This window comes from Paraburkholderia caledonica NBRC 102488 (assembly GCF_000685095.1).
Taxonomy (GTDB): Bacteria; Pseudomonadota; Gammaproteobacteria; order Burkholderiales; family Burkholderiaceae; genus Paraburkholderia; species Paraburkholderia caledonica.
The window spans coordinates 115344-172074 of the sequence record NZ_BAYE01000004.1; the positions used below are offsets into that span (position 1 = coordinate 115344).

The 56731-nt window shown below is 62.5% G+C and carries 56 protein-coding genes and 1 tRNA gene (2 of these 57 only partly in view); 28 read left to right on the top strand and 29 right to left on the bottom strand.

Features of this window, described 5'->3' with window-relative positions; genetic code table 11:
* On the top strand, positions 1-742 hold the 3' portion of the coding sequence (locus BCA01S_RS09995; RefSeq protein ID WP_027776783.1) for an XdhC family protein. Its footprint begins 281 nt before the window's first position; 742 of the gene's 1023 nt are visible here — the last part of the coding sequence; the start codon falls outside the window, past its left edge; its stop codon occupies positions 740-742.
* A 52-nt stretch (positions 743-794) separates the two neighbouring features.
* On the opposite strand, the gene BCA01S_RS10000 is transcribed toward BCA01S_RS09995, so the two are convergent.
* The 3 genes from BCA01S_RS10000 to BCA01S_RS10015 form a co-directional block, all read right to left on the bottom strand.
* A complete protein-coding gene (locus BCA01S_RS10000; protein ID WP_027776784.1) occupies positions 795-1535 on the bottom strand; it encodes a PepSY-associated TM helix domain-containing protein in 741 nt (246 codons plus the stop codon).
* A 249-nt stretch (positions 1536-1784) separates the two neighbouring features.
* Positions 1785-2810, bottom strand: coding sequence for a serine/threonine protein kinase (locus BCA01S_RS10010; RefSeq protein WP_027776786.1), 1026 nt, complete (start codon positions 2808-2810; stop codon positions 1785-1787).
* Between the two features lie 99 nt (positions 2811-2909).
* Entirely contained in the window at positions 2910-3122 is a 213-nt protein-coding gene (locus tag BCA01S_RS10015) for a hypothetical protein (RefSeq protein ID WP_006050502.1), read from the bottom strand.
* A gap of 409 nt (positions 3123-3531) precedes the next feature.
* On the opposite strand from BCA01S_RS10015, the gene BCA01S_RS10020 reads away from it, so the two are divergent.
* Complete coding sequence (locus BCA01S_RS10020; protein WP_042318442.1) at positions 3532-4773, top strand: MFS transporter; 1242 nt, start codon at positions 3532-3534, stop codon at positions 4771-4773.
* A 307-nt stretch (positions 4774-5080) separates the two neighbouring features.
* Positions 5081-5266, top strand: coding sequence for a hypothetical protein (locus BCA01S_RS10025; RefSeq protein WP_020067230.1), 186 nt, complete (start codon positions 5081-5083; stop codon positions 5264-5266).
* A 61-nt stretch (positions 5267-5327) separates the two neighbouring features.
* Here BCA01S_RS10025 and mgrA read toward each other — a convergent pair whose 3' ends face one another.
* Positions 5328-6371, bottom strand: a complete 1044-nt coding sequence (mgrA, locus tag BCA01S_RS10030) for an L-glyceraldehyde 3-phosphate reductase (protein WP_027776788.1) — start codon at positions 6369-6371, stop codon at positions 5328-5330.
* Positions 6372-6583: 212 nt separating this feature from the next.
* Between mgrA and BCA01S_RS10035 the strand changes: the two genes are divergently transcribed.
* Positions 6584-6790: a DUF3185 family protein gene (locus BCA01S_RS10035; RefSeq protein WP_027776789.1), complete on the top strand. Its 207-nt coding sequence runs from the start codon at positions 6584-6586 to the stop codon at positions 6788-6790.
* A gap of 57 nt (positions 6791-6847) precedes the next feature.
* Here BCA01S_RS10035 and BCA01S_RS10040 read toward each other — a convergent pair whose 3' ends face one another.
* Both BCA01S_RS10040 and BCA01S_RS37945 read right to left on the bottom strand, forming a co-directional pair.
* A complete protein-coding gene (locus BCA01S_RS10040) occupies positions 6848-7609 on the bottom strand; it encodes a phytanoyl-CoA dioxygenase family protein (RefSeq protein WP_027776790.1) in 762 nt (253 codons plus the stop codon).
* 336 nt (positions 7610-7945) lie between these two features.
* A complete protein-coding gene (locus tag BCA01S_RS37945; RefSeq protein WP_156955045.1) occupies positions 7946-8092 on the bottom strand; it encodes a hypothetical protein in 147 nt (48 codons plus the stop codon).
* Here BCA01S_RS37945 and BCA01S_RS10055 point away from each other — a divergent pair.
* Positions 8091-8462 (top strand): hypothetical protein, encoded by a 372-nt coding sequence (locus BCA01S_RS10055; RefSeq protein ID WP_027776791.1) that lies wholly within the window; start codon positions 8091-8093, stop codon positions 8460-8462. The genes BCA01S_RS37945 and BCA01S_RS10055 overlap by 2 nt on opposite strands.
* A 207-nt stretch (positions 8463-8669) precedes the next feature.
* Here BCA01S_RS10055 and metK read toward each other — a convergent pair whose 3' ends face one another.
* The gene (metK, locus tag BCA01S_RS10065) at positions 8670-9860 is read right to left on the bottom strand and encodes a methionine adenosyltransferase (protein ID WP_020067236.1); all 1191 of its coding nucleotides are present in this window, start codon (positions 9858-9860) and stop codon (positions 8670-8672) included.
* A 273-nt stretch (positions 9861-10133) separates the two neighbouring features.
* Between metK and BCA01S_RS10070 the strand changes: the two genes are divergently transcribed.
* From BCA01S_RS10070 to hslU, 9 genes are all read left to right on the top strand, one after another.
* Positions 10134-11018 carry a lipid A biosynthesis lauroyl acyltransferase gene (locus BCA01S_RS10070; protein WP_027776792.1) on the top strand — a complete coding sequence of 295 codons (885 nt, stop codon included), beginning with the start codon at positions 10134-10136 and terminating at the stop codon, positions 11016-11018.
* Positions 11019-11122: 104 nt separating this feature from the next.
* Complete coding sequence (dapF, locus tag BCA01S_RS10075) at positions 11123-11986, top strand: diaminopimelate epimerase (protein WP_027776793.1); 864 nt, start codon at positions 11123-11125, stop codon at positions 11984-11986.
* A 94-nt stretch (positions 11987-12080) separates the two neighbouring features.
* Positions 12081-12818, top strand: coding sequence for a DUF484 family protein (locus tag BCA01S_RS10080; RefSeq protein WP_027776794.1), 738 nt, complete (start codon positions 12081-12083; stop codon positions 12816-12818).
* A gap of 43 nt (positions 12819-12861) precedes the next feature.
* A complete protein-coding gene (gene xerC, locus BCA01S_RS10085) occupies positions 12862-13785 on the top strand; it encodes a tyrosine recombinase XerC (protein WP_027776795.1) in 924 nt (307 codons plus the stop codon).
* Between the two features lie 92 nt (positions 13786-13877).
* Positions 13878-15080 carry a class I SAM-dependent rRNA methyltransferase gene (locus BCA01S_RS10090; RefSeq protein WP_027776796.1) on the top strand — a complete coding sequence of 401 codons (1203 nt, stop codon included), beginning with the start codon at positions 13878-13880 and terminating at the stop codon, positions 15078-15080.
* A gap of 179 nt (positions 15081-15259) precedes the next feature.
* Positions 15260-16357: a CobW family GTP-binding protein gene (locus BCA01S_RS10095; RefSeq protein ID WP_020067242.1), complete on the top strand. Its 1098-nt coding sequence runs from the start codon at positions 15260-15262 to the stop codon at positions 16355-16357.
* Positions 16358-16955: 598 nt separating this feature from the next.
* Positions 16956-17375 carry an RNA polymerase-binding protein DksA gene (gene dksA, locus BCA01S_RS10105; RefSeq protein ID WP_012431412.1) on the top strand — a complete coding sequence of 140 codons (420 nt, stop codon included), beginning with the start codon at positions 16956-16958 and terminating at the stop codon, positions 17373-17375.
* 319 nt (positions 17376-17694) lie between these two features.
* Positions 17695-18231, top strand: a complete 537-nt coding sequence (gene hslV / locus BCA01S_RS10110) for an ATP-dependent protease subunit HslV (RefSeq protein WP_006050517.1) — start codon at positions 17695-17697, stop codon at positions 18229-18231.
* A 9-nt stretch (positions 18232-18240) separates the two neighbouring features.
* On the top strand, positions 18241-19587 hold the full coding sequence (hslU, locus tag BCA01S_RS10115) for an ATP-dependent protease ATPase subunit HslU (RefSeq protein ID WP_020067244.1): 1347 nt from the start codon (positions 18241-18243) through the stop codon (positions 19585-19587).
* A 104-nt stretch (positions 19588-19691) separates the two neighbouring features.
* Here hslU and BCA01S_RS10120 read toward each other — a convergent pair whose 3' ends face one another.
* Entirely contained in the window at positions 19692-20234 is a 543-nt protein-coding gene (locus BCA01S_RS10120; protein WP_007179684.1) for a response regulator transcription factor, read from the bottom strand.
* Positions 20231-21541, bottom strand: a complete 1311-nt coding sequence (locus BCA01S_RS10125) for an ATP-binding protein (protein WP_027776797.1) — start codon at positions 21539-21541, stop codon at positions 20231-20233. The genes BCA01S_RS10120 and BCA01S_RS10125 overlap by 4 nt, the downstream gene beginning before the upstream one ends.
* 109 nt (positions 21542-21650) lie before the next feature.
* On the opposite strand from BCA01S_RS10125, the gene BCA01S_RS10130 reads away from it, so the two are divergent.
* Complete coding sequence (locus BCA01S_RS10130) at positions 21651-23273, top strand: tetratricopeptide repeat protein (protein ID WP_027776798.1); 1623 nt, start codon at positions 21651-21653, stop codon at positions 23271-23273.
* Between the two features lie 58 nt (positions 23274-23331).
* On the opposite strand, the gene BCA01S_RS37030 is transcribed toward BCA01S_RS10130, so the two are convergent.
* Positions 23332-23556 (bottom strand): cysteine-rich CWC family protein, encoded by a 225-nt coding sequence (locus BCA01S_RS37030; protein ID WP_084166848.1) that lies wholly within the window; start codon positions 23554-23556, stop codon positions 23332-23334.
* A gap of 261 nt (positions 23557-23817) precedes the next feature.
* Here BCA01S_RS37030 and argB point away from each other — a divergent pair, with 261 nt between their 5' ends.
* From argB to BCA01S_RS34745, 7 genes are all read left to right on the top strand, one after another.
* Positions 23818-24717, top strand: a complete 900-nt coding sequence (gene argB / locus BCA01S_RS10135; protein WP_013337747.1) for an acetylglutamate kinase — start codon at positions 23818-23820, stop codon at positions 24715-24717.
* A 127-nt stretch (positions 24718-24844) separates the two neighbouring features.
* Complete coding sequence (locus BCA01S_RS10140) at positions 24845-25648, top strand: pyrimidine 5'-nucleotidase (RefSeq protein WP_027776799.1); 804 nt, start codon at positions 24845-24847, stop codon at positions 25646-25648.
* Positions 25615-26295, top strand: coding sequence for a nucleoid occlusion factor SlmA (gene slmA / locus BCA01S_RS10145; RefSeq protein ID WP_027776800.1), 681 nt, complete (start codon positions 25615-25617; stop codon positions 26293-26295). The genes BCA01S_RS10140 and slmA overlap by 34 nt, the downstream gene beginning before the upstream one ends.
* Before the next feature lie 337 nt (positions 26296-26632).
* A complete protein-coding gene (gene metX / locus BCA01S_RS10150) occupies positions 26633-27778 on the top strand; it encodes a homoserine O-succinyltransferase MetX (protein WP_027776801.1) in 1146 nt (381 codons plus the stop codon).
* Positions 27775-28383, top strand: a complete 609-nt coding sequence (gene metW, locus BCA01S_RS10155) for a methionine biosynthesis protein MetW (RefSeq protein WP_020067251.1) — start codon at positions 27775-27777, stop codon at positions 28381-28383. Before metX ends, metW begins: the two co-directional genes overlap by 4 nt.
* Before the next feature lie 14 nt (positions 28384-28397).
* Entirely contained in the window at positions 28398-29792 is a 1395-nt protein-coding gene (locus tag BCA01S_RS10160; protein WP_027776802.1) for an AmpG family muropeptide MFS transporter, read from the top strand.
* 2 nt (positions 29793-29794) lie between these two features.
* Positions 29795-31069, top strand: coding sequence for a M48 family metallopeptidase (locus BCA01S_RS34745; protein WP_425176385.1), 1275 nt, complete (start codon positions 29795-29797; stop codon positions 31067-31069).
* Between the two features lie 90 nt (positions 31070-31159).
* Here the strand turns inward: BCA01S_RS34745 and BCA01S_RS10175 are convergent, their stop codons facing one another.
* The 5 genes from BCA01S_RS10175 to gatC all read right to left on the bottom strand — a co-directional run bounded on the left by BCA01S_RS10175 (position 31160) and on the right by gatC (position 36455).
* Positions 31160-31939 carry an exodeoxyribonuclease III gene (locus BCA01S_RS10175; RefSeq protein ID WP_020067255.1) on the bottom strand — a complete coding sequence of 260 codons (780 nt, stop codon included), beginning with the start codon at positions 31937-31939 and terminating at the stop codon, positions 31160-31162.
* A 56-nt stretch (positions 31940-31995) separates the two neighbouring features.
* Complete coding sequence (locus tag BCA01S_RS10180; RefSeq protein WP_027776805.1) at positions 31996-32832, bottom strand: PPK2 family polyphosphate kinase; 837 nt, start codon at positions 32830-32832, stop codon at positions 31996-31998.
* A 174-nt stretch (positions 32833-33006) separates the two neighbouring features.
* Positions 33007-34482, bottom strand: a complete 1476-nt coding sequence (gatB, locus tag BCA01S_RS10185; RefSeq protein ID WP_027776806.1) for an Asp-tRNA(Asn)/Glu-tRNA(Gln) amidotransferase subunit GatB — start codon at positions 34480-34482, stop codon at positions 33007-33009.
* 5 nt (positions 34483-34487) lie between these two features.
* Complete coding sequence (gatA, locus tag BCA01S_RS10190) at positions 34488-35975, bottom strand: Asp-tRNA(Asn)/Glu-tRNA(Gln) amidotransferase subunit GatA (protein WP_020067258.1); 1488 nt, start codon at positions 35973-35975, stop codon at positions 34488-34490.
* A gap of 180 nt (positions 35976-36155) precedes the next feature.
* The gene (gene gatC, locus BCA01S_RS10195) at positions 36156-36455 is read right to left on the bottom strand and encodes an Asp-tRNA(Asn)/Glu-tRNA(Gln) amidotransferase subunit GatC (protein ID WP_027776807.1); all 300 of its coding nucleotides are present in this window, start codon (positions 36453-36455) and stop codon (positions 36156-36158) included.
* Positions 36456-36830: 375 nt separating this feature from the next.
* Here gatC and BCA01S_RS10200 point away from each other — a divergent pair, with 375 nt between their 5' ends.
* The 5 genes from BCA01S_RS10200 (at position 36831) to rodA (ending at position 43351) form a co-directional block, all read left to right on the top strand.
* Positions 36831-37874 carry a rod shape-determining protein gene (locus tag BCA01S_RS10200; protein WP_004189550.1) on the top strand — a complete coding sequence of 348 codons (1044 nt, stop codon included), beginning with the start codon at positions 36831-36833 and terminating at the stop codon, positions 37872-37874.
* Positions 37875-38026: 152 nt separating this feature from the next.
* Complete coding sequence (gene mreC, locus BCA01S_RS10205) at positions 38027-39133, top strand: rod shape-determining protein MreC (RefSeq protein ID WP_027776808.1); 1107 nt, start codon at positions 38027-38029, stop codon at positions 39131-39133.
* Complete coding sequence (gene mreD, locus BCA01S_RS10210; RefSeq protein ID WP_020067261.1) at positions 39130-39642, top strand: rod shape-determining protein MreD; 513 nt, start codon at positions 39130-39132, stop codon at positions 39640-39642. Before mreC ends, mreD begins: the two co-directional genes overlap by 4 nt.
* Before the next feature lie 141 nt (positions 39643-39783).
* Positions 39784-42192, top strand: coding sequence for a penicillin-binding protein 2 (gene mrdA / locus BCA01S_RS10215; protein ID WP_027776809.1), 2409 nt, complete (start codon positions 39784-39786; stop codon positions 42190-42192).
* A 10-nt stretch (positions 42193-42202) separates the two neighbouring features.
* On the top strand, positions 42203-43351 hold the full coding sequence (rodA, locus tag BCA01S_RS10220; protein ID WP_020067263.1) for a rod shape-determining protein RodA: 1149 nt from the start codon (positions 42203-42205) through the stop codon (positions 43349-43351).
* A 125-nt stretch (positions 43352-43476) separates the two neighbouring features.
* Here rodA and BCA01S_RS10225 read toward each other — a convergent pair whose 3' ends face one another.
* The 14 genes from BCA01S_RS10225 to def form a co-directional block, all read right to left on the bottom strand.
* Positions 43477-44178, bottom strand: a complete 702-nt coding sequence (locus BCA01S_RS10225) for a tetratricopeptide repeat protein (RefSeq protein WP_020067264.1) — start codon at positions 44176-44178, stop codon at positions 43477-43479.
* Positions 44175-44957 carry an HpcH/HpaI aldolase family protein gene (locus tag BCA01S_RS10230; RefSeq protein ID WP_027776810.1) on the bottom strand — a complete coding sequence of 261 codons (783 nt, stop codon included), beginning with the start codon at positions 44955-44957 and terminating at the stop codon, positions 44175-44177. Before BCA01S_RS10230 ends, BCA01S_RS10225 begins: the two co-directional genes overlap by 4 nt.
* A 215-nt stretch (positions 44958-45172) precedes the next feature.
* Complete coding sequence (gene queD, locus BCA01S_RS10235) at positions 45173-45616, bottom strand: 6-carboxytetrahydropterin synthase QueD (RefSeq protein ID WP_027776811.1); 444 nt, start codon at positions 45614-45616, stop codon at positions 45173-45175.
* A 9-nt stretch (positions 45617-45625) separates the two neighbouring features.
* Positions 45626-46258, bottom strand: a complete 633-nt coding sequence (queE, locus tag BCA01S_RS10240; protein WP_027776812.1) for a 7-carboxy-7-deazaguanine synthase — start codon at positions 46256-46258, stop codon at positions 45626-45628.
* Between the two features lie 71 nt (positions 46259-46329).
* On the bottom strand, positions 46330-47061 hold the full coding sequence (gene queC / locus BCA01S_RS10245) for a 7-cyano-7-deazaguanine synthase QueC (protein WP_027776813.1): 732 nt from the start codon (positions 47059-47061) through the stop codon (positions 46330-46332).
* A 380-nt stretch (positions 47062-47441) separates the two neighbouring features.
* Positions 47442-47517: transfer RNA gene (locus tag BCA01S_RS10250), tRNA-Phe, on the bottom strand.
* 95 nt (positions 47518-47612) lie between these two features.
* Entirely contained in the window at positions 47613-48305 is a 693-nt protein-coding gene (esaR, locus tag BCA01S_RS10255) for a response regulator transcription factor EsaR (RefSeq protein ID WP_027776814.1), read from the bottom strand.
* Positions 48306-50720 carry a sensor histidine kinase gene (locus BCA01S_RS10260; RefSeq protein WP_027776815.1) on the bottom strand — a complete coding sequence of 805 codons (2415 nt, stop codon included), beginning with the start codon at positions 50718-50720 and terminating at the stop codon, positions 48306-48308.
* Entirely contained in the window at positions 50710-51309 is a 600-nt protein-coding gene (locus BCA01S_RS10265) for a DUF4390 domain-containing protein (RefSeq protein ID WP_027776816.1), read from the bottom strand. The genes BCA01S_RS10260 and BCA01S_RS10265 overlap by 11 nt, the downstream gene beginning before the upstream one ends.
* Positions 51306-52745, bottom strand: coding sequence for a 16S rRNA (cytosine(967)-C(5))-methyltransferase RsmB (gene rsmB / locus BCA01S_RS10270; RefSeq protein ID WP_027776817.1), 1440 nt, complete (start codon positions 52743-52745; stop codon positions 51306-51308). The genes BCA01S_RS10265 and rsmB overlap by 4 nt, the downstream gene beginning before the upstream one ends.
* A gap of 178 nt (positions 52746-52923) precedes the next feature.
* Positions 52924-53781 carry a zinc metalloprotease HtpX gene (gene htpX, locus BCA01S_RS10275; RefSeq protein WP_027776818.1) on the bottom strand — a complete coding sequence of 286 codons (858 nt, stop codon included), beginning with the start codon at positions 53779-53781 and terminating at the stop codon, positions 52924-52926.
* Between the two features lie 104 nt (positions 53782-53885).
* Entirely contained in the window at positions 53886-54527 is a 642-nt protein-coding gene (locus tag BCA01S_RS10280) for a LysE family translocator (RefSeq protein ID WP_020067275.1), read from the bottom strand.
* A 112-nt stretch (positions 54528-54639) separates the two neighbouring features.
* On the bottom strand, positions 54640-55626 hold the full coding sequence (gene fmt, locus BCA01S_RS10285; protein ID WP_027776819.1) for a methionyl-tRNA formyltransferase: 987 nt from the start codon (positions 55624-55626) through the stop codon (positions 54640-54642).
* Between the two features lie 37 nt (positions 55627-55663).
* Positions 55664-56167, bottom strand: coding sequence for a peptide deformylase (gene def, locus BCA01S_RS10290; protein WP_027776820.1), 504 nt, complete (start codon positions 56165-56167; stop codon positions 55664-55666).
* Between the two features lie 246 nt (positions 56168-56413).
* Here def and dprA point away from each other — a divergent pair, with 246 nt between their 5' ends.
* A protein-coding gene (gene dprA / locus BCA01S_RS10295; RefSeq protein ID WP_042318445.1) for a DNA-processing protein DprA crosses the window boundary here: on the top strand, positions 56414-56731 show its beginning. It continues 945 nt past the right edge of the window; the window shows 318 of its 1263 coding nt (coding positions 1-318); its start codon is at positions 56414-56416; its stop codon lies beyond the right edge, outside the window.

The following is a 56731-nucleotide window of genomic DNA, read 5'->3' on the forward strand; positions in this document are numbered from 1 at the left end:
GCCTTGTGGCGGCACGATCCAACTGGTTCTCGAACCGTTGACGCCGCAAAGCGGTATCGCCGACCTCTGCAACGCCGTGGAAGAAGGCCGCCTCGTGGCACGCGAACTGGACATGAATTCGGGTGAGGCGCGGCTCGGCAAGGCGCTCGCAACAGACGGCGTGCTATTCGACGGCGAGCGTCTACTGACGATTCACGGTCCGCGTTACCGCATGCTCGTGATCGGCGCGGGACAGTTGTCGCGCTATCTGTGCAATATTGCCGTGGGTCTCGACTATCAGGTGACGGTCTGCGATCCGCGCGAGGAGTACACAGAAGAGTGGAACATCCCCGGCACGAAGATCGTGCGGACCATGCCCGACGACACCGTGCTTGACATGAAGCTCGACGAGCGCTGCGCGGTCATTGCGCTCACACACGACCCGAAGCTCGACGATCTCGCACTGATGGAAGCGCTCAAGACGCCGGCGTTCTACGTCGGCGCGCTGGGTTCGAGGCGCAATAATCAAGCGCGGCGCGAGCGGCTCAAAGAGTTCGACCTGAGCGACACGGAACTGGCCCGTTTGCATGGGCCGGTCGGCATTTATATCGGCAGCCGCACGCCGCCTGAAATTGCGGTGTCGATTCTCGCCGAAGTGACGGCGGCGAAAAACGGCGTTTCGTTGCCGACGCTGCTTCAGGTCGAGGGCGCGAAGGCAGCGCGCGAAATTGCGGCTTCCGGCGGGGAAGCCTGCAGCGCGTAATCGTCTGGACACCCGGGCGTTCAGCCACATGGCTGGCGCGACGCCCGGCGGCTTACATCATTCCGCAAACCACGGCGGCAATCACCGATCCGCCGATCAGCACCACGCCCACCACGCGGCGCTTGTTCAGTTCGGTCCACAACAGCACGCCGGTCAGCGAAAGCAGGATCAGCGAGCCGGCGATCGTATCGACCAGCAGCATCCATCCGATGCTCAAGCCCACGCCTTTGTGCAGATTGGTCATCGTCGCGAGGAAGGAGTTCTGCGTGCGTTTCACCGCGACGAAGCCGTTGCCGACCCAGTACTCGGCTTGCACGTTCTGCGCGGGCGCGGCGAATGCAATCTGCCAGAACTCGGGCTGAATCGTGCTGCGGTCGCCCCAGGCCACGGGATGCGCCGGCTCGCGCTTCATCCTGCCAGGCTTGCCGTCGATCTTCAGTTCGCCCTTGAGCCACTTCGCCATGTCCATCGGCGAACGAAACGGCTTTTCGGGCACGGCCATTTGCAACTCTTCGACCTGCGGTTGTCCGGTCGACACTTTCATCGGCCCCGCGCGATGGTTCAGCAGGAAGCCGGTTGCGCCGAACAGGAGTCCGAGCACCGCGCCCCACAAGCCCACCCAGCCATGCACTTTGCGCAGCCACTTGATGAAGTTCGCGCGCCGCGAACGTTGACGCCGTGCCGCCTGCTCGGCGTCGTCCATCAGATGATGGCCGGGCCGCTGCTCATGGGCGACATATCGCGAGGCGCCATTGGCAGCAGGTTTCATATCGATCGAATCAGGCGCGTTCACATGATGCTCCAGGCACGGCAGGTTAAGCCGCCGACCGCGCGCAGACAGGAGCGCGCTCAGAGACGGGCGGCGACGGAATTTTTGAAGGAGAGAGCGGAAAGCTCCGGCTTGCGGTCCAGAGCCGTCCTGTTGAGAGGCTGGCTGGCAGTCACAGAGGAGGAGAAATGTGACAGGAAGCTGGCGATGCCCTTCAATTGAGAATGGATATCATTACACAATTGGCGCTTTTGCTCAATCGCGGCAAAAAGCTCACACCGGCCACAACGGCCCTTCCTGCATCGCGCCGAGTTGCTCGCGCATTTCGAGGATGCGGTCTTCCCAATAACGTTGCGTGTTGAACCACGGAAACGCTGCCGGAAACGCCGGATCGTCCCAACGGCGCGCCAACCACGCCTGGTAATGGATCAGCCGCAGTGTGCGCAGCGCTTCGACAAGATGCAGTTCACGCGGCTCGAAGTCACAGAAGTCTTCGTAACCGGAGAGCAGATCCGCCAGCGCGCGCGATGCCTCCGCGCGCTCGCCGGGCAGCAGCAGCCACAGATCCTGCACGGCCGGCCCCATGCGGCTGTCGTCGAAGTCGACGAAATGCGGGCCCGCGTCGGTCCACAGCACGTTGCTCGGATGACAGTCGCCGTGCATGCGGAGCATGCGGACCTCGCCGGCCCGCTCGAATGCGCGCTCCACGCCTTCCAGCGCAAGATTGACGACGGTTTCCCAGGCAGCGCGCACGTCGTCGGGTATGAAGCGGTGCGCGAGCAGAAAATCGCGCGGTTCATAGCCGAACGTCTGACTGTCGAGCGTGGGACGCTCCGTGTAGTCTTGCGTCTGCCCAACCGCGTGAATGCGGCCGATGAACCGCCCGAGCCATTCAAGCGTATCGCGCCGGTCGAGATCGGGCGCGCGTCCGCCGCGGCGCTCGAAGATCGAGAAACGGAAACCATCGAAGGTATGCAGCGTGCGGCCCTCGTACGTACACGCCGGCACGGCGGGAATCTCCCGCGCGGCCAGTTCGGCAACGAACGCGTGTTCTTCGAGAATGGCGGCGTCGCTCCAGCGATCAGGACGATAGAACTTCGCAACGACGGGCGGGCCGTCTTCGACGCCCACCTGATACACGCGGTTCTCGTAGCTGTTGAGCGGCAACATGCGCCCGTCGGTACGCACGCCGACTGTGGCGAGCACGCCGTCGAGCGCGTCGAGCACGACTTCCGGCTGGAGCCGGGCAAAAGGCACGGCGCGGTCCGCGCCGTCCTGTGTATCGAGAATGTCGTTCATGCCCGCATTGTGCGCCGCGCCGCCGTCAAAGACGAGTGCGAGTGAACATGGGGGCACGCGTCTGCCGTCAGGCGACAGACGCGCCAAACGGTAATCGCTTCAATGCATCTGCGCGCTTGACGGACGCACGAGTTCGCCGGTGTCGATAAGGTCTTCGAGGAAAAAGGGTTCAGTGTTCAGTTGCGGCGAAGCGCCGGGCTCGCCGGCATACCACGCCACCATGGCCATGTCGCCGAGAATGCGCATGACGATTCCGCGCGCGCCCTGCGGCACGGCGATATGCACTGATCGGACAATGGAACCGATTTGCATGATGTTTCCCCGTTCTCCCATAGCCGGCTTTATAAGTTCGCGCCGGTCAAGGTGATGATAAAAGCGCCGCTTCGCCGGTAACGTTGCGTACGCACCCAAACAGCTGCGCGTGAATACGCGTGAGAGCTTCGAGTCATTGTTCCCGTTTTGCGGGGCCTTGGAAAGCGGGAACTGAGGGCGCTTCACCCGTCGTTTCGCTTGATTCGTCGAGACGCGCGGCATCGCGACGAAACCATCATAAACCCTCGTGGGCAGAGATATCAAAAACGTGCGGCGTCTGCGCGACTCGCGCGTTGCGGCGCACGCAGGCGCCATTTTCAGCGTATCCTTAACTGTTTTGCACGAGCGTCGTCTCGCGCGTGGCGGCCACCATCGGGCCGCGCCCGATACGTCGCTGCCGGCTGTTCATCTGCTTTGCTCCGCCTTCTGCTCTTTGCTCTCTGCCGTGCCCAATACCTCCGACACGCCCTATCTCGAACGCGGCACCCGCGCTTACTGGCGCGCCAGCATCGCATTACTGTTCGCGGGCTACGCCACGTTTTCGTTGCTCTATTGCGTGCAGCCGCTGCTGCCGTCGTTTTCGGCGGCATTCAACGTGACACCTGCGCAAAGCAGTCTCACTGTATCGTTGACTACGGCAGCGCTAGCAGTGGCCATCTTTATGGCCGGCTTCGTCTCCGAAGGCTGGAGCCGTCACAAGCTGATGACGATGTCGCTCACTGTCTCCGCGCTCCTGACCATCGGTGTGTCGATTGCGCCGCAATGGCACCAGTTGCTCGTGCTGCGCGCGCTCGAAGGTCTCGCGCTCGGCGGTGTGCCGGCCGTCGCGATGGCTTATCTCGCGGAAGAAGTGCATCCCGACGGCCTGGGTCTTGCAATGGGCCTCTATGTCGGCGGCACGGCAATCGGCGGGATGGCGGGGCGCGTGATTACGGGCATCGTCGCCGATCTGTTTTCATGGCGCGTTGCAATCGGCACGATTGGCGTGCTCGGCATTCTGTCGATGCTCGCGTTTCGTTCGCTGCTACCGCCGTCGCGCCATTTCGTGCCGCGGCGCGGGCTGGGCTTCACGCATCATCGCAGCGCGCTCGTCAGGCAGTTCAGGCGGCCGGGTCTACCCATGTTGTTCCTGCTTGGCTTCGTGCTGATGGGCAGCTTCGTCACGCTGTACAACTACATCGGCTACCGGCTGCTCGCGCCGCCGTACCGGTTGAGCCAAACCGAGATCGGCGCGATCTTCGTGGTGTATCTGACGGGCGTGATCGCCTCGCCGTGGTCGGGACGCATGGCCGACACATTCGGCCGCGCTCGTGTGCTGACGGCAAGCCTGCTATTGATGGCCTTGGGACTCGCACTCACCATGTTGAGTCCGCTTTCGGCGATTGTCGGCGGCATCGCATGCGTGACGTTCGGCTTCTTTGCCGGACACGCCGTCGCAAGCGGCTGGGTCGGGCGTCTCGCAAAAGAGGCGAAAGGCCAGGCGGCCGCGCTATATCTGCTTGCGTACTACATCGGCTCGAGCCTGGTCGGGTCGTACGGCGGGCACATGTGGGCCGGTTACGGATGGAACGGCGTTGCTGGACTGGTCTTCGCACTGCTCGTGATCGGCGTACTGGCGACGCTGAGGTTACGCCGGCTCGACCAGGCGTGAGTGTTACCGGCGAATCCACGACTGTTCCATCGCGCAGTTCGCCCGGCGATTCACACTGCATTGAAAATCCAAAAAAAGTAAGCAGCGCGTAAGCAACCGCTTCACACTTCGTGGCCGGGTTTGCTGCGTCGCGGCAACCGCGCGAAGCCTTGCGGCGACTGGCTTCTACGGATTGCGAATAAACCTTCTGGATGTACCGGACGCGCCTACGCCGCCTCCGCCGTCACCTATACTCAAATCAAGCGTTGCAGCGTGCGCCTCTGAACGAGACCCGCTCATTACGCCGCCAATACAAAAGGAGACGAGTATGACGACCTATTTCACGATCGGCGATTTCATTCTGGTCATTCCGATGGCGCTCGCCGGGGCATTATTCGTAGGCGCGCTTCCTTGCAAGACGGAATTGCGGCACAACGCGTTGCGCGTGCTGGGCGCCCTGCTCGGCGTAATGTTCGCAGTCGTGCTGGTCGAAGGCTTGCCCGCGCTCGTATAGCAAAAAGCCGCCTGAGCGGCGGCTTTCGTATTTGAGTTGCGTGGCGGCAGCGCCGCCGGAATCAGACCGCCTGATCCGTCGACGGCTTTTCCCACAAGTTGACGCCGCCCTCCGTCGCGTAGCGGTCGATTTCCGCGAGTTCCTCTTTCGAGAACTCGAGATTCTTCAACGCACCGACATTCTCGCGCACCTGTTCCGCGCGGCTCGCGCCGATCAGCACCGAGGTCACGCGCGGGTCGCGCAACGCCCACGCAAGCGCCATTTGCGCGAGGCTTTGTCCGCGACGCTGAGCAATATCGTTCAGCTTGCGTACATGCTCAATGTTCTGCGCGCTCAAATGCTCCTCTTTCAGCGAACCGCCGCCCGGCTTGTTGACGCGCGCGTCTTGCGGCACGCCATTCAGATACTTGCCGGTGAGCAGCCCCTGTGCGAGCGGCGTGAACGCAATGGTGCCCGCGCCGACCTGTTCGAGCGTGTCGAGCAGATCCTGTTCGATCCAGCGATTGAGCATGTTGTACGCGGGCTGATGAATCAGCAACGGCACTTTGTATTCGGCGAGGAGCTTCGCCATTTCGAGCGTCTTGCTCGCCGAGTACGACGAAATGCCGATGTAAAGCGCCTTGCCCTGCTGCACCGCGCTCGCCAGTGCGCCAGCGGTTTCCTCGAGCGGCGTGTGCGCGTCGAAGCGATGCGAATAGAAAATGTCGACGTAGTCGAGGCCCATACGCTTCAGACTTTGGTCGAGACTCGCGAGCACATATTTGCGCGAACCGCCGCCTTGTCCATACGGACCGGGCCACATGTCCCAACCGGCTTTCGACGAAATCAGCAGCTCGTCGCGATACGGTTTGAAGTCGTCCTTGAAGTGGCGGCCGAAGTTCGTTTCCGCGCTGCCATACGGTGGCCCGTAGTTGTTCGCGAGATCGAAGTGCGTGATGCCAACGTCAAATGCGGCACGCAGAATTTCGCGTTGGGTCGAGAGCGGCGTCGTATCGCCGAAGTTGTGCCACAAGCCGAGCGACAGCGCGGGAAGTTTGAGACCCGATTTGCCGCACACGCGGTATTGCATGTCCGAATAGCGTTCTGAAGCTGCTTCGTAAGCCATTGCTGGTGTCCTTGATGGTGATGTCGCCCGGCAATCTGCGGGCATGGGCAATCGCATGCTGCGGGAGGTGTGCTGCTGTGGGTTTGTTTTTGTGTGCGGTCAGACCGCTATGGTAGCCAATCGACGGGATGCGTGCAGACGCCCAATATGCAGGATGGACGACTGCTTGCAGGTCCCCTACACTTTCGCCGTTCGAGCTTATGGAGCATTAAATGACGAAGGCGATTTCAATCGCGTTGATTGTCGGTGGCATTCTGTTGCTGTATTTCGGCGGGCAGGCGTTCAATTCGGTGAGCAGCGACGTGTCCCGCGTCTTTACAGGCTCACCGTCGAACAAGGCAATCATGCTGATCGTAGGCGGCGTGGTGGCGACGCTCGCGGGAATAACGGGCATAGCCCTGTCTGGCCGCAAGCGCTAGGCGCGAAGCGGCGCAGGCCTGGGTGGCGACAAAAAGGCGCTGAAAAGCGCCAAAAAGTCAGAAGGCGATTTCAGGCTTCGCCGCTGACCGGGTGCCCGGCAACGGCACATTGCTCGCGCCGTGGTACGTGTACACGAGCGAGAACTTCACCTGATCGCTGATGTTCTTGCCCGCCGAATGCAGCGTGTTGCAATGAAAGAACACCACGTCCCCGGCTTTCAGCTCCGGCGACACGGCGGCGCGAATCCACGCCTGATTTTCCTCGAGATCGGAGCGGAAGAACTTCGCGTCGTCGAAGCGTTCACCCGTGAATGCAGCGGTGTGCGATCCAGGCACGAACCATAGCGCGCCGTTGTCGACGGTTTCATTGCCCAGCGCGAGCCATACCGAAACCAGGTCGTCGCGCTCGAACGACCAGTAGCGCACATCGCGATGCCAGCCGGTCAAGCTGCCGTACGCCGGATGCTTCGTCATCATGCAATTGTGATGGGCGCGCGACAGGCGCGGCTCCTCACCGAAATACAATTCCATCCAGCCGCGAATTTCCGGCGCAGTCGCCCATTCGGCGAAACTGCGATCGCGGGCATACGCGTCGAGCAATCGCCGCACGGTCTGGCCGCCGGGCGCATGCCGGGAAGACGGCGCTCCGGGGTATTGCAGATCCGCTTCGAACTCGACCGGTGCCGCGGCTTCGTTCAGCTGACGTTGCGCGACCTGCTTCATCTCCTCGTATCGCTCGACCGGCACGAGGCCAGGCACGACGACGAAGCCCTGCTCCCGCAATGCGTGAATCTGCTCTTTCTTCGAATGAAATGACATGGTGTTCCGTGACCGTCGACAAACCGATGTTCGATTGTAAAACGGGCGCGATCATATCGCCCGGTGTTTGACGTCCGGCATTGCGATGAACTTGATGCAACCCGACCATTTGCGCACTGTTTGCATGCGGCTCGCGATGGCGCCGCACATTTCCCGGGCAGCCGCGCACGCTAATCGTCCGCGAAGGGTGCGAGCGATGCCCGTCTCAAAGCCTTCATGCACCCCGTGAAAATCCGTGTCCGCAGGGTAAAAACCGACTTTCAGACGTCACGAATCACGTGTAGCCTGCACGCATGTTGATCGCTATTCCCGCCTGTTTGCGCGCTGCACCGGCCATCAAGGCCCGCCCGGCTGTCCGCCGCGCAGTTTTTCCATCGAATCCCGGGCTCCCGCGCAGTCGATCGCGATGCCGCCATTGGCATGCTTGGTGCTGCTATTGGCGCACATTTGACCGCGCGACACGTTGCCTACCTGTGAAGCCATGCATACTCTTCTGAGCACCCGTTTCACCCGAGCCGCACTCAAAGCGGCCCGCCCCGCGCGCCGCCACGTGGTGCGCGCTCTGCGTCACCACGCCACGCGCACGCGCGCTTTAGGCGAACAATGGCGCGACGCCCGAGCGGTCGACGGCATTCGCACCTGGTTCCATACTTTCTTCTCGGCGCTGCGCACACGCGGCGGTTCGCGCCGCTTCTCACTCCGCACGCTCCTGCGCAAACCGACACCGCTGCGTCTGAGCGCTACTCAGCGCGCGCCCGTCGCCGTGCCGGCGCAAAGCGCAAGCCGCCGCCCCCGCCGGATGTCGACGAACGGCAGCACGGGCTGGTTTGCGTTCGCGTTTGCGAGCCGCTAACGAGCCGCTAGCGAGCCGCCAAACAGCACGCGTCGCTAGCCGCAATGATCCGGCGGCTTCGGACGGTTTAGAGCATATCAGCGCTCACGCCACGCGCGATGCCGACGCATCGCGCTTTGTCCGCACCGAACAATCGACGGCCAATAAAAAACCCCGCGCGGCGCGAGCCGGCGGGGTTTTTCACACTAAAGACGCGTGCAGCTAGCGTTAATCCGCCAACGCAGCGACCGGTTCGGTACCGGCAGCTTCCGCGAGTGCCAGAGCCTTGTCGGTCGCTTCCCACGTGAATTCCGGCTCTTCGCGGCCGAAGTGACCGTAAGCCGCGCTCTTCTCGTAGATCGGGCGCAGCAGGTCGAGCATCTGGATGATGCCCTTCGGACGCAGATCGAAATGCTCCTGCACAAGGCGCGTGATCGTTGAATCCGAAACGCGGCCCGTGCCGAACGTGTTGACCATGACCGAAGTCGGTTGCGCAACGCCAATGGCGTACGACACCTGAATCAGGCAGCGCGATGCGAGACCGGCGGCCACGATGTTCTTCGCGACATAACGGCCCGCATAAGCAGCCGAACGGTCGACCTTCGACGGATCCTTGCCCGAGAACGCGCCGCCGCCGTGGGGCGCCGCGCCGCCGTACGTGTCGACGATGATCTTGCGTCCCGTCAAACCGCAGTCGCCTTGCGGACCGCCGATCACGAAACGGCCGGTCGGGTTCACGAGGAATTTGATGTCGCCCTTGATGAGTTCAGCCGGCAGCGTCGGCTTGATGACTTCTTCGATCACGGCTTCGCGCAGCGTATCGAGGTCGATGTCCGGCGAGTGCTGCGTGGAAAGCACCACGGTGTCGATGGAGTGCGGCTTGCCGTCGACATAGCGCACGGTGACTTGCGACTTCGCGTCCGGACGCAGCCAGGGCAGACGGCCGTCACGGCGCAGATTCGCCTGACGCTCGACCAGACGATGCGACAGGTGGATCGGCAACGGCATCAATTCAGGCGTTTCTTCGCACGCGTAACCGAACATCAGGCCCTGGTCGCCCGCGCCCTGATCGAGGTTGTTGTCGTGCGCACGGTCCACGCCCTGAGCGATGTCCGGCGACTGCTTGTCGTACGCGACGAGCACCGCGCAGCCGCGGTAGTCGATACCGTAGTCGGTGTTGTCGTAGCCGATGCGCTTGATCGTGTTGCGCGCGATCTGGATGTAGTCGACGTTGGCGGTCGTGGTGATTTCGCCCGCGAGCACCACGAGACCCGTGTTGCACAGCGTTTCAGCGGCAACGCGCGAGTATTTGTCCTGCGTCAGGATGGCGTCGAGAATCGCGTCGGAGATCTGGTCCGCGACTTTGTCGGGATGGCCTTCGGAAACTGATTCGGAGGTGAAGAAATAGTCGTTTGCCACGTTGCAGACTCCTGTTTTGTGGTTACGGTTGAGTTTCACGTAGCCAGCTTCGGGAGTCTGAAGCGGCGACGCTTTAGCGGATTACCTTACCGGCAGGCGCATATCACGTGGATCGCACCGCCCGGCTTCGCCCCGCAAGTTGTCTATTAACTCGGCGAAGCCCTTATTATAGCGACTTCCATTGATTGTCACAGAGTGCCCACGAGTGCGGTATTACGTCCACCTCTCCGCTTTCCTGAACCCCGTCCCGCAAAACGCCTCCGTGGAGGCCACATGCTGAGCCGCCTTGGAGCCCGGCTCGCGATCGGCCTGCTCAAACTTTTCGCGCTGCTGCCGTATGGTCTCATCGCCCGTCTCGGCGACGGACTCGGCTGGCTGCTGTATCAGATTCCCAGCCGGCGCAAGCGCATCGTCCATATCAACCTGAGCCTGTGCTTCCCCCAATGGAGCGACGAGCGTCGTGAAGAAGTCGCGCAGAAGCATTTCCGCCACGCGATCCGCAGTTACCTCGAACGCAGCGTGCAGTGGTTCGGCTCCGCCAGGAAACTCGAAAAGCTGATCCAGCTCGACAGCGCGATCGATTTGACCGACCCGAACCTTCCGCCCACGCTTTTTCTCGGCTTTCACTTCGTGGGCATCGAGGCGGGCTCGATCTTTCTCAATTACTCGCTCAAGCGCCGTTGCGGCTCGCTTTATCAGCCGATGTCTAACCCGGAACTGGAAAAAGTCGCCAAGGCGGCCCGCGCGCGTTTCGGCGCGGACATGGCAAGCCGCGCCGACAGCGCGCGCATCGTGCTGCGCTGGTTGCGCGAACGCAAGCCGGTCATGCTCGGCGCCGACATGGACTACGGCGCGCGCAATTCAACCTTCGTGCCGTTTTTCGGCGTGCCGACCTGCACGCTGACCGCCGTCGGGCGTCTTTCGAAAGTCGGTCATGCGCAAGTCGTGCCGTTCATCGGCGAAGTGCTGCCTAACTACAAGGGTTATCGCCTGAAGGTGTTCAAGCCGTGGGACAACTATCCGACCGGCGACGACGAAGCGGATGCGCGACGCATGAACGCTTTCCTCGAAGAACAGATTCCGTCGATGCCCGAGCAGTACTACTGGGTCCACAAGCGTTTCAAGACGCGGCCGCCAGGCGTGCCGAGCGTGTATTGAAGTCGGCTGGCCGGCTGGTGAGGGTGGAAGCAACGCGCCGTTCGGCTCACCGAGTTGGCTCACCAGTTTGGCTCACTTATGGGCGCGTCACTTACAATAGCGTGATGAAACTGAAATTCACCAAAATGCACGGCGCAGGCAACGACTTCGTCGTGCTCGACGGCTACACCCAACCGGTCAACCTGACGCCGGCGCAGGTGCGCGCGCTTGCGGACCGGCATTTTGGCGTGGGCGCCGACCAGCTTCTGCTGGTCGAGAAGCCGACGGTAGAAGGCGTCGATTTCAGATATCGCATTTTCAATTGCGACGGCGGCGAAGTCGAACATTGCGGCAACGGCGCCCGCTGCTTCGTGAAGTTCGTCCGCGACAGCGGCCTCACCGATCAGCGCAGCGTGCGCGTGCAGGTGCAGAACGGCACGATCACGCTGACCATGCAGGAAAACGGCGAAGTGCTGGTCGACATGGGCGCGCCGGTTTTCGACCCGGAACGCGTGCCTTTCGCTACCAAAGGTCTCGAAGGGCGCCGGGAAGGCGCGGACACGCTATGGCCGCTCGACGTCAACGGCACCACGCGCTGGATTTCGGTCGTGTCAATGGGCAATCCGCACGCCGTGCAAGTCGTCGACGACGTGGAAGAGTTCCCTGTGCTCGTCGAAGGTCCGGTGATCGAGCGGCACGCACGCTTTCCGCAGCGGGTCAACGCGGGCTTCATGCAGATCGTCGGCCGCAGCGAAATCAAACTGCGCGTGTACGAGCGCGGTGCCGGTGAAACGCTGGCATGCGGCACGGGCGCCTGCGCGGCAGTCGCAGCGGGCATTCGCCGCGGACTGCTCGACGCGCCGGTGCTCGTCCATACGCATGGCGGCAAGCTCACCATCTCGTGGGACAGCAAGCAGCAAAACGAGCCTTTGCTGATGGCGGGCCCCGCCACAACCGTTTTTCAGGGCGAGATCGAACTGGCCGATTGAACGCCTCCAGTTCCATCGCGCATGACTGATGCACAAACTCTTTTGACCGACGCGTCGCATGAAGGCGTCGTCCCGTAGTCCTACAGCCGAAACCATGAACGATCGCGAAGTCGCCGAATACCTGCTCGCCAACCCCGAATTCTTCGCCGAACACGCGGAAATCCTCGCGACCATTCGCCTCGCGAACCCGCACGGCAAAGCCGCGGTGTCGCTGCAGGAGCGGCAAATGGAAATGTTGCGCGACAAGAACAAACATCTCGAGCGCCGGCTTGCCGAACTGCTGCGCTACGGCCACGAAAACGACAGCATCGCCTCGCGCTTCAATCGCTGGACGATCCGCGTCATGTCCGAGCGCGACTCGTACGCGCTGCCGCGCACGATCGCCAACGGCCTGCGCGAAATCTTCGACGTGCCGCAGGCCGCGCTGCGCGTTTGGGACGTCGCCGAGCCGTATGCCCAAGCGGACTTCGCGCGCCACGTCGGCGAGGAAGTACGCATTTTTGCAAATAGCCTGACCGCGCCCTACTGCGGCGCGAACACGGGTTTCGAGGCGGCGCAATGGCTGGTGCCCGCGACCGGCGCACCCGGCGCACCCGGCGCGGCCGACGAACACACGTCGGGCGGCGCCGCGCCCGAGTCGGCGCATGTGACAGAGTCCATTGCACTACTCGCACTGCGCGATCCGGAGGGCAAGGAAGAAGCGTCTGCTTTCGGCCTGCTGGTAATGGGCTCGGCGGATGCGCGGCGCTTCCACGAAGGCATGGCGACCGACTTCCTCACGCAGATCGGCGGCCTCGCGAGCGCGGCGCTCAGCCGTCTGCTGCCGCGCTGATTCAGCGAGCGCCACGCGTCAACCGCCGGTTAAAAAGCCAACCGTGACCGAAGCCGATCCCATCGCCGCCTATCTGTCGAATCTCGAACATGAGCGGCGGCTGTCGGCGCATACCCTGCGCGGCTACACGCACGAACTCGGAGAACTCCGGCTGCTGGCCAAGGGCCGGCCGCTCGAAAGCCTTACCGCCGTCGATATTCGCGGCGCCGTTTCGCGCGCGCATGCCGGGGGACTGACGGCGCGCTCGATCAGTCACCGCCTGTCGGCATGGCGCGCGTTTTACCGCTGGCTCGCCGGCCGCGTCGATCTGCCTGCCAATCCGGTCGCCACCGTGCGCGCGCCGAAACAGGCCAAGACGCTGCCCAAGGCACTGTCCGTCGACGACGCCAACCGCCTGATGGAAAGCCCGCCCGCCGCATCGGCAGAAGGGTTGCGCGATCACGCCATGCTCGAGCTGTTCTATTCGTCGGGGCTGCGTCTCGCGGAACTCGTCGGTCTGGACGCACGTTTCGCCGACGCCGACGGTTATCGCTCGGCGGGCTGGCTCAAGCTCGATTCCGCCGAAGTCGAAGTGCTCGGCAAGGGTAATCGGCGCCGCATCGTGCCGGTCGGCAGCAAGGCGCTCGACGCGCTCAACGCGTGGCTGGCAGTGCGCGACCAGATGGTCAAGCACGACCCGCATCCGCTTTTTCTGTCGGCGCGCGGCAACCGGCTGTCGCCGAATGTGGTGCGCGAGCGCGTAAAGCGCGCGGCTGTCGTGGCCGGCATTCCCGCCAATGTGCATCCGCACGTGCTGCGGCATTCGTTTGCCACGCACGTGCTGCAGTCGAGCGGCGACCTGCGCGCCGTGCAGGAATTGCTCGGGCACGCGAGCATCACGGCGACGCAGGTCTACACCGGGCTCGATTTTCAGCATCTCGCGCACGTCTACGATCAGGCGCATCCGCGCGCCAAAAAACGCGACTGACGCCGCTTTGCGGCTTTTCGGTCTCCGCCTTCGCTTTATCCGTCGCGCGTGCGCAGCAAGCCGCGCGGCCCTTTGCTCTCGCTGACATCCTGATGAATATCGTTACGCTCAAACCGTCGAAAGAAAAATCGCTACTGCGCCGCCATCCGTGGGTTTATGCGAACGCGATCGACCGGATCGACGGCAATCCCGCGCCCGGCGCAACCGTGCTGGTGCGCGCGCACGACGGCCGGTTTCTCGCGCGCGCCGCGTACAGCCCGCACTCGCAGATCCGCGCCCGCGTGTGGAGCTTCGACGAAAGCGAGCCGATCGATCATGCGTTCTTCAAGCGCCGGGTGCAGCGAGCGCTGGCGCACCGTCGAACGATGGTTCACGACACCGGCGCAGTGCGGCTCATTTTCGGCGAAGCGGACGGCCTGCCGGGACTGATCGTCGATCACTACGTCGCCGAAGACGAAGGCCAGCGCAGCCAGCTCGTGTGCCAGTTCATGGCGGCCGGCGTGGAGGCGTGGAAGGAGGCGATCGTTGCGGCGCTGGTCGACGCGACCGGCTGTCCGAATGTCTACGAGCGTTCGGACGTGTCGATTCGTCAGAAGGAAGGGCTCGAACAGACGACCGGAGTACTGGCGGGCGAGCCTCCGTCGGACACGCTGATCGCGAGCGAGAACGGCGTGCGCTATCACGTCGACGTGCGCAATGGCCATAAAACCGGTTTTTACGTCGATCAGCGCGACAATCGCCTGCTCGTGCAGCAGCTCGCGCAGGATCGCGACGTCTTGAACTGCTTCTGCTACACCGGCGGTTTTTCGCTGGCGGCGCTGAAAGGCGGCGCGAAGCGCGTGGTCTCGATCGATTCGTCCGGCGAAGCGTTGGCGCTCGCCCAGCAGAACGTGGCGGCGAACGGCTTCGACGCCGAACGCGCGACCTGGCTCGACGCCGACGCGTTCAAAACGCTGCGCCGCCTCCACGACGAAGGCGAGCGCTTCGATCTGATCGTGCTCGATCCGCCGAAATTCGCGCCTTCGCGTGAACACGTGGACCGCGCGTCGCGCGCTTACAAGGACATCAACCTGACCGGCCTCAAACTGCTGCGCCCGGGCGGCCTGCTGTTCACCTATTCGTGCTCCGGCGCGATCGATTCCGAGTTGTTCCAGAAGATCGTGTCGAGCGCCGCCGCCGATGCACGCGTCGACGCGCGCATCCTCAAGCGCCTCGGCGCCGGGGTGGATCATCCGTTGCTCACAGCATTCCCGGAAGGTGAATACCTGAAAGGCCTGCTGTTGCAAATCGCCTGATCGCCTATAGATTCAAGGTTATTTCGCGCTGGGGCGTGCGCGGCGACGGCTTCTCAATCCCGCCTGCCAGCGCCGGCTTGACAGATATGTTTCAATAACCGGTTAGACGGGCCGCGCGCCGCGAGGCTGCCGCGCCCGCTATGCATACGCATCGTTTTACGACCATATAGGCGAACAACATGATCCCAGTCACTATCCTGACCGGCTTTCTCGGCAGCGGCAAAACCACCCTGCTCAAGCGCATCCTGAATGAAAAGCACGGCATGAAGATCGCCGTGATCGAGAACGAGTTCGGCGAAGAAAACATCGACAACGAAATTCTCGTGCAGGACACGAGCGAGCAGATCATCCAGATGAGCAACGGCTGCATCTGCTGCACGATCCGCGGCGACCTGTCACGGGTGCTCAGCGACCTGGCCGCGCAGAAGCAGTCGGGCAAGCTGGATTTCGATCGCGTGGTCATCGAAACGACCGGCCTCGCAAATCCCGGCCCCGTTGCGCAGACTTTCTTCATGGACGATCAGATCGCCAGCGAATTCCTGCTCGACGCGATCATCACGCTGGTCGACGCCAAGCACGCGAACCATCAGCTGGACGAGCATGAAGTCGTGCAACGTCAGGTCGGTTTCGCCGACCGCCTGTTCATCACCAAGGCCGATCTCGTCGACGAGCAGCACCTGGCCGATCTGCGCCACCGTCTGCTGCACATGAATCCGAAGGCGGCGATCAAGGTCGTGAATTTCGGCGAAGCGGACATCAAGGAAATCTTCGACCTGCGCGGTTTCAACCTGAATTCGAAGCTCGAGATCGATCCAGACTTCCTCGTTGAAGACGAACACGCGCATAGCCATGCGCACGCGCACGACGAGCACGGCCACACGCACGCTCATGGTGACGATCATGCGAACTGCGATCACGACCATGGCCATTGCGATCACGAAGGCCATGATCACGCGCACCATCATCACGCGCATCACGACGACAAAATCAAGTCGTTCGTGTACCGCAACGACCGTCCGTTCGATCCGAACAAGCTGGAAGACTTCCTCGGCGGCATTCTGCAGATTTACGGCGAACGGCTGCTGCGCTACAAGGGCGTGCTGTACATGAAGGGCGTGGATCGTAAAGTCGTCTTCCAGGGCGTGCATCAGATGATGGGCAGCGATCTCGCGGCGAAATGGCAGCCGGTCGAGAAGAAGACCAACAAGATGGTGTTTATCGGTATCGAATTGCCGCAAGACCTGATTACAGACGGTTTGGACGCCTGTCTTGCCTGAACGACGTTTTCGGCATTCAGGCAATAGTCAGCAGAAAAAAACACGGCGCGGCGGCGCAATCGCCGCCGTGAAATGTGCGCTGGCGCACACGTGTGAAAAGCGCGTGAAAACCCTGCTGTATTAATGCGTGCACGACCATCGCTTTTTGACCGTTCGCGCGTTATATTTTCGGGATACCGGTGCGCCGCAGAGGGATTTCCACCAGTTGCGGTGCCGGATTGTGATTCAGTTACAATACGTGCCCACTGGAGAATGAGAACGATTTGCCCGGTCAGTGCGCAGTCAGTGAATAGTGCGCGCCGGGCCTGAAGCGGCGCCGGAAAATCTAATCCGGGGAACACGCCGACAGTGCCCGCCGCCGCAGCCTGACAAGGTTGGTGCCCGGGAGCAATACCTCAGGAGCATTTGAGAATCGGTTTCCAGAGGAGTTCGGCCCCGCATTGGCGTTACGACGCCCGAGTTGGGCGAGAGACGCTCCGGCGTCACGACAGCCCATCGTCCGTGCCCGCCCTGCGCTCCGCGTCCCAGGCGCCTTGCGGGCAATACGAAAGTGCGGGCACTATGCAGAGTTTTGCCTCACATTGAAGAAGTAAGCCAGATGACGACGAAACGACTCTTGACCGAAGCCGAAATCCTGAAGATGAGCGACAAGGATTACATGAATGAGGATCAGCTCGCTTTCTTCAAGAACAAGCTCGAACAGCTGCAGGCGGACATTCTCCGCAATGCCGGCCAGACGACCGAGAACTTGCGCGAGACCGTGATCGTGCCGGACCCGGCCGACCGCGCAACGATCGAGGAAGAGCACGCTCTCGAACTGCGCACGCGCGACCGCGAGCGCAAGCTGCTGAAGAAGGTGCAGCAGTCGATCGCGCGCATCGACTCTGGCGACTACGGCTGGTGCGAAGAAACCGGTGAGCCGATCGGCATTCCGCGTTTGCTCGCGCGGCCCACGGCCACGCTGTCGCTCGAGGCGCAGGAGCGCCGCGAACTGCGCCAGAAGCTGTTCGGCGACTGAACGCCGGCGGCGCGGCTTCGGCGCCGCGCCAACAAACGCTGCTTCGTCGAGAGGCGCACGGTGATCCGTGCGCCTTTTTTCTTTTGCGCGCGAATAACGCACATAACGCGGGCACGTCATCCTGCGAACTCACGTTTTTTGTCTTATGCCGTTTGCCGGCTCTTGATATGACAGCGCAAGCCCTAAAATAAACCGGACATGCGCTGTACGAGCGCGCCGACGGCCAGCACTACAGGCGTCGCGCGCCGTCCGCTTCCAAGATTCATGCGGTGGCGCATCCCGCCGCCGCGTCCTACCCGCTTTGCAAAGAGGAACGCATATGGAGCAATTTCACGGCACGACGATCGTCTCCGTGCGCCGCGGCGACAAGGTCGCGCTCGGCGGCGACGGCCAGGTGACGCTCGGCAACATCGTCATGAAGGGCGGTGCGAAGAAGGTCCGGCGCATTTATAACGGCAAGGTGCTGGTTGGCTTCGCAGGCGGCACTGCCGACGCATTTTCGCTGCTCGACCGCTTCGAAGCGAAGCTCGAAAAGCATCAGGGCAACCTCACGCGAGCCGCAGTGGAGCTTGCGAAAGACTGGCGCACGGACCGCATGTTGCGTCGTCTCGAAGCCATGCTGATTGCGGCGGACGCAACCACCACGCTCGTCATCACCGGTAACGGCGACGTGCTGGATCCCGAAGGTGGCATTTGCGCGATCGGTTCGGGCGGCGCATATGCGCAAGCCGCCGCGAAAGCCCTCGCCGACAATACCGAGTTGTCGCCTCGCGAGATCGTGGAAAAGTCGCTGGAGATTGCCGGCGACATGTGCATCTACACGAACCATAACCGCGTCATCGAGACGATCGAGTAAGGACCCACGATGAGCACCATGACCCCTGCCGAGATCGTCTCGGAACTCGACAAACATATCATCGGCCAAGGCCGCGCGAAAAAAGCGGTGGCCGTAGCGCTGCGCAACCGTTGGCGCCGTCAGCAGGTAGAAGACCCGCTGCGTCAGGAAATCACGCCGAAAAACATCCTGATGATCGGGCCGACCGGCGTCGGCAAGACCGAGATTGCGCGGCGGCTGGCCAAGCTCGCGGACGCGCCGTTCATCAAGATCGAAGCCACCAAATTCACCGAAGTGGGCTACGTAGGCCGCGACGTCGACAGCATCGTGCGCGATCTGATCGAGATATCGGTCAAGCAGACTCGCGAATCGGAAATGCGCAAAGTGCGAACGAAGGCTGAAGATCAGGCCGAAGACCGCATTCTCGACATCCTTCTGCCGAGCGCGCGTCCAGTCGGCTTCGGCTCCAGTTCGAGTGCCACCGATACTGCCGACGAAGGCGGCACCACGCGTCAGACGTTCCGCAAGCGTCTGCGCGAAGGACTGCTCGACGACAAGGAGATCGAACTCGACGTCGAACAGCCGCAAGTCGGCATGGACATCATGGGGCCGCCGGGAATGGAAGACATGACCGAGCAGATCCGTTCGATGTTTGCCAACATCGGCGGCGGCAAGAAAACACGCCGCAAGATGAAGGTAAAGGAAGCGCTGAAGGTTCTCACCGACGAAGAAGCCGGCAAGATGCTGAACGACGAAGAGGTGAAAACCAAAGCGGTTCAGAACGTCGAGCAGAACGGCATCGTGTTCCTCGACGAAATCGACAAGATCGCGTCGCGCAACGAGGCAGGCGGCGGCGAAGTGTCCCGTCAAGGCGTGCAGCGCGATTTGCTGCCGCTCGTGGAAGGCACCACCATCAACACCAAGTACGGCATGGTGAAGACGGATCACATTCTGTTCATTGCGAGCGGCGCGTTCCATCTCGCGAAGCCGAGCGATCTGATTCCCGAACTGCAAGGTCGCTTTCCGATCCGCGTCGAACTGGATTCGTTGTCTGTGAAGGACTTCGAGTCGATCCTGGTGTCGACGGACGCGAGCCTCGTCAAGCAATACCAGGCATTGCTCGCAACAGAAGACGTGCATCTTGAATTCGCCGACGACGGCATTCGCCGCCTCGCCGAAATCGCTTATTCGGTGAACGAAAAGACCGAGAATATCGGCGCGCGCCGTCTATATACGGTTATCGAAAAGCTGCTCGAAGAAGTGTCGTTTTCCGCCGGCAATCACTCCGGCCACACGGTGCAGATCGACGCAGCGTATGTGGATCGCGCGCTGAACGAAGTTGCCGAAGACGAAGACCTGTCGCGTTACGTGCTGTGACGTAATGACCTAGTCACATGAAGCGTTGAACGAACGCAAAAAACGGGCTGCCTGTAAAAAGGCAGCCCGTTTTCTTTTGCACAATGTCAGCAATAGATCCGCGCTTACTGCTTGACTGGCCGCTTCGCGAGTTTGCGCTGCAACGTCCGCCGATGCATGTTCAAAGCGCGCGCGGTGGCCGAGATATTGCCGCCATGCTCGGCGAGCACGCGTTGAATATGCTCCCACTCGAGCCGTGCGACAGACAATGGCGTGGGATGCTCGATCGCCTCTTCCGCCTGCAACGCGCTGGCCTCGCTTTGCAGCGCCGACAGAATAGTTTCGACGTTGGCAGGCTTGGCCAGATAGTTGTCCGCACCGTCTTTCACCGCTTGCACCGCGGTGGCGATGCTTGCATAGCCGGTCAGCACCAGCATGCGAGCGTCGGGCTGCAAATCGCGTAGCGGCGCAACGAGCGTGAGGCCGGAGTCGTTGCCAAGGTGCAGGTCCACCGTAATCTGGCTGAATTTTTGCTGGTTTGCCAGCTTGATCGCTTCGTCCGCGTTGTGCGCTTCGCTCACGGTGTACCCGCGACGCGTCAGGCCACGTGCGAGGATGCCGGAGAACACCTCGTCGTCGTCGATCACAAGAAAATTCATTTCGCTCATGCCTGTTTCTCCGTGTTGGATGGTGCGGCGCCTTGACGGCCCGTGCCGGATATTTTTCGCTCGGTGAGCGGCAACCGCAAAACCGCGCGCGTGCCACGCGGCTTGATCGAGCTGACGTCGGTCAATTCGATCGAGCCTTTGAGGCGCGCGGCCGCCGAAAACGCCAGATACAAGCCGACGCCGTGGCCGCCTTGCGTGCTCTCGACCGGCACCGCGCCGAGCGAGCCGCGCAGCGCGGCTGGAATGCCGGGGCCGGCGTCGCATACTTCGAATTCGACCTGATCACCGCGCGCCGTCAATGCGCACGACAACGTGACGTGATCGCGGCTCGCACGCGCGGCGTTGTCGAGCAAAATCGTCAGAATCTGGCTGACGGCAACCGTGTCGTCGAGACTGACGTCGGCGGGCGGCGTGCCGATCCGCTCGAACTTCACATGCGGATGACGCAAGCGCCACTGCTCGGCAAACGACTCAAGCCACTCGTCGACGAGCTGACGGTTGGTCGCGGTCGTTGCGCGGCTGCGCAACCTGGCAAGCGCTGACGTGCACAAACCCATTTGTTGTTCGAGCAATTCGAGATCGGCCTTGTACGGCGCGAGCCCTTTATCGGTTCGCGCCGCGTCGCGCAGTTCTTCGGACAGCATCGCAATTGTAGACAGAGGCGTGCCGATTTCGTGAGCGACGGTAGCAGCCTGCACGCCAAGCGCGACCGCGCGTTCGTCGTGAAGCAAGCGCTGCTGCGCTTCTCCGAGCGCTGCGTCACGTAGCCGCAGGGCTCGCGACATGCGCGCGACGAACCATGCAATCAGACCGACGCTCACCATGAAGTTGACCCACATGCCTGCGCGATAATAGTCGAACAGGTTCGCGGGATTGTCGAGATTCAACGGCACCGAGTCGAAGCCGAGCACCGCGTAACAGGCCACGGCGAATGCGGCGAGCCAGGCCATCAGTTGCCACGGCAGAACGGCCGCGGCGATGGCGAGCGACGGCAGGTACAGCGAAACAAACGGATTCGTCGTGCCGCCGGATAAAAACAGCAACGCGGACAACGCGCCGAGATCGACCCAGATCTGACCGAACAGCTCCATGTTCGACTCGGGCCGCTGCTGGGCGACGCGCCACCACGTGAGTCCGTTGAAGAGCACCTCGAGCGAAATGACCAGCAGCATGGCCGGCAACGGCAAATGCACGCCGATAAATATCTGCACGAACGCGATTGTCAGTAACTGACCGATGATCGCGAGGCTGCGCAGCCAGAACAAATGGCCCAGATTGACCCGACCCGTGTTGGTTATACGATGCATGACTTCAGTTTACCCTTTGGGACGGTTCTGAATCATCTCGCTGCTGCACGGCGATATCATAGGTTTCCTTGTTAGCGCGCGGAGCCGGTCGTTCGGCAGCCAATTATCCATGGTCACCTCTGACATGTCGTCAGCTTTCCTTAACTTCATGCGGCAAGCCGCCGCAGCCCGGCAGAACGGCGATGCGGAATCCGAAACGCAATGGCTCGACGCGGCGGCGCAACGCCACTCTCTCGATAACGCGTCGCTCGCCTCGCTCATCCACGCTTTGATCGAGCAGCAACGCCACGGCGATGCAATCGAACTGGCCGCCATTATTGCGAAACTCGAAGCGAGCAACGCCGACGCGCATTTTCGTCTCGGCTACGCGTTGCAAATGGCGAACCGTCACGCCGAAGCGATCGCTCCATATCGCCGCGCGCTCGCACTCAACCCCTCATTGCCGTCGCTCCGCTGCAATCTCGCCGGCGCGCTTGCGCTCACTCACGGCGAGCTGAGCGAACAGATCGAGCTTCTCGAAGATACGCTCCGGGATCAACCTGACGATGGAAACAGCTGGACCAATCTGTCGGACGCTTATCGCAACAACATGGATGTAACTCGCGCGCTTGAAGCAGGCGCGCGCGCCGTCAAGTGCGCACCGCTTAGTCCCCTCGCCCACAACAACTATGCGCTGGCACTACGTGAAGCGCAACGCTGGGCCGAGGCGGCAGAAGCCTCGCAAACCGCTTGCGCGCTCGCGCCCACTGACGCCAGCATGCGTTCGAACCTCGCGATGCTGCAACTCATGAGCGGCGATTATGCGAACGGCTGGCAGTCGCATGAAGCGCGCTGGAGCGGTTCGTCCGAACTCCGCGGCAATCGTCCTGCGCTGCCCGCGCCTATTTGGCGCGGCGAGCCGCTCGCCGGCAAAACGCTGCTGTTGTGGGGCGAGCAAGGCATGGGCGATGTGTTGCAGTTCAGCCGCTACATTCCGATGCTGGCCGAGCATGTGCATCGCGAAGGCGGCCGCCTCGCATGGAATTCGTTCCCGCAAATGGGCGCCTTGCTCGCCCGCAGTCTCGGCGGGCATGTCGACCACTACTCGGCGGGCGGTGGCGTCGAATCGCTGCCGCCTTTCGACTTCGAAATTCCATTGATGAGCCTGCCGTTGATCTTCGCCACGCGCGAGGCGACCATTCCCGCAATCACGCCCTACCTGTATGCGGACCCCGCTGCCGTGCAGCGCTGGCAGCAACGGCTCGCCGGCGAGTCGAGGCTAAGGGTAGGACTCACATGGACCGGCAGCCATGGTCATCAGCGCAATCCGTTCCGCCGGGTAGGCTGGGAACGCTATGCGAAGCACTTCGGCGGCATTCAGAACGTAGCGTTCTATTCGCTGCAACCCGATGCAGCTGCCGATGTCGGCGCCGCAAACGCGGCAGGCCTTCCACTCGCCGACTACACCGCCGAATTTTCGACCTTCGACGACACAGCCGCCTTTGTCGGCGGGCTCGATCTTGTTATCAGCGTTTGCACGTCGACTGCGCATCTGAGCGGCGCGCTCGGACAGCGCACCTGGGTGCTGCTCGACGTCAATCCGCATTGGGTCTGGCTGACCGGTCGCCGCGACAGTCCGTGGTATCCCGGCGCAACGCTGTACCGGCAGGAAAACTTCGGCAACTGGGACCCGGCGCTTGAGGCGGTGGCCCGCGACCTCGAAGCGCTCGCTGCCCGGCACCGCGCGGCCTGACGGGCCACTGAAGCCAGCCGCGGCTTCGCCCACAGCCCGGCGACGGTTGCGGCGGCTGTCACGGCAGATTGGCGCCAGGCTCGGCTTGGGCCGCTCTCGCAATCTCCGCAACGAGACATTCCGGGCAAAGGCAACGGCCGGCCGGGTCCAGCCGGTCGCGCGGCAGTGCGGGCATTTCGCGGCACCAGCAGTCGAAAGGCTCTGCATGCATCGCGCAGTCGAACGCGTTACCGCAGCGCGGGCAACGCGCGCTGCCTTGCGGGCGGGAAGCAGATGGTTTCATGGCAGGCAGATGGCCTCGCGAAGCATCGACGAGGCAATAATGCCACGGCCGGCGTCCTGCCGTGAGTCGTCCATTCGGCTAGTTCACAGGTGTGCGCGAGGCGCGGTACGCTTGGTCGTCGGCGGGCGCTGCAAACACCGCTCGCGCCGCGCGCAAACACCGGCTGCGTGCCCCGAGCGCGCGTGTCGAAAACCCTGTTGCAGCGCGCCAGTCCTGTACAATTCGCCGTGTTTTAACTGTTCCGTGCCCGAGCCTGCCGCCATGTCCGAGCTTCCCGACCTTTCGCAGATTGCGCCCACCCTGAAGGCCGAAATCCTGGCCGAGGCGCTGCCTTACATTCGCCAATATCACGGTAAGACCGTGGTCATCAAATACGGCGGCAACGCCATGACGGAGGAGCGGCTGAAGCAGGGGTTCGCGCGCGACGTCATTTTGCTGAAGCTGGTTGGCATCAATCCGGTCATCGTGCACGGCGGCGGTCCGCAAATCGACCAGGCGCTGAAGAAAGTCGGCAAGCAGGGCACGTTCATTCAAGGCATGCGCGTCACCGACGAAGAGACGATGGAAGTCGTCGAATGGGTGCTCGGCGGCGAAGTGCAGCAGGACATCGTCACGCTGATCAACCACTTCGGCGGTCACGCGGTTGGTCTGACCGGCAAGGACGGCGGCCTGATCCACGCGCGCAAGATGCTGATGCCCGACCGTGACAATCCCGGTCAGTACGTCGACATTGGCCAGGTGGGCGAAGTCGAAGCCATCAACCCCGCGGTTGTGAAGGCGCTGCAGGACGACGCATTCATTCCGGTAATCTCGCCAATCGGTTTCGGCGAAGACGGCCTGTCGTACAACATCAACGCCGACCTCGTCGCTGGCAAACTGGCGGTCGTGCTGAACGCCGAGAAGCTCGTGATGATGACGAACATCCCTGGCGTGATGGACAAGGAAGGCAATCTGCTCACCGACCTGTCAGCGCGCGAAATCGACGGCCTGTTTGCCGACGGCACGATCTCCGGCGGCATGCTGCCGAAAATCTCGTCGGCGCTGGACGCGGCCAAGAGCGGCGTGCGCTCGGTGCATATTATCGACGGGCGTATCGAGCATTCGGTGCTGCTGGAAATCCTCACCGAGCAGCCGTTTGGCACAATGATCCGCTCGCATTGATTGCTGTCCCCCGCCCGGCACATAAGGCACGCCAAACCGGCGAGCCTTATGTGCACTGCGGCAACAACGCGGCAACGTATGGCCGCCGCGCGCAACGATTGCTCCGGCCTGAACGGCTCTCCTGACCATGCGCACTCCAACTTCCCGACGCCGCCGTCCGCACATCGCAGGCGGCCGTCCGGTCTGGCTGTTCGATCTCGACAACACGCTGCACCACGCGTCGCACGCCATCTTTCCTGCAATCAATCAGGCGATGACGCAGTACATCATCGACGCGCTACAGGTGGAGCTCGACGAAGCCAACCGTCTGCGCACCGGCTACACCGAGCGCTACGGCGCTGCGTTGCTGGGTCTGACGCGCCATCATCCACTCGACGCAAGCGACTTCCTGAAGGTCGTGCACACGTTCCCGGATCTCGGCTCTATGATCCGTCACGAGCGCGGCGTCGCGCGTCTCGTCGCGGCGCTGCCCGGCCGCAAGATCGTGCTGACCAATGCGCCCGAAGCGTACGCGCGCGCGGTGCTGGCGCAACTTCGCATCGAGCGTCTGTTCGAGCAGGTGATCGCCATCGAGCACATGCGCGACCGGCGCCGCTGGCGCGCAAAACCCGACCACGCGATGTTGCGCAAGGCCATGCGCGACGCTCATGTGTCGCTGAAAGACGTGATCCTCGTCGAAGACACGCGTTCGCACCTGAAGAACTACCGGCGCCTCGGCATCCGCACGGTGTGGATCACCGGCCATCTGCCGCGTAAGCCCCACGCGGACGGCGTGCCCACCCGGCTGCCTGGTACAGGCCGGCCGCACTATGTCGATCGCAGCATTCGTTCGTTAAAATCGCTACGACTGAGCACCCGCTCGGTTCGAGTGAAGCGCCAGCAGACGGGACGACAGCCATGCAGCCGATCGACAAGCCTGACGAAGCCCTAGCCGAACACGAACCCGCCGTGCCCGCTGCACCGCGCGGGCAGCGCCTGAAGCCGGGCGAGCGCCGCGTGCATATTCTCCAGACGCTCGCTTCCATGCTTGAAGCGCCGAAGAGCGAAAAAATCACCACGGCTGCGCTTGCGGCACGGCTCGGCGTGTCCGAAGCCGCGCTCTATCGGCACTTTGCCAGCAAGGCGCAAATGTTCGAAGGGCTAATCGAGTTCATCGAACAGACCATCTTCGGTTTGATCAATCAGATTGTCGACAGGGAAGAAAGCGGTGTGCTGCAGGCGCGCGCCATCGCATTGATGCTGCTGAATTTCTCCGCGAAAAATCCTGGCATGACCCGGGTACTCACATGCGAGGCGCTGGTCGGCGAACATGAGCGGCTGACCGTGCGCGTCAATCAGATGCTCGAGCGCGTGGAAGCTTCGTTGAAGCAATGTCTGCGCTTAGCGGCAACGAACGCCGATGCATTCGCTCAAGACGCGCCGTCGCCGGTGCCCGTTCCGGCCGACTACGATCCGGCCGTGAGGGCAAGCCTGCTGCTCAGCTATATCATCGGCCGCTGGCATAGGTTCGTTCGCAGCGGCTTCGTGCGTATGCCGGCCGCTGACGCGGACTCCCAATTGCGAGTGATCCTTCAGTAGTCCGCTGGAGAAGGCGCGCCACGGGGTGTCAGACGCTGCCGCGCGAGATTTTCCGCTATACTTTGCGCCTGATCGCGGCCCTGATTGTCTCCGGAAATCGCTTCCCGGCTTCTAATGCCGCGCTTCGGAACACGTCTGAATACGTGTGTGAATTCCTGTTGTAAAAGCCTAGTACGCGCCGATTTGCTGACTCGATTGCGGGCGCGCGAACCAGTGGAAGATTTCCGCGGTTCACTATAAATGCGGCTAAAGAGGTCGTCAGCCGCGCACAAGTCTTTCTCCTCCGTGCTTTGCCGACGCCGTCTAGCCGCCCTGTCTTTGTCAAATGGCGGAATGAATGGAATCGATCGGTATCGTCGCTCCACAAAAAATGCATTTCACCGAGCCGTTGCGTCTGCAGAACGGCAGCTCGCTCGCCAGCTACGACCTGATGGTCGAGACCTATGGCACGCTCAACGCCGCGCGCAGCAATGCGGTACTCGTGTGTCACGCGCTGAACGCGTCGCATCATGTCGCGGGCGTCTATGCGGACAATCCGAAAGACATCGGCTGGTGGGACAACATGGTCGGCCCCGGCAAACCGCTCGACACCAACAGGTTCTTCGTGATCGGCGTAAACAACCTCGGCTCGTGCTTCGGCTCGACGGGTCCCATGAGCATCGATCCTGCCACCGGCAATCCATACGGCGCGACGTTCCCCGTAGTCACGGTTGAAGACTGGGTCAACGCCCAGGCGCGCGTCGCGGATCAGTTCGGCATTACACGCTTTGCCGCTGTGATGGGCGGCAGCTTGGGCGGCATGCAGGCGCTCGCTTGGAGCATGATGTATCCGGAGCGGGTCGGTCATTGCATCGTGGTGGCGTCGACGCCCAAGTTGTCGGCGCAAAACATCGCGTTCAACGAGGTGGCGCGCTCGGCGATCCTGTCGGACCCCGACTTCCACGGCGGCAACTACTACGCGCATAACGTGAAGCCGAAGCGCGGCTTACGTGTCGCACGAATGATCGGCCACATCACGTATCTGTCGGACGACGACATGGCCGAGAAATTCGGCCGGTCGCTGCGCCGCGCCGAGGGCGCGCTCGACGCATACAATTTCAACTTCGACGTGGAGTTCGAGGTGGAGTCGTATCTGCGCTATCAGGGCGACAAGTTCGCCGACTACTTCGACGCCAACACCTATCTACTGATCACGCGCGCGCTCGATTACTTCGATCCGGCCAAAGCCTTCGAAGGAGATCTGACAGCGGCCGTTGCCCATACAACGGCAAAGTATCTGATCGCGAGCTTCACAACCGACTGGCGTTTCGCGCCGGCCCGTTCGCGCGAACTCGTGAAGGCGCTGCTCGATCACAAGCGCACCGTCACCTACGCGGAAATCGACGCGCCGCACGGTCACGACGCCTTCCTGCTCGACGACGCGCGCTATCACAACCTGATGCGCGCCTACTACGAACGCATTGCGAACGAGGTGAACGCATGAACCAGCGAGCTCTGGACTATCTGGCGCTGCGCCCGGACTTTCGCGCGATCGCCCGCTGGGTCGAACCGCGCGCCACGGTGCTGGATCTCGGCTGCGGCGACGGCTCGCTGTTGTCGCTGCTCACCGAGGAACTGGACGTGCAAGGCTACGGCATCGAGATCAACGACGCCGGCGTGCTGGCCGCGACGCAAAACGGCGTCAACGTGATCCAGCAGAATCTGGAAGACGGCCTGCGCCTCTTCGAAGACGGCAGCTTCGACTTCGCAGTTCTGTCGCAGACATTGCAAACCATTCACCAGACCGCCGCGATTTTGCGCGAGACCGTGCGGGTCGGCCGTGAATGTATCGTGTCGTTCCCGAACTTCGGCTACTGGGCGCACCGTCTTTCCGTGCTGCAGGGACGCATGCCGGTGTCGAAGTCACTGCCTTATCAATGGCACAACACGCCGAACGTGCGGGTGCTGACCATCAAGGACTTCGAGGCGCTCGCGCCCGAAGTCGGCATCGAAATTCTGGACCGCGTGGTACTGCACGACGGTCAGACGGTGCGATGGGGGGTGAACTGGCGTGGTAGTCTTGCGGTCTATCGCGTCAAGAAAAGCTAACGCAAGTTATCCACATGTCGAACCCGCCGCACGAGGCGCCTGCACTTACCGCTCACGAAGAACATCCCGGCTGGCGCGCGTTTTTTAATACGCGCATGCTGATCTGCGTCTTTCTCGGCTTTACGTCGGGACTGCCGCTGTTCACGCTCGTCTACCTGGTGCAGGCGTGGTTACGCTCCGAAGGCGTCAATCTGAAGGAAATCGGCCTCTTTGCGCTGATCCAGTTCCCCTACACCTGGAAATTCATCTGGGCCCCGTTGATGGACCGCTACGTCCCGCGCTTTCCGGGCTGGCGCCCGGGCAGACGGCGCGGCTGGATGCTCGTCACGCAGATTCTGGTCGCGGGCGCCATCGCAACGTTGGGCTTCGTTTCGCCGCGCGACTCGATCTGGACCGTCGCGGCATTGACGGCGCTGGTTGCGTTCTTCGGCGCAAGCCAGGACATTTCGATCGACGCATACCGGCGTGAGTTGTTAAGCGACACGCAACAAGGCCTTGGCAACGCGGTGCACGTGAATGCCTACAAGATCGCAGCGCTAGTACCCGGGTCCCTCGCACTCATTCTGTCGGATCATTTGCCGTGGACTACCGTGTTCATGGTCACCGCAGCGTTCATGGTGCCCGGTATGGTGATGACGCTCGTTGTGCGCGAACCCGAAGTGCACGGCACGCCGCCCAAGAATCTGCGCGAAGCGATCGTGCAGCCGTTCCGCGAATTCCTCGAACGTGACGGCTGGCGCGGCGCGCTGTTCGTGCTCGGCTTCATCTTTCTCTACAAGCTCGGCGACACGATGGCAACGACGTTGTCCACGTCGTTCTTCCTCGACATCGGCTTCTCGCGCACGCAGATCGGCGTGATCGCGAAAACCACGGCGTTCGGTGCGAGTCTCGCGGGTGGAATCGTCGGCGGTATCTGGCTGATGAAAATCGGCATCGGGCGAGGTTTGTGGATCTTCGGCATCCTGCAGATGGTGTCGACGCTCGGCTTCGCATGGCTCGCGCATCTCGGACCCGCCTCGCCCGGTTTGATGGCGGTCTATGACATCGCCGTGTGGATAAGCGAAGGTACGACGCGGCTGCTCGCCTTCGTCGGCGTCGACTGGTCAGTGCAACTCGAACCGCGCTCGGTCGCGCTCGCGCTGGTCTACGGTTTCGAAACCTTTTCTACTGGTCTGACGATGGCGGCTTTCACCGCGTACATCGCCAGCACCACGGACCCGCGTTACACGGCCACCCAGTTCGCGCTCTTCACAAGCCTCGCTTCGGTGCCGCGCACGCTGGCTTCGGCGGCGAGCGGCTACGTGGTGGCAAAGATCGGCTGGTTCGACTACTTCATTGTCTGCACGGCGCTGGCCGTGCCGGGCATGCTGCTTCTGTTGCGCATTGCGCCGTGGAGAGACAGGTCGTGAAGGTGCGTCTCCCGAAGCGGTTGTTGTCGCCGGTCCCGCGCGCTGCGTGGTGCAAGGCCCGCCGCGGGTTGCATGCAGCGTTGAGCCTTGGCTTTCTGAGCCTGTTGAGTGCCACCGCGACCTCCGGCGCCTATGCTGCCGCGGCAGCGCTCCCCGCGGCTGCGGCCCCGGCTACTGGTAACAGTGCCACCGCCGGCACGTCCGCTAATGCAACAACGGCTGCACCGCCGGCGCCGGTCACGAAATCCGCAGCGCCAATCGCCGGTACGGAAAGCGCCACCTCCGCGACACCGGCCGCGAGCAGTGCGGCCAACGCGACACCCTCCGGGAGCGGGCAGGCCGCAGGCACGTCGCCCGGTGCATCGGCGCAACCACCCGCTATGGCGCGAACCCCGACGGCAACGTCTTCGCCCACTGGCGCGGCCAAACTCCCAGCGGGCGCGACCGCGTCGGCGCCTTACAGCCCGAACAATCAATTGCGCTTCGGCGGCTACCTCGTGTTCCGTAATCTGGTGCCGTCGCCGGTGCTCGAGGCGCAAGCCGCAGACGAGTTCAGCCAGATCGCGTACGGCGCGGAGCACGCAAACCGCCTCTACGGCGACACTGACGCGCACGTGACACGTGTGCGCTCGATCGTCGACAAGATGGTGCCGTACTCGCTCAAATGGAACGAGCGGGCGAAGGGTTGGAAGTGGGATGTCGCCGTGGTGCGCTCGCCCGACGTTCGTATGTACTGCCTGCCAGGCGGCAAGATTGTCGTGTACGGTGGGCTGCTCGACCGCGCGCATCTGAACGACAACGAACTCGGCATGCTGATCGGCCACGAGATCGCGCATGCGCTGCGTGAACATGCGCGGGAGCGGCTCGGTCAATTGCAGGCGAGCCAGCTCAATTCGTCGGGCACGATTCCACAGCTATTCGGTCTTGCGGATCTCGGCATGGCGCCGCTCGGCATCGGCTCGCGCCTGCTCGAAATGAAGTACGAGAACACTGACGAGACCGAAGCCGACGTGATCGGCAGCGACATCGCCTCTCGCGCGGGCTTCGATCCGCGCGCGGCAGTCACGCTTTGGGACAAACTCGCTCAGGCCACGCGCAGCAATCGCGAGCAGGGCTTCATCTACGTGCACCCGTACACGCCGGCCCGCCGCGAAGACATCATCAAGCGATTGCCCGATATGCTGCCGCTCTATGCGAAAGCCATCGGCAAGACCGTGGATGCGCTCCCGGACTACGCCGGCATGGGCCGCCCGCGCCGCAAGCTCGCGCGCGACTAAGACGGCTCGAGCAATTCCGCACGAGTCCCGTCAGACGTTGCTCACAATCGAGCTACACATGTTCCAGCCGCCTGGCGACGAACGCGAAATTCACTTCTTCACGTCGTGGTCGTAGTCGACCGTGAGCGGCGCGTGGTCGCTGAACTTGATGTCGCGAAACACGTCCGTGCGTTTCGCCTTGCTCGCGATGCCCGGCGTCGCGATCTGGTAGTCGATCCGCCACCCCACGTTCTTCGCATAGGCCTGGCCGCGGTTGCTCCACCACGTGTATTGCTCCGGCCGCTGATCGAGGGTGCGGAATACGTCCACGTAACCGACTTCGTCGAACAGCTTGGTGAGCCACGCGCGCTCTTCCGGCAGGCAACCCGAATTCTTCTGGTTGCTCTTCCAGTTCTTGATGTCGATTTCCTTGTGGACGATGTTCACGTCGCCGCACACGATTACTTCGCGCTCGCGGGCAAGTTCGGCGAGATGCGGCATGAATTCGTCCATGAAACGGTATTTGGCCTGCTGGCGCTCGTCACCGCTCGACCCTGACGGGACATACACCGAGACGATCGACAGCTTGCCGAAACGCAGTTCGACGTAGCGTCCTTCCGGATCGAACTCCTCGCTGCCGAAGCCAATCACGACTTCGTCCGGCTCATGACGCGTATAGACGCCCGCGCCGCTATAGCCCTTCTTCACGGCGTGCTGGAAATAGCCGGTGAAGTCGTGCGGCGCGAGGAATTCCGGCGTCATGTCGTCTTGCGAACATTTGATTTCCTGCACGCAGAGCACGTCGGCATTCTGCTCGCCAAACCAGTCGAAAAAACCCTTCTTCGCCGCTGAGCGGATGCCGTTCAGGTTGGCGGTAATCACACGCAACATGTCGTTCCTTTATCTTCAATTCGTTTGTGAGATTCGTTCGAGGCGAACGGCGAAAGTCACTCGACCTCGACGCCCTTCAGCGATTCTTTCGGGGGCGGATATTCCAGCTTGAGCGCTTCGAACGTACGCAACAGCAGTTCGGCGACCATCAGGTTGCGATGCGTTTTCGAGTCGGCGGGAATCACGTACCACGGCGCGTATTCGGTGGAAGTCGCGGCGAGGGCGTCGCGATACACGGCCTGATACTTGTCCCACTGTTTGCGCGCGTCGAGATCCGAGACGTCGAATTTCCAGTGCTTGGTCGGGTCGTCGATCCGCGCTTGCAGGCGCGCGCGCTGTTCGTCTTTCGAAATATGCAGCATGCACTTGACGATTGTCGTGCAACTGTCAGCGAGCAACTCCTCGAACTGCCGGATGTGTCGGCAACGTGCGTTGAACGCGTCCTCATCGAGCGAGCCGAGGACGGTCGGCACCAGCAGATCTTCGTAGTGGCTGCGGTTGAAGATAGTTAGCTCGCCGGCAGCAGGCGCCTGCGAATGGACGCGCCAGAGAAAATCATGCGCGAGTTCCGCGGGCGTCGGCGCCTTGAACGGCACAATCCGCAAACCGAGCGGATCGACTTCGTGAAACACCGCGCGAATCGTGCCGTCCTTGCCGCTCGTGTCCATGCCTTGAAGGACCAGCAACACGCGTCGCTTCTGCTGCGCGTGCAGGCATTCCTGCAAGCTGTCGAGCTTCGCGCCAATTTCTGACAGACGCTCGCGGTCGGTGTCTTTCGATCCCGTCGAAAAAGGTTTTGCAGCGGGATCGAAATCGTCGAGCGAAAACTTGTCGTTCTTCTTGGTCTCGAAATAAGGCACGCGGAAATCGTCGAGTTCGGGTTGCTTCGCCATCCACATACTCCGTGATCTGCGTTCAGCGGCTCGCAAAAGCGCGGCCGCGAAATGAAACGGGCCGTTGCCTCCAACTTTCGTTTCCGGCAACAGCCCGCTGTCGCCAAAGCGCGAGCGCTTCAGCCGTATTTTCTCTTCAACCGCACTTCACTTCAGCTTCAGCCACGCTCCGGCTCACGACAGCTTTTTCTTCAGCAGTTCGTTGACCTGCGCCGGATTGGCCTTGCCCTTCGTCGCTTTCATTGCCTGACCGATCAGCGCGTTAAACGCCTTCTCTTTGCCTGCGCGGAACTCCTCAACCGACTTCTGGTTCGCAGCGAGCACTTCGTCGATGATCGCTTCAAGCGCGCCCGTGTCGGAAATCTGCTTCAAACCCTTCGCTTCGATGATGCGGTCGGCGGCGGCTTCGTCTGTGGCCTTCTCTTCCCAGATCGCGAGGAAAACTTCCTTTGCGATCTTGTTGGAGATCGTGCCGTCTGCAATGCGCTGCAGCAGCAACGCCAGTTGCGCGGACGACACAGGGCAGCCCGCCATATCGAGGCCTTCGCGATTCAGTTGCGACGACACCTCGCCCATCAGCCAGTTCGCCGCGACCTTGGCATTGCCCGCGCCGAGCTTGACGACCACCGCTTCGTAGTAGGCGGCCATTGCCTTGCTCGACGTGAGCACGTTCGCGTCGTACGGCGTCAGGCCGTATTGCGACACGAAGCGCTGCTGGATCGCTTCGGGCAACTCCGGCATTTCGCTCTTCACGCGCGCCACCCACGCCGCGTCGACCACGAGCGGCATGAGATCGGGATCGGGGAAATAGCGGTAGTCGTGCGCGTCTTCCTTGCTGCGCATGGAACGCGTTTCACGCTTATCCGGATCGTATAGACGCGTTTCCTGCACCACCGTCCCGCCGTCTTCGATCAGTTCGATCTGACGGCGCACCTCGTACTGGATCGCTTCTTCCAGAAAGCGGAACGAGTTGAGGTTCTTGATCTCGGCGCGTGTGCCGAACTCCGCCTGACCGACCGGACGCACCGACACGTTCGCGTCGCAACGGAACGATCCTTCTTGCATGTTTCCGTCGCAAATGCCGAGCCAGGTCACGAGCGTATGCAGCGTTTTTGCGTATGCGACGGCTTCTGCCGCGCTGCGCATTTCAGGCTCGGTGACGATTTCGAGCAGCGGCGTGCCCGCGCGATTCAGGTCGATGCCCGTCATGCCCGCGAAGTCTTCGTGCAGCGACTTGCCTGCGTCTTCTTCCAGATGCGCACGGGTGAGATTGACGACCTTTGAATACGCTTCCTTGCCCGCTTTCTCGTTGGCCGGCACCTGAATCGTCACCTGGCCGCCCTGCACGACGGGAATTTCGTACTGGCTGATCTGATAACCCTTCGGCAGATCGGGATAGAAATAATTCTTGCGCGCGAAGATGCTGCGCGGCGCAACCGTTGCACCGATTGCAAGGCCGAACTGGATTGCGCGTTCTACAGCGCCGCGGTTCATCACCGGCAACGTGCCCGGCAACGCGAGATCGACGGGGCTCGCCTGCGTGTTGGGCGCAGCGCCGAATTGCGTCGGGGAGCCCGAGAAAATCTTCGATTGCGTGGACAACTGCGCGTGGGTCTCCAGACCGATCACGACTTCCCATTGCTTGGTCATGGTGCTCACACTCCTGCCGGTGCCTTACGGTGCCAGTCGGTCGCGCGCTGGAACGCGTCGGCCACCTGCAGCATCCGGGCTTCATTGAAATAGTTGCCGATGATCTGCAATCCCACGGGGCGCTGCGCGTTCGCGCCCGCGCCGAAGCCGCACGGCACGCTCATGCCGGGCAAGCCGGCGAGGCTCACCGACAGCGTGTAGACGTCGGCGAGATACATCTGCACCGGGTCGTCGCCCTTCGCACCCAAATCCCACGCCACCGACGGCGCGACCGGGCCCATGATCACGTCACACTGCTTGAACGCTTCCTGAAAGTCCTGCGCGATGATGCGGCGGATTTTCTGCGCCTGCAGGTAGTACGCGTCGTAATACCCGTGCGACAACACGTAAGCGCCGACCATGATGCGACGTTTCACTTCCGGACCGAAACCTTCGGCCCGCGACTTCTTGTACATGTCGAGCAGGTCGCGATATTCCGCGGCGCGATGGCCAAAGCGCACGCCGTCGAAACGCGACAGGTTCGACGACGCCTCCGCCGGCGCGATCACGTAGTAGACCGGGATCGACAGCTCGGTTTTCGGCAACGACACTTCGACGAGCGTTGCGCCGAGAGCTTCGTATTCCTTCAACGCGGCGTCGATAGAAGCGCGCACGTCGTCGGCGAGACCCGCGCCGAAATACTCTTTCGGCAGGCCGATGCGCAGACCGGCGAGCGGCTTGCCAGCGCCGTCCTGTTTCCACGGCTGGCCGAGATAGCGCGTGTAGTCTTCGTCGTCGCGCACGAGGCTCGTCGAATCGCGCTCGTCGAAGCCGGCCATGGCGTTGAGCAGTGTGGCGCAATCGGCGGCGCTTTGCGCCATCGGACCTCCCTGATCCAACGACGACGCAAACGCGATCATGCCGTAGCGCGACACGCGGCCGTACGTAGGCTTGATGCCGGTGATCCCCGAGAACGACGCCGGTTGACGGATCGAGCCGCCGGTGTCGGTGCCGGTCGCGGCGGGCGCGAGGCGCGCGGCGACCGCCGCCGCGGAACCGCCCGACGAGCCGCCCGGTACGGCCTGACGATCCCACGGGTTTTGCACGGGACCAAAGTACGAATTTTCGTTGGACGAGCCCATCGCGAATTCGTCCATGTTGGTCTTGCCGACGCAAACCATACCCGCCTTCTGCAGACGCTCGACCACCGTTGCGTCGAACGGGCTTTCGTAGTTCGACAACATTTTCGAACCGGCAGTGGAGCGCCAGCCCTTGGTGACGAACACGTCTTTGTGCGCGATGGGCAGGCCGGTCAGCGGACCGCCGTGGCCCGCGTGAAGCAGCGCGTCCGCTGCCTTTGCCTGCGCGAGCGTCAGGTCCGCGTCGACCTGGATGAAAGCGTTCAGGCTATTGGCCGCGTCGATGCGTTTGAGATAAAGCTGCGCCAGTTCGACGGCGGAGCATTCCTTCGCCGCCAGTGCGGCGCGCAGTTCGGTCAGACTTTTTTCATGCATTGCGTTTTGTCCTGGAAAGCGCGGCAGCGCGGATCACGCTGCCGTGGAGGCGTTCGACTGCGCGCCAGCGAGCCCGGCCGAGGTGTGGGCTCCCATCAGCGCCGCGAGCGACGGTCGTGAAACGGCATGCCATTTCACGGCCCGCGGGCCGCAGGTCGCGCCGGGCTCGCCACGCGGGTCTTACTCGATCACCTTCGGCACGAGATACAGACCGTCCTGCACAGCCGGCGCGGGACGCTGGAAAGCTTCGCGTTCGATCGTTTCGGTCACCGCATCGTCGCGCAGGCGCAGGGCGACGTCTTCGATCTGTTCGATCGGATGGGCAAGCGGTGCGATGCCTGTGGTATCGACCGCCTGCATCTGCTCGACGAGGCCAAAAAAGTCGTTGAGCTGGGCAAGCGTGTGTTCGGCGTCGGCGTCGGCCAGTTCGAGCCGCGCGAGATGCGCGATGCGCTTAACATCGGTCAGGGTCAAAGCCATGCAGTCACCGGAAAAAGTGGCAGACCGCCGCAACGCGAAAAGAGCGCTGCGACAGTGCGTTACGACGCGGGAGGATGACCTCGAAAAAGGGGCCAGCGGCGGCAAAAAGTGCCGTCCGTTTCCTTCAAAACATCCAAAATTATAAGGTATCATTACGCGTTCGACCCAAACCCGGACCGACTTACCAAGGCCTTTCTGGACAATTCGTAAAGATAGTTCGGATATTTTTGACTCGGCCTTGCTTCGGCCTCCGGTAGACTCCCTCGCAGCTTCAAGTTCCGGTGGCGCCGCTTCGCCCGGTTGAAGCTGTTATTTTTTCCGCTGCCGCTCTGCGCATCGTTGCGAGGGCCGGCCCCAAGCGAGACAGGATTTTGAATGTTCGGTTTTTTGCGCAGCTACTTCTCCAACGATCTGGCGATTGATCTAGGCACCGCCAACACGCTCATCTACATGCGTGGCAAAGGCATCGTTCTCGATGAACCGTCGGTGGTTTCGATCCGCCAGGAAGGCGGTCCGAACGGCAAGAAAACCATTCAGGCAGTCGGCAAGGAAGCCAAGCAGATGCTTGGCAAGGTGCCGGGCAATATCGAGGCGATCCGTCCCATGAAAGACGGCGTGATCGCCGACTTCACGGTGACCGAGCAGATGATCAAGCAGTTCATCAAAACTGCTCACGAGTCGCGCATGTTCTCGCCGTCACCGCGCATCATCATTTGCGTGCCGTGCGGTTCGACCCAGGTCGAACGCCGCGCCATCAAGGAAGCTGCACACGGCGCCGGCGCTTCGCAGGTATATCTCATTGAAGAACCCATGGCCGCCGCTATCGGCGCGGGCCTTCCGGTGTCGGAAGCTACCGGCTCCATGGTCGTCGACATTGGCGGCGGCACAACCGAAGTCGGCGTGATCTCGCTCGGCGGCATCGTGTACAAGGGCTCCGTGCGCGTGGGCGGCGACAAGTTCGACGAAGCTATCGTCAACTACATCCGCCGGAACTACGGCATGCTGATCGGCGAGCAAACCGCCGAAGCCATCAAGAAGGAAATCGGCTCGGCCTTCCCGGGTTCCGAAGTGAAGGAAATGGAAGTGAAGGGCCGCAATCTGTCGGAAGGCATTCCGCGCAGCTTCACCATCTCCAGCAACGAAATTCTCGAAGCACTGACCGATCCGCTCAACCAGATCGTATCGTCGGTCAAGATTGCGCTCGAACAAACGCCGCCGGAACTGGGCGCGGACATCGCCGAGCGCGGCATGATGCTGACGGGCGGTGGTGCGCTGCTGCGCGATCTGGACCGCCTGCTCGCCGAAGAAACCGGTCTGCCGGTGCTCGTCGCTGAAGACCCGCTAACGTGCGTCGTGCGCGGCTCGGGCATGGCGCTCGAGCGCATGGACAAGCTCGGCAGCATCTTCTCGTACGAGTAAGCGAGCGAGATCGATGTCAGTAGCGCGGATCTGGCAAACGGCCCCTTGCGGGCCGGTTTGCCGTTGGCTGGGCCAACCAGCCTCCGTACGCTGAACCCGCGTTTCCAGCGCGCCGCCGCCTCACCCAACCGCTTACGCCCCCGGCGCCGACCATGGAATACAGTCCGCCGCCCCTGTTCAAGCAAGGCCCATCCGCTCTCGCCCGACTGTTGTTTTTCGTCGTGCTCGCGCTGGCTTTGCTGATCTCCGACGCACGCTTCAAAACGCTCGAAATCGTTCGGGGCGTGCTCGGCGCGGGTCTTTATCCGTTGCAACGCGCGGCGCTCGTGCCGCGCGACGTCTTCATGGGCGCCGCCGATCTGGCCGTGACCAGCGCCACGCTGCGCAGCGACAACGAAAAGTTGCATACCAGGAACCTCCAGCTCGCACAGCAGGCGAACACGGCCGCTGAGCTATCCGCTGAAAACACCCATTTGCGGGCGTTGCTGCAACTTTCACAACGTGCGACCACGCAATCGCTGCCTGCGGAAATCCAGTACGACACACGCGATCCGTTCACGCAGAAGGTCGTAATCAATCGCGGCGCGCAGCAAGGCATACAGAACGGTTCGCCGGTCGTCAACGAAGACGGCGTGATCGGCCAGGTTACGCGCGTGTTCCCGCTACAGGCCGAAGTGACGCTGCTCACCGACAAAGACCAGGCCGTGCCGGTGCAGATCGTTCGCACCGGCTTGCGCAGCGTGATCTACGGCACGCCGAAGGGCGACACGCTCGATCTGCGCTTCGTGCCGATCAGCGCCGACGTCCAGACGGGCGACGAACTCGTCACGAGCGGGCTCGACGGCGTGTATCCGCCGGGGCTGCCGGTCGCCAAGGTGGTCCGTGTCGACAAGCAGGCGGACACCGCATTTGCGCGCGTCATCTGCCTGCCTATCGCGCCGGTGCGCGGCGCGCGTCAGTTGCTGGTGCTGCGCTACGTGGCCGACGTGCCGCCGCGTCCGGCCGAAGAGCCGGAACTGTCGGCTAAAGACGCGAAGGCAAAGAAAGGCGCGAAAGCGGCAGACAGCAAGGCCGCCGCCGACAAATCCGCCAAACCAGCAGAAAAGCCGGCCGCTGACAAGAACGCCACCAGGCCTGCGGCAAGCGCACCTGGCCAGGCAGGTAAAGCGGCGCCCGCCGACCAGAAGCCCGCTGCGTCAAAGAAGCCCGCCGCCGTCGAAAAAGCCGGGCCACAAGCCGCGCCGGGGGTGAAGCCATGAACCGTCCGCAATACATTCTGCAGCCGGTCAATCCGTACTTCATCGCGTTCAGCCTCGCTGCGGCCTTTCTGCTGAACCTGATGCCGTGGGGCCGCCTGATCGGCGTGCCCGACTTCGTCGCGCTCGTGCTGCTGTTCTGGAATGTGCATCAGCCGCGCAAGGTCGGCATGGGGATCGCGTTTTTCCTGGGTCTGCTAATGGACGTGCACAACGCCAGCCTGCTGGGCGAGCACGCGTTGGCGTACACGCTGCTGTCGTATGGCGCGATCACGATCCATCGCCGCGTCCTGTGGATGTCGCTCGGCGTGCAGACTTTCGCCGTCATGCCGCTGCTGGTGATCGCTCAACTGGTGCCGTTCGTCATCCGTCTGCTGACGGGCGCGGCCTTTCCCGGCTGGGGTTATCTGATCGACGGGTTCGTCGAAGCCGCGCTGTGGCCCGTCGCGAGCCTGCTGCTGCTGATGCCGCAACGCCGGCCAGCCGACCCCGACGACACGCGGCCGATTTAACAAGGCGTCGAGCGCGCGGGCGGTCCTCATGGAACTCATCTTTTCAGCCCGTTCGACGCCCATCGCTGTTCATGCCTTCCGGTTCAGGCCGGATCAGGCGCACACTCATGATGGCCGTCGCCCGGCCTTTTGCAGAATCGCATGACCGAATTCAAGGACACTCAGCAACAGCTCTCGAAGTTCCGCCTGCGGGTCGCGGCGGCGGGCCTGTTCGTGTTCGTCTGCTTTGGGCTGATCGGCTTTCGCTTCCTGTTCCTGCAGGTGTGGCACTACAGCAAGTACTCGCTGCAAGCCGACGAAAACCGCATTTCCGTCGCGCCAATCGTACCGAACCGCGGCATCATCACTGACCGTAACGGCGTGGTGCTGGCCAAGAACTATTCCGCTTACACGCTCGAAATCACGCCGTCCAAGCTGGGCGCGCCACTCGAAACAGTGATCGACGATCTGGCCTCGGTCGTGTCGATCGACGCACGTGACCGGCGCCGCTTCAAGAAGCTGCAGGAAGACTCGAAAAACTTCGAAAGCCTGCCTATCCGCACCCGTCTGACCGACGACGAAGTCGCGCGCTTCACCGCACAGCGCTTCCGTTTTCCGGGCGTGGAAGTGCGCGCCCGCCTGTTCCGCCAATATCCGCTCGGGCCGACAGCGGCGCACGTGATCGGCTACATTGGCCGCATCTCGCAGCGCGACCAGGATCGTATCGACGACGCCAGCGATCAGAACGACAGCGATCCGGAACACTACGATCCGCGTCTGGACGCAAACAACTACAAGGGCACTGACTACATCGGCAAGATCGGTGTCGAGCAAAGTTACGAGACCGAGTTGCACGGCCAGACAGGTTTCGAGGAAGTCGAAGTCACCGCCGGCGGCCGGCCTGTGCGGACGATGTCGCGCACGCAGGCAACGCCGGGCAACAACCTTGTGCTGTCGCTCGACATTGGCTTGCAGCAGGTTGCCGAGCAGGCGTTCGCGGGCCGCCGCGGCGCGCTCGTCGCTATCGAGCCGGCCACCGGCGACGTCCTCGCGTTCGTCTCCGCGCCGAGCTTCGACCCGAACTCTTTCGTCGACGGCATCGACCAGCAGACCTGGGACGAACTCAACAACTCGCCCGACCATCCGCTGCTGAACCGGCCGCTGCACGGCACTTATCCGCCAGGTTCGACGTATAAGCCGTTCATGGCCCTCGCCGCGCTATCGCTGCACAAGCGCACGCCGGGTTGGGGTTTCCAGGACCCCGGCTCCTACACTTTCGGCGGTCACACCTTCCGCAACGACGTGCGCTCAGGTCAAGGTTGGGTCGACATGAACCGCGCCATCGTCGTGTCGAACGACACTTACTTCTACATGCTCGCTCACGATCTGGGCGTAAACGCCATTGCCGGTTTCATGAAACCGTGGGGTTTCGGCCAGATCACGGGAATCGACATTTCGGGGGAGGCGCGCGGCATCCTGCCTTCGACGGAATGGAAGCGCAAGGCCTACCGCAAGCCCGAGCAACAACGCTGGTACGAAGGCGAAACGATCAGCCTCGGCATCGGCCAGGGCTACAACTCGTTCACCATTCTGCAACTCGCGCACGCCACGGCCACGCTCGCCAACAACGGCGTCGTGATGAAGCCGCACCTCGTGCGCGACATCGAAAATCCGATCACCAAGGGCACGCGCCCCGTCGTGCGCGATCCGAGCGACAAAATCGCGGTGAAGCAGTCCGACATCGACATCATCAAACGCGCGATGGAAGGCGTCATAACGAACGGCACGGCGTCCAAGCTGTTCATCGGCGCGCCGTATGTCGCCGCGGGCAAGACCGGCACCGCGCAGGTGTATTCGCTGCAAGGCGCGAACTACAAGGGCCATGCGATTGCGGAGCACTTGCGCGATCACGCGCTTTTCATCGCTTTCGCACCGGCGGAGCAACCGAAGATCGCGCTCGCCCTGATCGTGGAGAACGGCGGCTGGGGCGCCGAGGCGGCCGGCCCGATCGCGCGTAAGGTGCTCGACTACTACCTCGTCGGCAAGAATAAGCCGGGCGCGGAGGCAGCGGCAGTTGCGGCGGCAGCGTCGGCGACCGAGGACGCGTCCGCGCCGGAAGTCGGCGGTGCGCCGGCGCCGCAGGAAGCCGAGCAGCCGGTCAGGATCGCCGCGGGCTTCACCGCGCTGCCGATGCCCGGAGCGGCGTCCGCCGCGGCTGCTGCGTCGGCTGCCGCCGCGGCCGCAGCGGCGAACGGGGCATCGGGCGCAAGTGCTGCGTCTGGGGCGGCTGCAGCGTCTGCCGTCATGCCGACATCGAAGTTGTCCGCATCGACGGCGGCGACCGCGAGCACACCAAAGCTACCGGCCTCGGCCACTGCGGGCACACCCGCGTCGGCAGCAAAGGGTTCCGCGCCCCGCAAATCGGGGGCCCCGCGTCAACCGCGACCGGCGAGCGAGCCGGCACCAGTCGCCGCGCGCTCCGGAACCAGCACGATGCGCGATCCATCGCGCAATGACAGCACTCAAGCCACCTCGCCACGCCAGCCGGTTACCGGCGGCATCGACGAGTAAGGAGAAAGGCATGCAATTCGACAAGCGCGCCTGGATCGACCGCATCAAGCGGATGTTCGCAGGCTTCGACCGCCCGCTCGCACTGGTGGTGTTTCTGCTGCTGTGCGTGGGGATCGTTACTTTGTACAGCGCGAGTCTCGACGTACCGGGCCGCGTGGAGGACCAGTTGCGCAACATCATGCTGACGTTCGTGCTGATGTGGGCGCTCGCCAACGTTCCGCCCACCACGCTGATGCGCTTCGCGGTCCCGCTTTATACATTCGGGATCGCGCTACTGGTTGCCGTGGCGCTCTTCGGCCTCACGCGCAAGGGCGCGAAGCGCTGGATCAATGTCGGCGTGGTGATTCAGCCGTCGGAGATCATGAAGATCGCGACTCCGTTGATGCTCGCCTGGTACTATCAGCGGCGCGAAGGCGTGATGCGCTGGTACGACTTTCTGGTCGGACTGGTGATCCTTGCCGTGCCCGTGGGCTTGATCGCTAAACAGCCCGACCTGGGCACCGCCGTGCTCGTTTTCGCAGCCGGCTTCTTCGTCATTTACTTTGCGGGTTTGAGCTTCAAACTGATCGTTCCGGTGTTGATTGCCGGCGTGATCGCGGTCGGCTCGATTGCGGCGTTTCAGGACAAGATCTGCCAGCCGGAAGTGCAGTGGCCGCTCATGCACGACTATCAGAAGCACCGCATCTGTACGCTGCTCGACCCGACTTCCGATCCGCTCGGCAAGGGCTTCCACACCATTCAGGCGGTGATCGCGATCGGCTCCGGCGGCCCGCTCGGCAAGGGCTGGCTGAAGGGCACACAGGCGCATCTGGAGTTTATCCCCGAGAAACACACTGACTTCATCTTCGCCGTGTTCTCGGAAGAATTCGGGCTCGCGGGCGGCGTCGTGCTACTCACGCTGTACATGTTGCTGATCGCTCGCGGGTTGTATATCGCCGCCAACGGCGCGACGCTATTCGGACGCCTGCTTGCAGGATCTTTGACAATGGCCTTCTTCACCTACGCGTTCGTCAATATCGGTATGGTGAGCGGCATCTTGCCGGTGGTCGGCGTGCCGCTGCCATTCATGAGTTACGGCGGCACCGCGCTGACGACGCTTGGCGTCGCCATCGGCCTGATCATGAGCGTTGCGCGACAGAAGCGGTTGATGCAGAGCTAGCCGGTGGGCTGATGGAAAGAAGTGGCTTCGTTTAGCAGCAAGACAAACGGCAAAGAGGACTCCAAGCAAGCCGGACCGCAAGTCGGAAAACAGAAAGGGCGCATCGCCAGATGCGCCCTTTCTCGTTATTGCGGTTTAACTTCCTTGTGGTCCCGCAGCTGCGCGCTCAGTTGCTGATACTTCAAGCGCGCCGCCGGATCGCCTTGCGCGGCCGCAGCCGCGTAGTAAGCCCGCGCCACGTTGAGGTTTTTGTCGACGCCGTCGCCGCCGCGTTCGTAGAAGGAGCCTGTCACGTACTGCGCGGTCATATCGCCGCCCTCGGCAGCCTTCTTGTACCAGACGAACGCCTGCTGGTTGTCCCGATCGGTGCCCCGCCCATCGAGGAACTGATTAGCGAGCGCAAGCTCGGCCTGCACGTGCCCTTGCTGCGCGGCTTTTAGAAACCAGCGGTGCGCCTCGACCGGATCGCGGCCGACAAACTCGCCATCGTCATACATCTTGCCGTACACATATTGCGCGTGCGACATGTTCGCGTCGGCGGCCTTGCGCAGCCACTTCTTGCCTTCGTCGACGTTGACCGCGGTGCCTTCTCCATTGAGCAGCATCATCGCGTAATTGAACTGCGCAAGCCGGCTGCCGCGCTCGGCGGCCTTGCGGAACTCTGCAAGCGCTGCACCGAAATTGCCGGCGTTGTAGTCGGCGACCGCGGTTTGCGTCTCCGGATCGTTCGGCTTCGCGAGGCGATCCTGCGCATGCGCTGCGACGCCCGTGGTCAACGCCGCCGTAATCAACATGCGCGCGACAACGCCTTGCACCATCCACTTCATGACCTCACCTCCTGCAGCGCCTGGCGGGTTGCGCGCAACATCCACATGACGTCGGCGGCCAGAGCGATAAAACGAAAACCGGCATCGCGATGCTGCCTTGCGCTCGCGACGTCCATCGAAAAAATGCCAGCGGCAATGCCCGCCTTGTCCGCGGCGCTGACAATGCGCGCCATGGCCGCTTGCACATCGGCGTGTTTCGAATCGCCGAGATGACCGAGGCTCGCGGCGAGATCGGCGGGTCCGACAAACAGGCAATCGACGCCCGGCGTCGCTGCAATCTTGTCGACCTCGTCGAGGGCGCGCGCCGACTCGATCTGCACAATGGTCGCGATTTGCGCGTTGGCCGTTTGCACGTAATCGCGCCGCATGCCGTAGGCGGCGGCCCGCACGACGCCAGCGACGCCGCGCAGACCATCGAGCGCCTCGGCGCTCGGATATTGCGTCAGGCGCACCGCATGGGTAGCTTCTTCAGCGGAGTCGATATTGGGGAACATCAGCGTGCGTGCGCCAGCGTCCATCACGCGCTTGACGAGCCAGCCCTCGCTCGCCGGTACGCGCACCACCGGTTCGCTCGGCAGATGCGCGGCGGCAATCGCACGCAGTTGCGAAGTCACGTCGCCGCTGTCGTTGGGCGCGTGCTCCATGTCGATCAGCAGCCAGTCGAAGCCGGCGTGAGCGAGTGCCTCAGCGGCGGAATCGCTGCCGAGCGACAGCCATAGGCCGAACAGCGGATCGACTTCTTTAAGACGTTGCTTGAGGGGATTGGTAAAGGTGCTCATCGCCACACTCCGTGACGATGAGCAGCTTCATTGCCTGACACGAGGGGAAGCGTGCTCGTCAGGCGAGCCCGGCGACGAGCCAGGCTCGAACGCGGACGGCCCGTTTGGCTGCTGCGATGCATTGCGGTGACCGGCATGTCTCCCTCCGTGTGGTTATCGGAGCGATCATACCGTGACAATAACGCGGCGGTTGGCCCGCGTAACGCGTGTGAGGATCAGTCGCGAACCACGTCGGCCCAACAATTCGGCGTCTCGTACAGACGCAGCTTGTGCAGGCGCAGATTCACGCCATAGTGCGCATCATAAACGTTCGCGAGAATGTCGAACGCTACAGCCGCGAGGTTTTCCACGGTCGGAATGCGGTCTAGCACCACGGTCTTGTGGCCAGCCATTGTTTCGAGGAAGCCGCGCACCTGCGTGTCGCCTTCGTAGACGAGGAACGCGTGATCCCACTTGTCGACGAGATGTTCGACGGCGAGCGACTTGACGTCGGCGAAGTCCATCACCATGCCGCGGTCGGGCGCGCCCTCCGTGTCGACCAGATCGCCTTGCAGCGTGATTTCGATCACATAGCGATGGCCGTGCAGATTACGGCACTGGCTGCGGTGATCGGGAATGCGGTGACCCGCGTCGAATTCGAGTTTTCGTGTAATCGTCAGCACGGCAAATCAGGGAATATTCAGATACTTGTGGGTCTGCATCGACAGGCGCCATTGCGGATGGCGTTTGCACCAGTCGATCGCGAGCTTGGTGTTGATGTCGCGCGACGGGCCGTCCATTGGCTGGACGAGGAAATACTCGAAGTCGAGCTTCGCATAGTCGGACAGGCGCTGGTTGTCCTGCGGAATCACGACCTTCAGTTCGTTGCCCTTCGTGACGACGAGAGGCGCGTCGGCCTTCGGGCTTACGCAGATCCAGTCGATCGTTTCGAGCACCGGCAACGAGCCGTTGGTTTCGATCGCGATTTCAAATCCGGCCGCGTGCAGCGCGTCTACCAACGGCTGGTCGATCTGCAACATCGGCTCGCCGCCCGTGCACACGACAAAGCGTTGAGCCTCGCCTTCGGGCCATTGCGATGCGATCATTCGCACGAGATCTTCGGCCGTGCGGTACTTGCCGCCGTTCTCACCGTCCGTGCCTACGAAGTCCGTGTCGCAGAACCGGCAGACGGCTTCGGCGCGGTCTTCCTCGCGGCCCGACCACAGATTGCAGCCGGCGAAGCGGCAAAACACAGCCGGACGCCCGGCATTCGCGCCCTCGCCTTGCAACGTATAGAAGATTTCCTTGACCGCGTACGTCATGCTGCCTTCTGCCTAGATTTATCTTGTGTACCTAAAAACGACTGCCGGAGCCTCGCTGTGGCGAGGCCTTCTCAAACCGGTTCGGTTACCTTTTCACCGGCGAGATAGGCTTCGTAACCACGCTTGCGCAAGCGGCAGGCCGGGCATTCGCCACAGCCGAAGCCCCATGCGTGCAATTCCGCGCGCTCGCCGACATAACAGGTATGCGTCTCTATGCGCACCAGTTCCACCAACTCGTCGCCACCTAGCTCATGCGCAAGGCGCCACGTGTCCGCCTTGTCGAGCCACATCAACGGAGTTTCGAGCAGGAGGCGCGTGTCCATGCCGAGATTCAGCGCGACCTGCAAAGCCTTCATGGTGTCGTCCCGGCAATCGGGATAGCCCGAAAAATCCGTCTCGCACATTCCGCCGACCAACACCTGCAAACCACGCCGATAAGCGATGGCCGCCGCGATCGTCATGAACATCAGATTGCGGCCGGGCACGAACGTATTCGGCAAACCGTTGGCCGTCGCCTCGATTTCGATCTCGCGCGTCATGGCCGTGTCGCTGATTGCGCCGAGCACGGACAGATCGATCATGTGATCGTCGCCGAGGCGCTCGCTCCACGCCGGGAACGTACGCACTACTGCATTGCGGAAGCCTTCGCGGCATTCGAGTTCGACGCGGTGCCGCTGACCATAGTCGAAGCCGAGCGTCTCAACCGTTTCATAACGTTCAAGTGCCCATGCGAGGCACGTGGCCGAATCCTGGCCGCCGGAAAACAGCACCAGAGCGCTACGTTTAGCGTCTTTGCGGATCACCGTGAAACTCCGTGAATGATGAGTGCCGCGTCGCGCTGCGTGAGGTGTGCCATGCAAACAACGCGGCGCGACGCGAGCCGGCACTGCTGCCGGCCCAAAGCAGTATAGGCCGCGCCTTCGGCCTGCAAAGTCGCTGGGCGCTTATACCGTTGATCGTCGGGCGAGGGGTTCGGTGCGGATCGCGGCTCGGCCGCGGACCCTTGAACGAATTCGGCGGGCGACGCACTCGCATGCAAGTGCTTGAACTGGCGCGATTTTATCACGCGATGCCGAACCTCGCCCGGCGCGCCCCGACGTACTACCGGCGAGCACCGAAGCAACGAAAGCTCACCGCAAAAGGAAAAGCCCCAGGAATCTTGCGATTTCCTGGGGCTGAATCCTGGTGGCCTGGGACGGAATCGAACCATCGACACGCGGATTTTCAATCCGCTGCTCTACCAACTGAGCTACCGGGCCAACGAAGAACGAAATGATATCAAAGGGTCATTCGCTGGGCAAGCCCCTTCCCGAAAAAATGTGGGGAGGTGAAATCCGCGCGCGTAACGCGGCGCTCACTCGCCTTTGTTCTTCCCGAGATCGACGCCGAGCTGTTTGAGCTTGCGATACAAGTGCGTGCGCTCCAAACCCGTCTTTTCCGCAACACGCGTCATGCTGCCGTTCTCGCGCGCGAGGTGATACTCGAAGTACGCGCGCTCGAATGCATCGCGCGCATCGCGCAGCGGGATGTCGAACGAGATGGATGCCGTTTGCGCCGCGAGCACGCCGCTGCCCAAGCCGTCGGCTGAGGAGAGCATTGGCAATGCCGCCGCCGAAGCCACCGCCGAAGAATTCATCGGCGACGTCAATTTGGCGGCGGTGCCGCCCGGCGCAACTGCCGCAGTGCCACGAGCAAGGCCTTGCTCCACAGCCTTCAGCAACTTCTGTAACGCGATCGGCTTCTCGAGAAAATTCAGCGCGCCGATCTTCGTCGCTTCGACTGCGGTGTCGATCGTCGCGTGGCCTGACATCATGATCACCGGCATCGTGAGCTGCCCTTGCGCAGCCCATTCCTTGAGCAGCGTTACGCCGTCGGTATCGGGCATCCAGATGTCGAGCAGCACCAGGTCCGGCGCCTGACGCAAACGGAATTCGCGCGCCTGCTGCGCGTTTTCCGCCGCCTCCACGACATGCCCCTCGTCGCTCAGGATCTCCGAGAGCAATTCCCGGATGCCCATTTCATCATCTACCACCAGGATGGTTGCCATTTACGCTGCCTTTGTCTGCACTGTTGCTTTTGTCTTTCCCTGCGACGTACTGCCGTGCGCAGGACGCGGTCCCGCTTCGGGAGCCGCGGCGTCGTCTGCCAGTTGAAGGAAGAGAATCGAAATTTGCGCGCCTTCGATGACATCGCCCGCTTTCAGGCGGTTTCGAATGTCGATGCGCGCGCCATGTTCGTCGACGATCTTCTTGACCATCGCAAGACCCAGGCCCGTGCCTTTCGCCTTGGTCGTGACGTAAGGCTCGAATGCACGGGTGAGGATACGCGTTGGGAAGCCCGGTCCGTTATCCGACACTGTCAGACGTACCGCGACGCGTGCCTTGCCTTCCGCGTCGGGGTCTCCGTATTCTACTGTCCTCGTCTCGAGCACCACACGCGGGCGCTCGATCTCTGCCACCGCGTCCTGCGCATTCTGCAGCAGATTGTGAATCACCTGGCGCAATTGCGTTGCGTCGCCACGAATCGCGGGCAGCGCGGAGAGTTCGACATGGATCGCGCCCTTGCCTTCCTCGATGCCATACAGCGTCAGCACTTCGGTCACGAGATCGTTTAATTGCAGATGCGCCAGCACGGCAGGAGGCGTGCGTGCGTAGTCCCGGAAATTGTCGACCATCTGCTTCATCGCGGCGACCTGGTTCACGATTGTGGTCGCGCCGCGCTTGAGAACATCTGCGTCGGACGGCGACAGCTTGTCGGCGAGCTTCATCTGCAGACGTTCGGCCGAGAGTTGAATCGGCGTAAGCGGATTTTTGATCTCATGCGCGAGCCGCCGCGCGACCTCGCCCCATGCAATGGAACGCTGCGCGGAAATGACGTCCGAGATGTCGTCGAATACCACGACATAGCCCGACGTCTGCATGTCCTGAGCGTCGCGATCGGTCGCCGACACGAGGCGCGCACCGCGCACGAGTAATGTGAGGGGCTCGCTTTCGCCGGCCACCTGAACCGAGAACTGCTGCTGCCAGTGGCCGCCGTCGTCGTGACCGTCGCCGCTTGCCGCTTCGCGATCGGCAAACGCCTTGCGCACCATGCCGCCGAATTCGCTCAGCACGCCGATCTGTTCGAGCGCCGAGCCCAGCACCTCCTGGAACTGCTGACGGAAGATGCGCTCCGCGCCCCGATTCGCGGTGGTGAGCCGGAACTGGCGGTCGAACACGAACACGCCCGCAGTGAGGTTCGCGAGAATACTTTCCAGATACGCTTTCGAATGCTCGAGTGCGATGCGATTGTTCTCGACGGCCGCGCGGGCCTCGGACAATTGCCGCGTCATTGCGTTGAACGACTGCGTGAGAAAGCCAAGTTCGTCACGCGATTTGATTTCCCGCTTCGGCGTGTAGTCACCCTCGGTGATTTCCTTCGTGCCCTGCGCGAGCAGGAACAGCGGCCGCGCGAGCTGGTTGCCGAGCGCGAGCGCGAGCATCATCGCAATGAACGTGGCGAGAAAGAGCGCGAGCGTCAGCGTACCGATATACATCTTGCGCAAGCCGGTTCGTCCGAGCGCCTTCTCCTGATACTCGCGATACGCGCGCTGCACAGCATCGGCGTTGCGGGCGAGCGATTGCGACACTGGCTGCGTGAGTTGCAGGAAGCGTTCAGTGGGCTGCAACAGCGCCGCATTCGAGTCGGGAATACGCTGCACGACACGCAGTCGCAGCGCGCCCTTGCTGCCGTGAGCGCGAGGATCGCCGTCGACTTCGCCTTCTATTGCCGCGTAGCCGCGTCCGCGCGCCTGATCGAGCATCAGCGGCGTAGGCAAATCGTTCGGCACGAGCGACGCGTAATTGCTGGATGCCTGCGCGACGACATGCATGTCGGGCGTTGCGCCGGACATGCTGCGCGTGGGCTCGACGATCGTCGCGTCCTGCACGCCGAACTGGTCGCGCAGACGCAGCAGCGTGAGCGTCGTACCAGCGGCGTCCGCGCTCGCGAGCTGCTCGGACATCAGCCGGCCCTTGGTTTGCAGATCGGACAGCGACGCGTCGAGCATGCCGCGCCCAAGGTTCAGACCGGAGGTGAGCGCGGTTTCGACATTCACGTCGAACCACGACTCGATACTGCGCGACACGAACTGATACGAGACGACATAAATGATGCCGCCCGGCACCACGCCGACCAGCGCCATGAAGAACGCGAGTTTTGCGAGAAGCCGCGTGCCGAACTTACCCTTTCGTAATCGCGCAATGATGATGATGACGAGCGTCGCCACCACCAGCAGAAAGATCATCGCGACCACGAGATTCGCGGCGTAAAGCCACTGGTAATAGCGGTCGAAAAATTCGGTGTTTGCGCTTGCCGCGGCGAGCAGCACGAGCAGCAATACAGCCGTCACGGCGACCGTGGAAACCAGCACGCGCACGACGATGCTGCTGACACTGGTGGCGGAGCGCACTTTATTTAGCACGTTCGGTCACCGTAAAAGTAAAGCGCTTCCATTCGGAAGCGAGATTCCAGTCGCGGTTGTTGACCGCGTCGATCTGGAACGGCTTGGGCATCAGTGCGATGTCGAGTTGCATGCGCACGGACGCGTTGTACGTCTCGCCGGCATGCACTTCGCTGCGGTCGATCACGTGCCACGACGTCACGTGCTTGATGACCGCGAGCGCATCTTTAAGCGTGGTGAAGCCGAGTTGCAAACCGCCCGATGACACGCTGGACACGCGATATTCGCGCGTGAGCGGCTGAAACGACAGGCGAAGGCTTTGCGACACGTTCACCGGCTGCTCGTCGAACCAGTACCAGCGCGGCCGGCTCAACTCGAAGTCGGTGGTGAAGTACAGCGGGATACCTTTATTCACGGCGTCTTCGAGATTGCTGTTCAACTCGAAGTCGAAACGCGCGTCCAGGCTCCAACCGGTGTTGTCGGCTTGCAGCGAAGCGCGCTGCACGGCAATCGAGTCGGCGTACGCCGCGCCGGGCGCGACAAGCCAGACGGCCAGCGCGACCCAAAGCACGGCAGCGAGCCGAAGCGGGAAGAAGCGTTTGATGGTCACCGTTTCTGAAAGCGCGCGTAGAAAAATCCGTCGTGGTCTGAGTTCGCGCCGGCGCTGATGTCAGCGAATTCTCCGGCATGGGAACCGGCCGATGTGTCGGCGGGCGCGCGGGCGACCGTAGGTAAAAGTTGCCCCGGCGCGTCCAATCGTACCGCATCCTGGTGCTTGTTTCCAAACCACTGCGCCTGCAACTCGCCTTCTTCGGGAAAGATCGAGCACGTAACGTAGAGCAATTCACCGCCTGGCTTCACGAGCGGCCACAGCGCGTCGAGAATGCGCCGCTGTTCGTCGACAAGCGCGGGAATATCGGAGGCGCGGCGCAACCAGCGAATATCCGGATGACGCCGCACGATGCCCGACGCCGAGCACGGCACGTCGGCGAGAATGCGGTCGAACGGCTGATCGATGTCGTCATGCCATTTCGACGGCGTGCCCGCGTCGCCAATACGCACTTCCGCCTGGAGCTTCAGGCGCTGCAAGTTTTCGCCGATGCGCCGCGCGCGCGTCGCATCGCTTTCGAGCGCGACCAGTTGCAGGTTCGCCAGTTCCAGCAGATGCCCGGTCTTGCCGCCGGGCGCCGCGCAGGCGTCGAGCACGCGCATGCCGTCACGCACGCCGAGCAGTTGCGCGGCGAGCTGAGCGCCTGCGTCCTGCACCGAGACCACGCCTTCGCTAAAGCCGGGAATGCGGTCGACGGGCATGGGCGTGGCGAGCTTCACCGCGTATTCGCCAGCTTTGCTCGCGGCAATGTGATGCTGCTCGAGAACCTGCAGATAGGCATCAACCGTTGAATGACGGGCGTTCACACGCAGCGTCAACGGACCTTGCGTGTTACCGGCCGCGAGCACCTCCTGCCACGCGTCGGGCCATGCGCGTCTTACCGCGTCGATCCACCATGACGGGGAGTTCCAGCGCGCGACTTCATCGGTCTGCGCCGCTTCGAGCAGCGCCTCGCGTTCGCGCAGGAAGTTGCGCAGCACGGCGTTGACAAGCCCCTTGGCGAACGAAAATTCGCGACGCGCCGAGATCGCGCTCACTGCCTGATCGACCACCGTGAACGGCGTGTAAGCTGCGCTGGCTTCGTCGTCGATCAGAAGCGCGATCGCGCAGGCAAGCACATGACCGACGTGCGGCGGCGGCGCCTTTTTGACGAGCTTTGCGATCAACCATTCGGCAGTCCCGAGACGGCGCATCGTGCGATAGGCGATGTCCTGCACCGCGCCGCGCGCAGCAGCGGCACTACCCTCGGGCGCAGACACGAAAACAGATTGCAGCGCGGCCGGCAAAGCCGCCCCGAGACGGACGGCGCCCACCGCTTGCGCTGCGCAGTCGAGTGCAAAGCCGAGCGATTCCGGCGCGAGATGCAGCACGGACAAACGGGATTCGCGCGGACGCGCCGACGAAGAAGCAGAACGCGAAGAAGGCTTTAGATTCATGGGAAGGCAAAGGCAGGCCGTGCGGTACGCGCGACACAATGAACACACATTGTAGCGTGGCGCGGCTAACGGACGCGGCACCAGCCCCTGCACCGGGGCGCCAGCGGAAACGCGCGCTGATGTCAAATAAAAAGGCGAGTCAGAAGACTCGCCTTTGGTCATGCAATGCGCATACGCGTTATTCAAAGCGCCCGGTTCGGGCCATTTCCATCAAACGCGCGATGCGCTCTTCTGTGGCCGGGTGCGTTGAAAACAGATTCGCGATGCCGCCGCCCGCCAGCGGGTTCATGATCATCATCTGCGCAGTGGCCGGATGCTGCTCGGCTGCCGGAAACGGAATGCCGCTCGCATAGCGATGAATCTTGTCGAGCGCCGAAGCCAGCGCTTGCGGGTCGCCGGAAATCTGCGCGCCGCCACGATCCGCTTCGAATTCGCGCGCACGCGAGATCGCCATCTGGATCAGCGCACCGGCAATAGGCGCGAGGAGCGCGACCGCGATGCTGGCGATCGGGTTCGTGGGACGCCCGTTTTCGTCGCGCCCGCCGAAGAACATGGCGAAGTTCGCGAGCGCGGAAATCGCGCCGGCCATAGTGGCCGAAACTGTCGAAATCAGAATGTCGCGGTGCTTCACGTGCGCCAGTTCGTGTGCCATCACGCCGCGCATTTCGCGCTCGGACAGCACGCGCAGAATGCCGGTGGTCGCGGCAACCGCTGCATGCTCCGGATTGCGGCCGGTGGCGAACGCATTAGGCGCGTCTTCGTTGATCAGATACACGCGCGGCATCGGCAAGCCGGCGCGCGTGGAAAGCTCGCGCACCATGCGGTAGAACTGCGGCGCGCTGGTTTCGTCGACTTCCTGCGCGTTGTACATGCGCAGCACCATCTTGTCCGAGAACCAGTACGAAAAGAAATTCATGCCGAGAGCGATGACGAGCGCGATCGTCATGCCGCGCGAGCCGCCTATCACTCCGCCGATCACGATGAAAAGGGCCGTGATCGCGGCCATCAACATCGCGGTTTTGACCCAATTGAACATGTCTGCAACTCCTTGCCCTAACGCGGGGTTCATTTCCACGCCGCATCGTCGCGGCGCCTGATTGTAAGCTAACTGTTAGATATAGGCGCACGCGGAAAATTCAATCATCTCGATGCGGTGGCGAGCTTGATTCCCAGGCCGACAAAGGCGCTGCCTACGCCGCGGTCCAGCCACTTCTTCACCGACGGCTTGCCGGAGAAACGCCGGGTCACACTGCCGGCGATCCACGCGACAAAACTGTTCCACAGCATGCTCATCACGACGAATACGGCGCCGAGCGTGAGAAATGCGAGCGCCTTGTGATCCGTGCCGGCGGTAACGAACTGCGGAAAGAAAGAGACGAAGAAAAGCACGACCTTGGGGTTCAGTACGTTTGTCCAGAAGCCTTGCAGGAACAGCTGGCGCAGCGACTTGGGAGCGCCCGCCCCGCGCGCTTCGCCGCGGGCCTGGTCTTCGGCAGGTTTCGCGAAGATAAGGCGCACTCCGAGATAAATCAGATAAATCGCACCGACAAACTTGATGACGGTGAACGCCGTGGCCGACGCGGCGAGCAGCGCGGTCAAGCCGAACGCACAGGCTAGCGAATGAACGCAGCACCCGGCCGAAATTCCCAGCGCGGACATAAGCCCCGCGCCGCGGCCCTGCGCGACGCTACGCCCGACGATATAAGCCGTGTCAGGCCCCGGCGTCACGTTCAGCAGAAAGACCGCGACGACGAAGAATTCGAAATGGGTGATGCCGAACATAAGGATCCTCGGAACATGAGCGTTTGCATGGAGGATTTTAACGCGCGGCGACTGTCGGGCGGGGCCCTTGAGCTTGGCCAAACGGACGATGTTCAGGCGCCGCCGACTGGTGCTACTTTGCTCCGGGAAGCTGGAAACGCTGCCCCGCAACCAGCGCAAAGCCGGCGAGGAATTCGCGTACCGGCAGACGTTTGCCGCCGGGCTTCTGCAATTGCGTGAGACGCAGCGCGCCGTCGCCGCAGGTCACGACGACCCCTTCGGGCGAAACGCTGGCGATCGTGCCGGGCGCATCCCCGCCTTGCGTGGGTTCGGGAGCCGCCGCCCAGATCTTGATCGACGTGCCGTCATCGAGCGTCGCCACACTGCCCGGAAACGGATCGAACGCGCGCACCTGGCGGGCGAGCACCGAAGCCGGGCGACGCCAGTCGAGCGCAGCCTCGTGCTTGCCGATCTTTTCGGCGTAAGTCACGCCCTCAGCGGGTTGCGGCGTCGAGGTCAGCTTGCCATGGCGCTCGAGTTCGACGAGCGCCGCGACGATCAGCTTCGCGCCCTGTTCGGCGAGGCGATCGTGCAACGTGGCGGTGGTTTCGTTCGCGGAAATCGGTGTGCGTATCTCGGAGATCATGGCGCCGGTGTCGAGACCGGCATCCATTTGCATCAGCGTGATGCCGGTTTCAGCGTCGCCCGCTTCGATCGCGCGATGGATCGGCGCGGCGCCGCGCCAACGCGGCAACAGCGACGCGTGAATGTTGATGCAGCCAAGCGGCGCGATATCGAGCACTTCCTGCGGCAGGATCAGGCCGTAGGCTGCAACCACCATCACGTCGTGCGGCGTGGCGCGCAGGAGGTTGATGGCGGCTTCGGACTCGGCCGGGTATTTCCCCTCCCGGCGCAGCGAAGGCGGTTGCGCGATGGCCAGCCCATGTTCTTCGGCGTAGCGCTTGACCGGGCTCGCCTGAAGTTTCATGCCGCGCCCGGCCGGGCGGTCGGGCTGCGTCAGCACGAGCGGCACCGGAAAACCGGCGTCGTGGATTGCGGCCAGCGCGGCCGACGCAAATTCCGGCGTACCGGCAAAGACAACGCGCAACGAATGGCTCATGAGCAGGGGCGGAAGCAGGGAGCGGAATGAACGCGCATTACATTGCGTGGGCGAGCTTTTTCATCTTGCTCTTGATGCGCGTCTGCTTCAGCGGCGACAAATACTCGACGAACACGCGGCCCATCAGGTGATCCATTTCGTGCTGGATGCACACGGCGAGCAAACCCTCACAGTCCATTTCGAAGGTCTCGCCCCTTTCGTTCAGGGCCCGCACGCGCACTTTCTCGGCGCGCTCGACGTTGTCGTAAATGCCCGGCACCGACAGGCAACCTTCTTCTGACAGCTTTTTCTCGTTGCTGGACCAGACAATTTCCGGATTGATGAAGGCGAGCAGTTGATCGTGCGCGTCCGACACGTCGATCACGATCACGCGCTCGTGCACGTCCACCTGGGTGGCCGCAAGGCCAACGCCCGGCGCGGCATACATGGTCTCGGCCATGTCCGCGACGAGACGGCGGATGCGGTCGTTGACCTGTTCGACCGGCTTCGCGACCTTGTGCAGGCGTTTGTCCGGGTAATTGAGAATGTTCAGTAAAGCCATGATTTCGAGTGTGATTTTTTGGGCGCCGTTAGCCGTGTGAGGGCTCATGTTGGCCATTCGGCCAGGTTGTCGGCCCGTCGCAATACGCACACGATAGATGGTATCGAACCGGTTCGATTCAACGCGCCCAGATGCGCCAAACGACGAGCCCGCGCGGGTGGGCGCGGCGCCGCAGTTATTTCGGATGATGAAAATTTTAGCATGGCGCCCGCCTGCCCGCTGGCCCTGCACGAGGATCGCCCCGCAATGCACACCTTGCCTGCAACTCATATCGAACTCGCCGCCTGGCTGCGGCTTTCTCTCGCCACGGGGCTCAATCCCGCGACGCTGCGCCTCCTGCTGACCGCCTTCGGGCTGCCCGAAGCAATTCTCCAGCAGGACCATGAAACGCTCGCCGCGATCGCCGGCGAGGCTGCGGCACGCGCCGCCTTGGCTCCCACCGGTCCCGAATTCGATGCTCAGCTCGACGCGGTAATCGCATGGCGCGAGCTGCCGGGCAACCATCTGGTCACGCTCGACGACCCGGCCTATCCACCGGCGCTCCTCACCATGCCCGATCCACCT

Bases quoted from the DNA above. Each gene is read 5' to 3' on its own strand.
- BCA01S_RS10010 (WP_027776786.1), bottom strand. From the start codon at position 2,810: ATGAACGACATTCTCGATACACAGGACGGCGCGGACCGCGCCGTGCCT.
- BCA01S_RS10015 (WP_006050502.1), bottom strand. From the start codon at position 3,122: ATGCAAATCGGTTCCATTGTCCGATCAGTGCATATCGCCGTGCCGCAG.
- BCA01S_RS10025 (WP_020067230.1), top strand. From the start codon at position 5,081: ATGACGACCTATTTCACGATCGGCGATTTCATTCTGGTCATTCCGATG.
- mgrA (WP_027776788.1), bottom strand. From the start codon at position 6,371: ATGGCTTACGAAGCAGCTTCAGAACGCTATTCGGACATGCAATACCGC.
- BCA01S_RS10035 (WP_027776789.1), top strand. From the start codon at position 6,584: ATGACGAAGGCGATTTCAATCGCGTTGATTGTCGGTGGCATTCTGTTG.
- BCA01S_RS10040 (WP_027776790.1), bottom strand. From the start codon at position 7,609: ATGTCATTTCATTCGAAGAAAGAGCAGATTCACGCATTGCGGGAGCAG.
- BCA01S_RS10055 (WP_027776791.1), top strand. From the start codon at position 8,091: ATGCATACTCTTCTGAGCACCCGTTTCACCCGAGCCGCACTCAAAGCG.
- BCA01S_RS37945 (WP_156955045.1), bottom strand. From the start codon at position 8,092: ATGGCTTCACAGGTAGGCAACGTGTCGCGCGGTCAAATGTGCGCCAAT.
- BCA01S_RS10070 (WP_027776792.1), top strand. From the start codon at position 10,134: ATGCTGAGCCGCCTTGGAGCCCGGCTCGCGATCGGCCTGCTCAAACTT.
- dapF (WP_027776793.1), top strand. From the start codon at position 11,123: ATGAAACTGAAATTCACCAAAATGCACGGCGCAGGCAACGACTTCGTC.
- BCA01S_RS10080 (WP_027776794.1), top strand. From the start codon at position 12,081: ATGAACGATCGCGAAGTCGCCGAATACCTGCTCGCCAACCCCGAATTC.
- BCA01S_RS10090 (WP_027776796.1), top strand. From the start codon at position 13,878: ATGAATATCGTTACGCTCAAACCGTCGAAAGAAAAATCGCTACTGCGC.
- BCA01S_RS10095 (WP_020067242.1), top strand. From the start codon at position 15,260: ATGATCCCAGTCACTATCCTGACCGGCTTTCTCGGCAGCGGCAAAACC.
- dksA (WP_012431412.1), top strand. From the start codon at position 16,956: ATGACGACGAAACGACTCTTGACCGAAGCCGAAATCCTGAAGATGAGC.
- hslV (WP_006050517.1), top strand. From the start codon at position 17,695: ATGGAGCAATTTCACGGCACGACGATCGTCTCCGTGCGCCGCGGCGAC.
- hslU (WP_020067244.1), top strand. From the start codon at position 18,241: ATGAGCACCATGACCCCTGCCGAGATCGTCTCGGAACTCGACAAACAT.
- BCA01S_RS10120 (WP_007179684.1), bottom strand. From the start codon at position 20,234: ATGAGCGAAATGAATTTTCTTGTGATCGACGACGACGAGGTGTTCTCC.
- BCA01S_RS10125 (WP_027776797.1), bottom strand. From the start codon at position 21,541: ATGCATCGTATAACCAACACGGGTCGGGTCAATCTGGGCCATTTGTTC.
- BCA01S_RS10130 (WP_027776798.1), top strand. From the start codon at position 21,651: ATGGTCACCTCTGACATGTCGTCAGCTTTCCTTAACTTCATGCGGCAA.
- BCA01S_RS37030 (WP_084166848.1), bottom strand. From the start codon at position 23,556: ATGAAACCATCTGCTTCCCGCCCGCAAGGCAGCGCGCGTTGCCCGCGC.
- argB (WP_013337747.1), top strand. From the start codon at position 23,818: ATGTCCGAGCTTCCCGACCTTTCGCAGATTGCGCCCACCCTGAAGGCC.
- BCA01S_RS10140 (WP_027776799.1), top strand. From the start codon at position 24,845: ATGCGCACTCCAACTTCCCGACGCCGCCGTCCGCACATCGCAGGCGGC.
- slmA (WP_027776800.1), top strand. From the start codon at position 25,615: ATGCAGCCGATCGACAAGCCTGACGAAGCCCTAGCCGAACACGAACCC.
- metX (WP_027776801.1), top strand. From the start codon at position 26,633: ATGGAATCGATCGGTATCGTCGCTCCACAAAAAATGCATTTCACCGAG.
- metW (WP_020067251.1), top strand. From the start codon at position 27,775: ATGAACCAGCGAGCTCTGGACTATCTGGCGCTGCGCCCGGACTTTCGC.
- BCA01S_RS10160 (WP_027776802.1), top strand. From the start codon at position 28,398: ATGTCGAACCCGCCGCACGAGGCGCCTGCACTTACCGCTCACGAAGAA.
- BCA01S_RS10175 (WP_020067255.1), bottom strand. From the start codon at position 31,939: ATGTTGCGTGTGATTACCGCCAACCTGAACGGCATCCGCTCAGCGGCG.
- BCA01S_RS10180 (WP_027776805.1), bottom strand. From the start codon at position 32,832: ATGGCGAAGCAACCCGAACTCGACGATTTCCGCGTGCCTTATTTCGAG.
- gatB (WP_027776806.1), bottom strand. From the start codon at position 34,482: ATGACCAAGCAATGGGAAGTCGTGATCGGTCTGGAGACCCACGCGCAG.
- gatA (WP_020067258.1), bottom strand. From the start codon at position 35,975: ATGCATGAAAAAAGTCTGACCGAACTGCGCGCCGCACTGGCGGCGAAG.
- gatC (WP_027776807.1), bottom strand. From the start codon at position 36,455: ATGGCTTTGACCCTGACCGATGTTAAGCGCATCGCGCATCTCGCGCGG.
- BCA01S_RS10200 (WP_004189550.1), top strand. From the start codon at position 36,831: ATGTTCGGTTTTTTGCGCAGCTACTTCTCCAACGATCTGGCGATTGAT.
- mreC (WP_027776808.1), top strand. From the start codon at position 38,027: ATGGAATACAGTCCGCCGCCCCTGTTCAAGCAAGGCCCATCCGCTCTC.
- mreD (WP_020067261.1), top strand. From the start codon at position 39,130: ATGAACCGTCCGCAATACATTCTGCAGCCGGTCAATCCGTACTTCATC.
- mrdA (WP_027776809.1), top strand. From the start codon at position 39,784: ATGACCGAATTCAAGGACACTCAGCAACAGCTCTCGAAGTTCCGCCTG.
- rodA (WP_020067263.1), top strand. From the start codon at position 42,203: ATGCAATTCGACAAGCGCGCCTGGATCGACCGCATCAAGCGGATGTTC.
- BCA01S_RS10225 (WP_020067264.1), bottom strand. From the start codon at position 44,178: ATGAAGTGGATGGTGCAAGGCGTTGTCGCGCGCATGTTGATTACGGCG.
- BCA01S_RS10230 (WP_027776810.1), bottom strand. From the start codon at position 44,957: ATGAGCACCTTTACCAATCCCCTCAAGCAACGTCTTAAAGAAGTCGAT.
- queE (WP_027776812.1), bottom strand. From the start codon at position 46,258: ATGACGTACGCGGTCAAGGAAATCTTCTATACGTTGCAAGGCGAGGGC.
- esaR (WP_027776814.1), bottom strand. From the start codon at position 48,305: ATGGCAACCATCCTGGTGGTAGATGATGAAATGGGCATCCGGGAATTG.
- rsmB (WP_027776817.1), bottom strand. From the start codon at position 52,745: ATGAATCTAAAGCCTTCTTCGCGTTCTGCTTCTTCGTCGGCGCGTCCG.
- htpX (WP_027776818.1), bottom strand. From the start codon at position 53,781: ATGTTCAATTGGGTCAAAACCGCGATGTTGATGGCCGCGATCACGGCC.
- BCA01S_RS10280 (WP_020067275.1), bottom strand. From the start codon at position 54,527: ATGTTCGGCATCACCCATTTCGAATTCTTCGTCGTCGCGGTCTTTCTG.
- fmt (WP_027776819.1), bottom strand. From the start codon at position 55,626: ATGAGCCATTCGTTGCGCGTTGTCTTTGCCGGTACGCCGGAATTTGCG.
- def (WP_027776820.1), bottom strand. From the start codon at position 56,167: ATGGCTTTACTGAACATTCTCAATTACCCGGACAAACGCCTGCACAAG.